This is a genomic window from Flavobacterium resistens (assembly GCF_900182645.1).
Lineage (GTDB): Bacteria > Bacteroidota > Bacteroidia > Flavobacteriales > Flavobacteriaceae > Flavobacterium > Flavobacterium resistens.
This window is the reverse complement of record NZ_FXTA01000002.1, coordinates 1-57,671: the sequence shown is the minus strand read 5'-3', so window position 1 is coordinate 57,671 and position 57,671 is coordinate 1. Positions and strand designations below refer to the sequence as shown.

37 protein-coding genes and 1 tRNA gene (1 of these 38 running past the window's edge) are annotated in these 57,671 nt (G+C 33.6%); 27 read left to right on the top strand and 11 right to left on the bottom strand.

Features of this window, described 5'->3' with window-relative positions:
• Together FN795_RS06330 and FN795_RS06325 are read left to right on the top strand one after the other, a co-directional pair.
• Positions 1 to 119, top strand: partial view of a head GIN domain-containing protein gene (locus FN795_RS06330; RefSeq protein WP_035646681.1) — the 3' portion only. Its footprint begins 550 nt before the window's first position; only the last 119 of its 669 coding nucleotides appear in the window; the start codon falls outside the window, past its left edge; it ends in the stop codon at positions 117 to 119.
• 6 nt (positions 120 to 125) lie between these two features.
• A complete protein-coding gene (locus FN795_RS06325) occupies positions 126 to 806 on the top strand; it encodes a LysE family translocator (protein WP_142449879.1) in 681 nt (226 codons plus the stop codon).
• A 371-nt stretch (positions 807 to 1,177) separates the two neighbouring features.
• Here FN795_RS06325 and FN795_RS21410 read toward each other — a convergent pair.
• Together FN795_RS21410 and folB are read right to left on the bottom strand one after the other, a co-directional pair.
• Positions 1,178 to 1,248: transfer RNA gene (locus FN795_RS21410), tRNA-Cys, on the bottom strand.
• Positions 1,249 to 1,342: 94 nt separating this feature from the next.
• Positions 1,343 to 1,702, bottom strand: coding sequence for a dihydroneopterin aldolase (gene folB / locus FN795_RS06320; RefSeq protein ID WP_035646687.1), 360 nt, complete (start codon positions 1,700 to 1,702; stop codon positions 1,343 to 1,345).
• Between the two features lie 107 nt (positions 1,703 to 1,809).
• On the opposite strand from folB, the gene FN795_RS06315 reads away from it, so the two are divergent.
• The 5 genes from FN795_RS06315 to FN795_RS06295 all read left to right on the top strand — a co-directional run bounded on the left by FN795_RS06315 (position 1,810) and on the right by FN795_RS06295 (position 6,336).
• Positions 1,810 to 3,927 carry a glutamine--tRNA ligase/YqeY domain fusion protein gene (locus tag FN795_RS06315; protein WP_142449878.1) on the top strand — a complete coding sequence of 706 codons (2,118 nt, stop codon included), beginning with the start codon at positions 1,810 to 1,812 and terminating at the stop codon, positions 3,925 to 3,927.
• 830 nt (positions 3,928 to 4,757) lie between these two features.
• Complete coding sequence (locus tag FN795_RS06310) at positions 4,758 to 5,237, top strand: hypothetical protein (protein ID WP_142449877.1); 480 nt, start codon at positions 4,758 to 4,760, stop codon at positions 5,235 to 5,237.
• 90 nt (positions 5,238 to 5,327) lie between these two features.
• A complete protein-coding gene (locus tag FN795_RS06305; RefSeq protein ID WP_035646694.1) occupies positions 5,328 to 5,654 on the top strand; it encodes a YtxH domain-containing protein in 327 nt (108 codons plus the stop codon).
• 71 nt (positions 5,655 to 5,725) lie between these two features.
• Entirely contained in the window at positions 5,726 to 6,076 is a 351-nt protein-coding gene (locus tag FN795_RS06300; protein WP_035646698.1) for a hypothetical protein, read from the top strand.
• 5 nt (positions 6,077 to 6,081) lie between these two features.
• Positions 6,082 to 6,336 carry a DUF6327 family protein gene (locus FN795_RS06295; protein WP_142449876.1) on the top strand — a complete coding sequence of 85 codons (255 nt, stop codon included), beginning with the start codon at positions 6,082 to 6,084 and terminating at the stop codon, positions 6,334 to 6,336.
• A gap of 25 nt (positions 6,337 to 6,361) precedes the next feature.
• On the opposite strand, the gene FN795_RS06290 is transcribed toward FN795_RS06295, so the two are convergent.
• Positions 6,362 to 7,348, bottom strand: coding sequence for an SPFH domain-containing protein (locus tag FN795_RS06290; protein WP_142449875.1), 987 nt, complete (start codon positions 7,346 to 7,348; stop codon positions 6,362 to 6,364).
• A 136-nt stretch (positions 7,349 to 7,484) separates the two neighbouring features.
• On the bottom strand, positions 7,485 to 8,990 hold the full coding sequence (gene gltX, locus FN795_RS06285) for a glutamate--tRNA ligase (RefSeq protein WP_142449874.1): 1,506 nt from the start codon (positions 8,988 to 8,990) through the stop codon (positions 7,485 to 7,487).
• A gap of 164 nt (positions 8,991 to 9,154) precedes the next feature.
• Between gltX and FN795_RS06280 the strand changes: the two genes are divergently transcribed.
• From FN795_RS06280 to FN795_RS06250, 7 genes are all read left to right on the top strand, one after another.
• The gene (locus FN795_RS06280) at positions 9,155 to 12,547 is read left to right on the top strand and encodes a coiled-coil domain-containing protein (RefSeq protein WP_142449873.1); all 3,393 of its coding nucleotides are present in this window, start codon (positions 9,155 to 9,157) and stop codon (positions 12,545 to 12,547) included.
• Positions 12,544 to 12,963 carry an rRNA maturation RNase YbeY gene (ybeY, locus tag FN795_RS06275; protein WP_142449872.1) on the top strand — a complete coding sequence of 140 codons (420 nt, stop codon included), beginning with the start codon at positions 12,544 to 12,546 and terminating at the stop codon, positions 12,961 to 12,963. The genes FN795_RS06280 and ybeY overlap by 4 nt, the downstream gene beginning before the upstream one ends.
• A gap of 404 nt (positions 12,964 to 13,367) precedes the next feature.
• Complete coding sequence (gene mnmG, locus FN795_RS06270) at positions 13,368 to 15,239, top strand: tRNA uridine-5-carboxymethylaminomethyl(34) synthesis enzyme MnmG (protein WP_142449871.1); 1,872 nt, start codon at positions 13,368 to 13,370, stop codon at positions 15,237 to 15,239.
• 398 nt (positions 15,240 to 15,637) lie between these two features.
• Entirely contained in the window at positions 15,638 to 16,486 is an 849-nt protein-coding gene (locus FN795_RS06265) for a class I SAM-dependent methyltransferase (RefSeq protein ID WP_142449870.1), read from the top strand.
• Between the two features lie 670 nt (positions 16,487 to 17,156).
• Positions 17,157 to 17,738: an OmpH family outer membrane protein gene (locus FN795_RS06260; RefSeq protein WP_035646720.1), complete on the top strand. Its 582-nt coding sequence runs from the start codon at positions 17,157 to 17,159 to the stop codon at positions 17,736 to 17,738.
• Between the two features lie 103 nt (positions 17,739 to 17,841).
• Positions 17,842 to 20,121 (top strand): helix-turn-helix domain-containing protein, encoded by a 2,280-nt coding sequence (locus FN795_RS06255; protein WP_142449869.1) that lies wholly within the window; start codon positions 17,842 to 17,844, stop codon positions 20,119 to 20,121.
• Positions 20,122 to 20,323: 202 nt separating this feature from the next.
• Positions 20,324 to 21,085: a hypothetical protein gene (locus FN795_RS06250; protein WP_142449868.1), complete on the top strand. Its 762-nt coding sequence runs from the start codon at positions 20,324 to 20,326 to the stop codon at positions 21,083 to 21,085.
• A gap of 35 nt (positions 21,086 to 21,120) precedes the next feature.
• On the opposite strand, the gene FN795_RS06245 is transcribed toward FN795_RS06250, so the two are convergent.
• Positions 21,121 to 21,324, bottom strand: coding sequence for a hypothetical protein (locus FN795_RS06245; protein ID WP_142449867.1), 204 nt, complete (start codon positions 21,322 to 21,324; stop codon positions 21,121 to 21,123).
• 232 nt (positions 21,325 to 21,556) lie between these two features.
• Positions 21,557 to 22,522 (bottom strand): HU domain-containing protein, encoded by a 966-nt coding sequence (locus FN795_RS06240; RefSeq protein ID WP_142449866.1) that lies wholly within the window; start codon positions 22,520 to 22,522, stop codon positions 21,557 to 21,559.
• 438 nt (positions 22,523 to 22,960) lie between these two features.
• Here FN795_RS06240 and FN795_RS06235 point away from each other — a divergent pair, with 438 nt between their 5' ends.
• The 6 genes from FN795_RS06235 to FN795_RS06210 all read left to right on the top strand — a co-directional run bounded on the left by FN795_RS06235 (position 22,961) and on the right by FN795_RS06210 (position 28,923).
• Entirely contained in the window at positions 22,961 to 23,356 is a 396-nt protein-coding gene (locus FN795_RS06235; RefSeq protein WP_142449865.1) for a hypothetical protein, read from the top strand.
• A 25-nt stretch (positions 23,357 to 23,381) separates the two neighbouring features.
• Positions 23,382 to 25,142: a tetratricopeptide repeat-containing sensor histidine kinase gene (locus FN795_RS06230; protein WP_167498062.1), complete on the top strand. Its 1,761-nt coding sequence runs from the start codon at positions 23,382 to 23,384 to the stop codon at positions 25,140 to 25,142.
• Complete coding sequence (locus FN795_RS06225) at positions 25,139 to 25,750, top strand: response regulator transcription factor (RefSeq protein WP_142449863.1); 612 nt, start codon at positions 25,139 to 25,141, stop codon at positions 25,748 to 25,750. Before FN795_RS06230 ends, FN795_RS06225 begins: the two co-directional genes overlap by 4 nt.
• 223 nt (positions 25,751 to 25,973) lie before the next feature.
• Positions 25,974 to 26,609 carry a hypothetical protein gene (locus FN795_RS06220; RefSeq protein WP_142449862.1) on the top strand — a complete coding sequence of 212 codons (636 nt, stop codon included), beginning with the start codon at positions 25,974 to 25,976 and terminating at the stop codon, positions 26,607 to 26,609.
• A 280-nt stretch (positions 26,610 to 26,889) separates the two neighbouring features.
• Positions 26,890 to 27,990, top strand: coding sequence for a DNA-processing protein DprA (gene dprA, locus FN795_RS06215; RefSeq protein ID WP_142449861.1), 1,101 nt, complete (start codon positions 26,890 to 26,892; stop codon positions 27,988 to 27,990).
• 75 nt (positions 27,991 to 28,065) lie between these two features.
• A complete protein-coding gene (locus FN795_RS06210) occupies positions 28,066 to 28,923 on the top strand; it encodes a hypothetical protein (RefSeq protein WP_142449860.1) in 858 nt (285 codons plus the stop codon).
• Between the two features lie 69 nt (positions 28,924 to 28,992).
• On the opposite strand, the gene trpS is transcribed toward FN795_RS06210, so the two are convergent.
• The gene (trpS, locus tag FN795_RS06205) at positions 28,993 to 29,967 is read right to left on the bottom strand and encodes a tryptophan--tRNA ligase (protein WP_142449859.1); all 975 of its coding nucleotides are present in this window, start codon (positions 29,965 to 29,967) and stop codon (positions 28,993 to 28,995) included.
• A gap of 210 nt (positions 29,968 to 30,177) precedes the next feature.
• Here trpS and FN795_RS06200 point away from each other — a divergent pair, with 210 nt between their 5' ends.
• Positions 30,178 to 30,963, top strand: a complete 786-nt coding sequence (locus FN795_RS06200; RefSeq protein ID WP_142449858.1) for a lysophospholipid acyltransferase family protein — start codon at positions 30,178 to 30,180, stop codon at positions 30,961 to 30,963.
• 538 nt (positions 30,964 to 31,501) lie between these two features.
• Here the strand turns inward: FN795_RS06200 and recA are convergent.
• From recA to FN795_RS06180, 4 genes are all read right to left on the bottom strand, one after another.
• Entirely contained in the window at positions 31,502 to 32,509 is a 1,008-nt protein-coding gene (recA, locus tag FN795_RS06195; protein ID WP_142449857.1) for a recombinase RecA, read from the bottom strand.
• A gap of 161 nt (positions 32,510 to 32,670) precedes the next feature.
• On the bottom strand, positions 32,671 to 33,183 hold the full coding sequence (locus FN795_RS06190) for an acyl-CoA thioesterase (RefSeq protein ID WP_142449856.1): 513 nt from the start codon (positions 33,181 to 33,183) through the stop codon (positions 32,671 to 32,673).
• A gap of 34 nt (positions 33,184 to 33,217) precedes the next feature.
• Entirely contained in the window at positions 33,218 to 33,601 is a 384-nt protein-coding gene (locus FN795_RS06185; protein ID WP_142449855.1) for a DoxX family protein, read from the bottom strand.
• A 7-nt stretch (positions 33,602 to 33,608) separates the two neighbouring features.
• Positions 33,609 to 34,757 (bottom strand): DNA polymerase III subunit, encoded by a 1,149-nt coding sequence (locus FN795_RS06180; RefSeq protein WP_142449854.1) that lies wholly within the window; start codon positions 34,755 to 34,757, stop codon positions 33,609 to 33,611.
• Positions 34,758 to 35,192: 435 nt separating this feature from the next.
• Between FN795_RS06180 and FN795_RS06175 the strand changes: the two genes are divergently transcribed.
• From FN795_RS06175 to FN795_RS06150, 6 genes are all read left to right on the top strand, one after another.
• Positions 35,193 to 35,645 carry a hypothetical protein gene (locus FN795_RS06175; protein WP_026727351.1) on the top strand — a complete coding sequence of 151 codons (453 nt, stop codon included), beginning with the start codon at positions 35,193 to 35,195 and terminating at the stop codon, positions 35,643 to 35,645.
• 188 nt (positions 35,646 to 35,833) lie between these two features.
• The gene (locus FN795_RS06170) at positions 35,834 to 37,123 is read left to right on the top strand and encodes a hypothetical protein (protein WP_142449853.1); all 1,290 of its coding nucleotides are present in this window, start codon (positions 35,834 to 35,836) and stop codon (positions 37,121 to 37,123) included.
• Between the two features lie 98 nt (positions 37,124 to 37,221).
• Positions 37,222 to 37,635: a hypothetical protein gene (locus FN795_RS06165; RefSeq protein WP_142449852.1), complete on the top strand. Its 414-nt coding sequence runs from the start codon at positions 37,222 to 37,224 to the stop codon at positions 37,633 to 37,635.
• On the top strand, positions 37,632 to 39,116 hold the full coding sequence (gene sprC, locus FN795_RS06160; protein WP_142449851.1) for a gliding motility protein SprC: 1,485 nt from the start codon (positions 37,632 to 37,634) through the stop codon (positions 39,114 to 39,116). Before FN795_RS06165 ends, sprC begins: the two co-directional genes overlap by 4 nt.
• A 1-nt stretch (position 39,117) precedes the next feature.
• Positions 39,118 to 43,968 carry a PorP/SprF family type IX secretion system membrane protein gene (locus FN795_RS06155; RefSeq protein WP_142449850.1) on the top strand — a complete coding sequence of 1,617 codons (4,851 nt, stop codon included), beginning with the start codon at positions 39,118 to 39,120 and terminating at the stop codon, positions 43,966 to 43,968.
• A 126-nt stretch (positions 43,969 to 44,094) separates the two neighbouring features.
• Positions 44,095 to 57,671, top strand: a 13,577-nt coding sequence (locus tag FN795_RS06150) for a SprB repeat-containing protein (protein ID WP_142449849.1), incomplete at its 3' end; no start/stop codon positions are given.

Genomic DNA, 57,671 nt, shown 5'->3' with positions numbered 1-57,671 from the left:
ATGCATCAACCCTTGTTGACGCAAAAGTAAGCGCAGGAGGCTCTATTTACATTTATGGAAAACCTAGACAAATAAACCAAAAAACAGTTTTTGGTGGTAAAATTGAAGAAGTAAAATAATTTTTGATGATAAATGATATTCTGGCTGGACTGCCATGGGGACTTGTTCTGAGCTTTATGGTAGGTCCGGTATTTTTTGTTTTATTAGAAACCAGCATCACAAAAGGATTTAGAGCTGCAATAGCTTTTGATTTTGGAGTTGTATTAGGTGACGTTTTTTTTATTGCTATTGCATATTTAGGAAGTTATAGATTGATTTCCAGTCTAAAAGATGATCCTGCACTTTTTATTTTTGGAGGTATAATAATGCTTGCCTATGGTGTAATTTCTTTTGTTAAATTGAAAAAAGAAGAAAAAATCAATGATGAAGAAATTGATCGTGATATCTTGAAAAGAAACTACGGAAGTTTGTTTGTAAAAGGCTTTTTACTTAATGTTATCAACATTGGTGTTCTTGGTTTTTGGCTTGCCGTAATTATTTCTGTCGGACCAAAATTAGATATGCAAACCTCAAGAATGATGACATTTTTTACTTCTGTAATCATTACTTATTTATTAATTGATTGTGGTAAAATTTTATTAGCCAAACAATTAAAATCAAAAATGACTCCGACTAATATTCTTAAAATCAAAAAAGGAATTAGTATTGTTTTAATGGTTTTCGGATTTGCTTTAGTAATTCAAGGTTGGTTTCCAAAAGAAAAAGAAATGGTTAAAAATGCTTTTGAAAGAATAGAAAAGAAGTAGTTGTTGATAACTCAATAATATAAAATTAAACCTCTGAATTTCAGAGGTTTTTTTATGTTTATAATTGTTGATTTTGAAATTTTTGCAAAGTTATTTACGTATAGTTTGTCATTTCTCCTTCGTCGAAATTACATGATTGTGGAAAGTTTAGGAATAAAAAAAAGAGATACAGAAATGTATCTCTTTTTGAGGCATCGTCCGGATTCGAACGTAAATCTTTATCTAATTTTTTCTAAAAATTAAACATAAAAAAACCTTCAAATTGCTTTGAAGGTTTTAGAGGCATCGTCCGGATTCGAACGTAAATCTTTATCTAATTTTTCTAAAAATTAAACATAAAAAAAACCTTCAAATTGCTTTGAAGGTTTTAGAGGCATCGTCCGGATTCGAACCGGAGTAGGAGCTTTTGCAGAGCCCAGCCTAGCCGCTCGGCCACGACGCCATTGCTTGAACGGATGGCAAAAGTAACTAAAATCTTTAAATTTCAAAAGTTTCAAATGAACTATTTTGAAAAAATGCCATTTTAGTTTTAAAAATTACTTTCTAATTTCCGTCATTTTTATTGTAACTGATTCAACATCACCGCCAATAGGTGGATTTACTTTTGAAACCCAAACTGTTGTTTTTTCTACCGTTTCTATCTCTGCAAGTACGCGAATATTGATTCTTTTGGCCACATGTTCCAATAAATGTGAACGAATTGCCATTTCTTCGGCAACAATTTTGTTCAAATGAACATAATCAACAGTGTCTAAAAGATGATCTGTTTCTGCTGATTTCTGAAGATTTGTTTTAATTTTTAGATCAACAGTGTAATCAGATCCAATTTTTCCTTCTTCAATTAAACATCCATGGTACGAAAAAGTGCGAATGTTTTTTAGTTTTATAACTCCCATTTTTATATTGTTTCACGTTTAAAGTTTCAGGTTTTGCGCCACTTAAATAACTTTAAACCTGAAACCTGAAACCTTTTTTTTATCTTTGCTAAAATTACTATAAAATAATGGCATCAGAAGAGAAATCACTCAATTTTATTGAACAAATCATAGAGGAAGATTTAAAATCAGGTCTTTCGCAAACTAAACTTCATTTTCGTTTTCCACCAGAACCAAATGGTTATTTACATATTGGTCATGCAAGTTCTATTGCTTTAAATTTTGGTTTAGGAATTGATTATCAGTCACCTGTAAATTTACGTTTTGACGATACTAATCCTGAAAAAGAAGAACAGGAATTTGTTGATGCTATTAAAAAAGATGTTGAATGGCTAGGTTATACTTGGGCAGAAGAACGTTATGCGTCAGATTATTTTCAACAATTATACGATTGGGCTGTTTTATTAATTAAAAAAGATAAAGCATATGTTGACAGTCAATCTTCTGAAGAAATGGCAACTCAAAAAGGAACGCCAACAACTACAGGAACTGACAGTCCATATAGAAATCGTTCTGTTGAAGAAAATCTTGATTTATTCGAAAGAATGAAAAATGGTGAATTTGAGGCTGGTACACACATTCTTCGTGCAAAAATTGATATGAAATCAACAAATATGTTGATGCGTGATCCAATTATGTACCGAATTTTACATAAGCATCATCATAGAACTGGAGATAGCTGGAAAATTTATCCAATGTACGATTGGGCGCACGGACAAAGTGATTATTTAGAAGCGATTTCACATTCATTTTGCACACTTGAATTTTTACCTCACCGTGAATTATACGATTGGTTTTTAGATCAGATTTTAGATGAAAATAGATTACGTCCAAAGCAAAGAGAATTTGCAAGACGTAACTTATCACACACAGTTGTTAGTAAAAGAAAATTACAGCAACTAGTTAAAGAAAAGCATGTTAACGGTTGGGATGATCCAAGAATGTCAACAATTTCTGGATTAAGAAGACGTGGTTATACCGCTGCTTCTTTACGTAATTTTGCTAATACAATTGGTATTGCAAAACGTGATAATTTGATCAATGTATCGGTTTTAGAATTCTGTATTCGTGAAGATTTGAACAAAATTGCACCTCGTGTAATGGCTGTTTTGGATCCTGTAAAACTGGTAATTACAAATTATCCAGAAGGAAAAGAGGAGTGGTTGGAAGCTGAAAATAATCAGGAAGATGAAAATGCAGGTTTCAGAAAAGTACCTTTTTCTCGTGAATTATACATCGAAAGAGAAGACTTTTTAGAAGAAGCTCCAGCTAAATTTTTCCGTTTGACTTTAGGAAAAGAAGTTCGTCTTAAAAATGCTTATATCATTAAAGGTGAATCAGTTATAAAAGATGAAAACGGAAATATTACAGAAATTCATGTAACATATGATACCGATTCTTTAAGCGGAAGCGGAACAGAAGCAAGCCAAAGAAAAGTATCTGGAACCTTACATTGGGTTTCAATTCAACATGCACTTGAAGCAGAAGTTCGTTTGTACGATCGTTTGTTTACAGATGAAGCTCCGGACAGTTATAAAGAGAAAAATTTCTTAGATTTTGTGAATCCAAATTCATTAGAAATTGTAACTGGATATGTTGAACCAAGTTTATCAACAGCTCAAAATGAGGATAAATTCCAATTTCAACGTTTAGGTTATTTTACTGTTGATAAAGACTCAACTGCTTCAAAATTAGTATTTAATAAAACAGTTGGACTAAAAGATGCCTGGGAAGAAAAAGGTAAAAAAGAAGAAAACAGTATCAATAATTCTTTGAAAGATATCAACAAATATTTTAAAGTTGAGACTAAACCAGAGAGAATTGCAATTGAAAGTGTAATAGGGGAGAACATCAAAAACATTTCTACTTTTTCACTTTTACAGAATTCATTAAAGAAGAATATCAACAATAATAAGGCTTCGCTGTTGTTTTCTCAGTTTATTTTGAAGTATTCAAACTGGAAATCTACAGATTTTGAAGAAGAAGATATTAAGAAATTATATTCAATGTCATTAAAAAGTGAATCAACTTATGTTCGATCAAAAGCACTTTTGAATTTAAGAGATATTGAAGGTGAAAGTTTGAGAAATCAGTTTTCTGAAGAAATTTCGAAATTAAATTCAAATCCACCAAAAAATGCTTCTGAAAGAGAAATAGAAATTCTTTCTGAGATGGTGAAGAAATAATATCAACGAAATTTATTAAAAGCGCTTTTATAAGCGCTTTTTTTTATTATATAGATTAACTATTGAAATTTAAATTTTAATAATTTTTATAGATTAAAAGTGACTTTCATAAATTAATTTTAAGGCATTTTTTAATTTTGTCCATCTCTTGAATCCTTTTTTTAGAAATGTTTTTTTAAAACTCTTTATTTTAAGTTTTGCTTTTTTTGACTCATTTTTTTAGATTTTTGAGATTGAAAAATGAAAATGCATCGTTTTTATTATTATTAATTATTTCTATATAATTATATATTTAATTATTTTTTTTTATTATTTATAAAAACTATTAAAAAGTATATTTTAATAATTTGTTTATATTAAAATCAGCCTTCATAAATTGATTTTAAGCGAATATTTTTGAAGGTTGGATAGATAACTCGTTTTTTAAATTATTGTTTATTTTTGGCTTTAATTTAAGTTTTCACTATCATTTTTGTCAGTTTAACGGGTTGTTAACATACAATTGTTTATAAAGTTGCTATTTTTAACTCAATAGTAAAAATCAGAGATGATTTTTATAAAAATTAAAATTTGCCGTTACAGAAACGAAACTGAAATTTATTGGTTTTAAAAACTTGATAATTTTTAATACAGTAGATTTTCAATATTGATTTCTTGAAAAGACAATTTTATGTTCTCATTTTTATTGTGATGTAATTTTGATAATATTTCGCGTAAAAGGTATTTTTCAGATTATTTCATAATGTACAAAATTCCATAACATTGAATTTGTGTGAAGCTTTAGTTTTTAAATTTCAAATCTGATCATTTTTAATTTAAATCTAATAATCATGAAAATTTTATATTTTACGCTAGCAATCTTATTTGCAAATGTTGCAATTTCTCAAACACATCAAATTACTAAACACAATGGTGAACAGCTTGATGTTAATTTCATTAAAAATGAAAATGGTTTAATTTATTATTCATTAAACGGAAGTGCAGAAGAGGTGAAAATCAGTAAATATGCAGTTGCGAAAATCACGAATAAACAAACGAATCAAACTCAAAAAATTTCTGATAAAATAGTTGTTGATTCAAAAGATGATTACAAAATGGTAACTGTTTTACCTCAGGAAAAGGCAATAGGATTAAAACAAGCTGCTAATTTTTCTGGGGTTTCGACAAGGACAAAAGGTGAACCGCCAATTGCAAATCAAAATCATACAGCAATGAGAATCAAAACTCAATCTGCTACAAATGGTTATCCTTTTGTGAGTTATGTTCAAAAGTCAGATGGTAAATACGAAGCTGTAGCTTATATGTATTAATTATATTGTTAAATTTTTGTAAATACCATTTATTCAGTAATTTATATTTTAAAAAAGTTTACCTTTATTACTCATTTAAATTTTAATATTATGTCAAAGAACTTAAATACTGCAGCCGCAATTTTAGCTGCTGCTGCTGCTGGTGCAGCAATCGGAATTTTATTTGCTCCAGACAAAGGATCAAAAACTCGTGCAAAATTAAAAGAAGGTATTGATGATGCTACGCATAATTTAAAGGATTCACTTTCTGCAAGTTCTGAAGTGCTTCGTGAAAAATTTACGCATGCAAAAAAGAATCTTGATGGAACTTACGACGAATTACTTTCAAATATGAGTTACAAAACTGAAGAAGTAATTTCTTTTTTAGAATCTAAATTGGCTGATTTAAAAGCACAGAACGCTAAACTTCAAAAATAATATCATTCTAAAAACACATTACTTGTTTATATTTGATCAAAAGTAATGTGTTTTTTTTTAAAATCAGAATTATGGCTTTTGAAGAATTAAAAGAAAATACTGAAAATATTCAGGATCAGGCTAAAGAATATATTGAAAGTCATTTGGCTTATTATAAACTTTGGGGTTTTAAAGTGGCAATGAAATCAACCACTTTAATTTTTAAGTTTACTTTGATTTTGGTTTGTTTTACAATGGTTTTAATTTTTGGATCTTTTGCTGCAGCGTATGCTTTTGGCAGTTTGTTTGAAAGTAATGCCCTGGGATTTTTGACAGTAGGAGGGATCTATTTGTTTTTTACAATTTTACTTTTCTTTGTAAAAGACAAGTTTGTGGAAGGACCAATTTTGGAGAAATTTTCAGAAATCTTTTTTAATGATTAAGAATTATGGAAAAGAAAAAATACTCATCGTATGCAGAACTTGACAGAGATCTGGAAATTTTAAAATTAGAAAAAGAGATAAATTATCAGAAATTAGTTTTAAGTATTCAAAAAACAAAAGAGAGCATAACACCGCAAAAAATTGTAAATGGTTTTGTTTCTTCTTACACGGATTACTTTAAAAATTCGTATCCGAAAATTTTACAGTCAATAATACCTTTTGTTATCAATTGGTTTATAAATAAAAAAAGAGGCAATTAAGCCTCTTTTTTTATTTTAGTATTATTTATTGAGCTGTTTCTGTTGGCTCTGAAGTATCTGACGGATTATAGTTTATATCAGAATTGTTTGTTTTTTTAACTTTTTTAGGTTGTCTTTTCATCTCTTCTCCAATTATATTTGAAGCTGAAAAACTAGTAACCATACTATTTAACATATCACTTGCAGCTTGTGGAGAGTTTGGTAATAATATCAAATTAGAGTTGGTATCAGCTCCAATAGCTTGTAGTGTATCATAATGTTGAGTAATTACAATCAATGCAGATGCTTCTTGTGAGTTGATTCCAACATTGTTCAAAACTTCAACACTTTCTACTAATCCGCGTGCAATTTCTCTACGTTGATCGGCTATACCTTGACCTTGAAGTTTTTTACTTTCGGCTTCAGCTTTTGCTTTAGCTACAATTCTAATTCGTTGTGCTTCAGATTCAAACATTGCTGCTGTTTTTTCTCTTTCGGCCGCATTGATTCTATTCATTGCATTTTTTACCTGAATATCTGGATCAATATCTGTTACAAGTGTATTGATGATGTCATAACCATAAGTTGTCATCGCTTCGTTCAACTCTCGTTTTACAGCAATTGCAATATCATCTTTACGAACAAACACATCATCCAGGATTAATTTAGGAACTTCGGCACGAACAACGTCAAATACATAAGCAGTAATTTGATCATGAGGATATTCTAGTTTGTAAAAAGCTTCATATACATGTTCCTGTATTACTTTAAATTGAACAGAAACTTTCATTTTGATAAAGACATTGTCTTTAGTTTGTGTTTCAATAAGAACATCTAATTGTTGAATTTTCAGATTTACGCGACCTGCAATTCTATCAATTATTGGAATTTTTAATTGTAAACCCGAATTTCTAACACTTGTAAATTTTCCAAAGCGTTCTACGATAACACTTGTTTGTTGTTTTACAGTAAAGAAAGATGATAAGAAAATAAATACTCCGAAGACTATTAAAATAATAAATGCTGTACCCATGGTGATAATTAATTTAGATTTTTGATCTTGGTAAATTACGAAAATTCTTCTAAAAGAAAATTTTAAAACATTAAAAAAACGCTAAGAACATTTATTAGATGTTTCTTAGCGTTTCTATTTTTGAATTGAATTTTAATTATAAAATTGCAATTGCTTTTTGAATTCTAGAAATGGTTTCTTCTTTTCCGATGATTTCAACAATGTCAAATAGGTGAGGACCTTTCAAAGCTCCAACCAAACTTAAGCGGAAAGGTTGCATAACTTTCCCCATTCCGATTTCATTTTTCGTTAACCAATCTTTTACGATTGCTTCGATATTTACAGAAGTAAAATCTTCGATATTTTCTAAAACTGAAATCAATTCCTGCATTAAAGCCGGAGTTTCTTCCTTCCAATTTTTGCTTGCTTTTTCATCGTAAGATGTTGGAGCCTGGAAAAAGAAATCGGTTAAATCCCAAAAATCTGAAACAAAATTTGCTCTTTCTTTAATCAATGAAACGATTCTCGTGACGTCATATTTAGATACATCAATAGCTTTTTCAACTAAAATAGGAGAGAAGTCTTTTGCTAAATCAGCATCATTTTGTTTAATTAAATATTGATGATTGAACCATTTGTTTTTCTCCGGATCAAATTTTGCTCCTGCTTTATGAACTCGGTTTAAGTCAAAAGCTTCAACTAGTTCTTCTAAAGAAAATAATTCTTTATCAGTTCCGTCATTCCAACCTAAAAGTGCTAGGAAGTTTACAACCGCTTCGGGGAAAAATCCTTTCTCTCTGTAACCAGATGAAATGCCTTCTTCCGTTTTCCATTCTAACGGAAACACAGGAAATCCTAATTTATCACCATCTCTTTTAGATAATTTTCCATTTCCAATTGGTTTTAAAATCAAAGGCAAATGTGCAAATTCTGGAGCATCCCAACCAAAAGCTCTGTATAATAAAACGTGAAGTGGCATCGATGGCAACCATTCTTCACCACGAATTACATGTGAAGTTTCCATCAAATGATCATCAACAATATTGGCTAAATGATATGTTGGCATTCCGTCGCTTTTGAAAAGAACTTTATCATCAAGTAAATTCGTTTCGAACTTAACATCACCACGAATGATATCTTTTAAATGTAAAGTTTCATCAACCGGAGTTTTAAAACGAATCACATAATGTTCTCCATTAGCAATTCTTTTAGCAACTTCTTCTGAAGAAATTACTAAAGATGTATCTAATTTTTCACGGTTATGATGATTGTATATAAAAGTTTTTCCTTCGGCTTCGTGTTGTTTTCTATGTGCATCAAGAGCTTCCGGAGTATCAAAAGCATAGTATGCCCAACCAGAATTGATTAGTTGATCAGCATAAGTTTGGTATAATTCTTTACGATCACTTTGTCTGTACGGACCAAATTTTTCATTTTTTTCAACAGTTTCTTCAGGAGAAATTCCTAACCATTCCAACGCTTCCATAATATATTCTTCGGCACCTGGAACAAAACGAGTCTGATCTGTATCTTCAATTCTCAGATAAAAAACACCGTTATGTTTTTTTGCAAATAAATAATTAAATAGGGCAGTACGTACTCCGCCAATATGTAATGGTCCAGTCGGACTTGGTGCAAAACGCACGCGAACTTGCTTTGACATTTGTATAAATTTTGTTGCAAAGATACAACATTAGTCAAAAGCCAAAAGTCGAAAGTCTGAAAGGTTTTTCATTGTGTACTAAACTTTTGACTTTCGACTTTTGACTTTCAGACTTATCGTTATAATTACTACTTTTATGGGTTATAATTAAAAGAGATTTTATTTTGAAAACATCATCTGCAATATATCAGAAGTTAGAAGGATTTATTAAGAAATATTACATGAACGAATTGATAAAAGGAGGACTTCTTTTTATAGGTTTCGGACTTTTGTATTTTCTTTTTACACTTTTCATTGAGTATTTTCTTTGGCTGAAACCATTAGGAAGAACACTTTTATTTTGGATATTTATTGGAGTAGAAGTTTTTCTGCTGTTTCGTTTTATTTTATTTCCAATTTTCAAGTTGTTTAAACTTCAAAAAGGAATCGATTATAATCAGGCTTCGGCTATTATTGGAAATCATTTTACAGAAGTAAGTGATAAACTAACGAACTTTTTGCAGCTTTCTTCAAACGAAAATTCAGCTGAAAGTTCAGAATTAATGTTGGCTTCAATCGAACAAAAAGCAAATTCATTACAACCAATTCCGTTTGGAAATGCCATCAATTTTAATTCAAATAAAAAGTATTTACCATTAGCTTTAATTCCGGTTTTGCTTTTTGCAGTCTTTTTTGTGTCAGGAAACAGCAATATCATTTCTCAAAGTTTTAATAGAGTAGTGCATTTTAATGCTTCGTTTTTACCTCCGGCACCTTTCAAATTTGTGGTTTTAAATGACAATCTTCAGACAGAACAAAACAAAGATTTTATTGTAAAAGTAGAAACCGAAGGTAAGGTTGTTCCAGAAAATGTTATGATTCATATTGGAAATGAAAGCTATTTTATGGAATCTTCTCAAACTGGAAAGTTCGAATTCAAGATTGAAAAACCAACTTCAGATGTTCAGTTTTCTTTGGAAGGAAATTCAGTTTCATCAAATGAATATGAATTAAAAGTTATTACAGTTCCATCGATTGCCAACTTCGAAATGGTTTTGAATTTTCCATCTTATCTAAAAAAGAAATCAGAAACTATTCAGGGAACTGGAAATGCAATCGTGCCAGAAGGTACATCTGTAACATGGAAAATGTCTACAAAGTCAACTCAGGAAATTGTTTGGAAAGATGAGAACTCAGCATCTAAATTTAATAAAATAGAAGATGAATTTAAGTTATCAAAAAGCATTAATCAAAATACAGAATACCAAATTTTAACTTCAAATAATAAAGTTAAGAACTACGAAAAATTAGATTATCAACTGTCGATTATCAAAGATCAGCATCCAACAATATCAGTTTCGCCTGCTCCAGATAGTTTGAAATTAGATATGAATTATGTTCTTGGAAGGTTAGGAGATGACTACGGTTTATCAAAATTACAAGTTGTTTATTATGAAAAAAACAAAATACAAACAGCTAGGCGCGGAACCATTCCTGTTAAGCAAGCAGTATTCGATCAGTTTGTTTTTAACTTTCCGAGTAATCTTCCGGTAGAAGAAGGAGTATCGTATGAATACTATTTTGAGGTTTTTGATAATGATGCACCACACGGATTTAAGAGTACAAAGTCTTCTACATTTTCAGATCGAGTTGCTACAACAGATGAAATTCATGATGCCGAATTGCAACAGCAAAATGCAAACATTAATAGTTTATCTAAATCATTAAAGAATCAGGAAAAGCAATTTTCTGAAATGGATAAACTAAAAAATACAGGAAAAGAGAAAGATAATTTAGAATTTAAAGACCAGCAAAAAGTAAATGATTTTATCAAACGTCAGAAACAGCAAGATGAATTGATGAAACAGTTTACTGAAAAAATGAATAAGAATTTAGATAAATACAGCGCTGAGAAAAAAGATAAAACTGCTGAAGATTTGCAAAAGCGTTTGGATAATGCCGAGAAAGATTTAGAAAAAAATCAGAAGTTATTAGATGAATTAAAGAATTTAAATGATAAATTAAACAGCGATGAGTTGTTTGATAAGATGGAAAAATTCAAACAAATCAGTAAAAACCAATCTCGTAATTTAGAACAATTAGTTGAATTAACGAAACGTTTTTATGTAGAAAAGAAGGCGGGACAAGTTGCTGAAAAATTAAACAAACTGTCAGAACAACAAGAACAGTTATCAGATAAAGACAAAGAAAACACAAAAGAGAAGCAAGACGAAATCAATAAAACATTTGATAAAATTCAAGAAGATCTTAAAGATTTGAAAGAGGAAAACAATACACTTAAATCTCCTTTGGATATTCCGAAAGATGCTTCAAAAGAAAAAGATGTAGAGAATGATTTGAATAAAGCTTCTGAAGAATTGAGTAAAAAGAATACTTCTTCAGCTAAGCCAAAACAGAAAAGTGCTTCTAAGAAAATGAAGAGTATGGCACAACAAATGGAATCTAATATGGAAGCCGGCGACCAAGAACAATTACAAGAAGATGTTGCAATGCTTCGTCAAATTTTGGATAACCTTTTAGCTTTTTCATTGTCTCAGGAAGATGTAATGAAACAATTTAAATCGATGAAATTAGGTTCTTCTGCTTATACGAAGAACATAAAAATTCAGCAGAATTTAAAACAACAATTCAAACATGTCGATGATAGTTTGTTTGCAATGTCTCTTAGAAATCCAAAAATTGCAGAAGATGTAACTAAGGAAATTGGAAACGTACAATATAATATGGATAAAGCAATTGAAGTTTTAACCGATGTTCAAATACCAAAAGGAGTATCACATCAGCAATATGCAGTTTCATCTGCTAACAAATTAGCCGACTTTCTAAGTGATCTTTTAAATAATATGCAAATGTCAATGGCTAATCCTGGAGCGGGAAAACCAAAACCAGGTGATGGACAAGGAATGCAATTACCAGATATTATTCAAAAACAAAAAGGTTTGGCTGATAAAATGAAGGAGGGAATGAAGCCCGGTGATAAGCAAGGAAGTGGGCAACAAGGAAAAAGCGGAGAAAGCAAACCAAGTCAAGATGGTCAACAAGGGAAAGATGGAAACGGAAAAGATGGAAAGAATGGACAGGGTAAAAATGGTCAAGGTGGAAAAGAAGGAGGAAAAGGAAAAGATGGGAATGAAGGCGAAGATGGAGAAGGAGATGCTGAAAAGATAATGGAGATATATAAAGAGCAAGTTAAACTGCGTGAAGCATTGCAAAATGAATTAGCTAAAAAAGGTTTAGATGCACAAGGAAGATCTGCAATCGAACAAATGAAAGCTTCAGAAAAACAGATTTTGAATAAAGGATTCAAGAATGAGAACCTGCAAAGAATTTTAAATATACAACAAGAATTGCTAAAATTAAACAATGCAGTTCAGCAACAAGGTCAAGATACGAAGCGTCAATCTGAAACAAATAAGACAGAATTTCCTAATCGTTCAAATGCTTTACCAAGCTCATTAACTGATTATTTAAATAGTGTAGAAATTTTAAATAGACAATCGCTACCTTTGCGCTCGAATTTTAATCAAAAGGTTCAAGAATATTTTAATACAAAATGATAAACTTTAATTACGAAACTGAATTTTCTTTAGACAACGAACAAGCTTTTACAGATTGGTTGAGCGCAGTTATTGTTTCTGAAAAGAAGAACGAGGGAGAAATAAATTATATTTTTTGTGATGACAAATATCTGCATAAGATAAATGTAGAGTATTTAAACCACGATACATTAACTGATATTATCAGTTTTGATTATACAGTTGGCAACGAATTGAACGGAGATATTTTTGTTTCTGTAGAAAGAGTAGAAGACAACGCAAAGGATTTTAATGTTTCTTTTGAAGAAGAATTGAAACGTGTACTTGCTCACGGTATATTACACTACTGTGGATACAAGGATAAAAGTGATGCAGATGCTGAACTTATGCGTTCAAAAGAAGATGAAAAGATTGCGATGTTTCACGTGGAACAGTAATTAAATATCTAAAATAGCAACTAAACATGTTTCACGTGGAACATGTTTTTAAAGAAAAGTATTTTATGTTCCACGTGAAACGTTTGTAATTTTTGAGTTTTTATTCTGAGATTTCGTTCCACGTGGAACACGAAAAAAAGATTTAAGCTTGATAAGTTGTTTCACGTGGAATACGTGAAGTTTATTTTAGAGAGAAAGATTAATTAAAATGTTTCACGTGAAACATTGAATATTTGGTTTTTGATTTTTAGAAAAAACCATATGTGTTCCACGTGGAACTTTTAAGTTTGGTTTTAAAACGTGAAACCTGAAACCAAAACAAAACCGTTCCACGTGGAACAAAAGAGAAATAAAGTTAATTCTGAGAATCGCCTTAAACGGTTTCCAGAGAATAATAAAACAAAATGTTTTTAGAAGAGTACGATGTTATTGTAGTTGGTGCTGGTCATGCAGGATCTGAAGCCGCGGCAGCGGCCGCAAATTTAGGATCCAAAACTTTGTTGGTTACAATGAGTTTGCAGAACATTGCCCAGATGTCTTGCAATCCTGCAATGGGAGGAATTGCAAAAGGACAAATTGTCCGTGAGATTGATGCGCTCGGAGGCTACTCCGGAATTGTTTCAGATCGAACTGCAATTCAGTTTAAGATGTTGAACAAATCGAAAGGGCCTGCAATGTGGTCGCCAAGAGTTCAAAGTGACCGAATGCGTTTTGCAGAAGAGTGGAGATTAATGTTGGAGGGAACTCCAAATTTAGATTTTTACCAGGAAATGGTAAAAGGGCTGATTATCGAGAACGGAAAGATAAAAGGAATTAGAACTTCGCTTGGAGTTGAGATTCGTTCCAAATCAGTTGTGTTGACAAACGGAACTTTTTTGAATGGATTGATTCATATTGGAGAAAAACAATTCGGTGGAGGAAGAGCGGGTGAAAGTGCTGCAACTGGAATTACTGAAGATTTAGTGAATGCCGGTTTTGAAGCAGGAAGAATGAAAACGGGAACGCCACCTCGAGTTGATGGACGTTCTTTGGATTATTCGAAAATGAACGAAGAGAAAGGAGATGCAAAACCGGATAAGTTTTCTTATTCGGATTTAACGGTTCCGTTGACGCATCAAAGATCTTGTCATATGACATACACGTCGTTGGATGTTCATGATATTTTGAGATCTGGTTTTGATCGTTCGCCAATGTTCAACGGAAGAATAAAAAGTTTAGGTCCGAGATATTGCCCTTCGATTGAAGATAAGATTAATCGTTTTGCAGATAAAGAACGTCACCAACTTTTTGTTGAGCCTGAAGGATGGAAAACTTGTGAAGTATATGTAAACGGATTTTCAACTTCGCTTCCAGAAGATATTCAATTCAAAGCTTTGCGTACAGTTGTAGGTTTTGAAAATGTAAAATTTCTTCGTCCGGGTTACGCGATTGAATATGATTATTTCCCGCCGACACAATTGAAACATACTTTGGAAACAAAGTTGGTTGAAGGTTTATATTTTGCCGGACAAATTAATGGAACGACAGGATATGAAGAAGCCGCTTCGCAAGGTTTGATGGCCGGAATAAATGCGCATTTAAAAGTGCACGAAAAAGCGCCGTTGATTTTAAAACGTGACGAAGCATATATTGGAGTTTTAATTGATGACTTGATTACGAAAGGAACGGAAGAACCATATCGTATGTTTACATCAAGAGCAGAATATAGAACATTGTTGCGTCAAGATAATGCCGATTTCAGATTGACGCCAATGTCATTCGAAATTGGTTTAGCTTCTGAAGCAAGAATGCGAAGAATGGAACACAAACTAAATGAGTCTGAAAAGATGGTTTCTTTTTTTAGAGAAACTAGTGTAACGGTTGCTGAGACAAATCCAATTTTGGAGGCGAAGGAATCGGCACCGATTTCTCAAGGAGATAAAATGTTTAAAGTTTTTTCTCGTCCGCAAATTGAATTAGAGGATATGTTGAAATTTGAAAAAGTGGATGCGTATATCAAAGAAAATAATTTGGACGAAGAAATTGTTGAGCAAGCAGTAATTCAAGTTAAGTATTCTGGCTATATCGAAAAAGAAAGAAATAATGCTGATAAACTAAATCGTTTAGAAGAGGTAAAAATTCCGGAAAATTTCGATTACAATAAAATTAAATCTATGTCGATTGAGGCGAAACAAAAATTAAGTAAAATTCGCCCAGTGACAATTTCTCAAGCTTCAAGAATTAGCGGAGTTTCACCAAGTGATATTTCCGTGCTTTTGATTTATATGGGAAGATAAAATAAATGTTTCAAGTTTCAGGTTTCAAGTTTTGTTGGAATCTGAAACTTGTTTTTATTTGTTTTTCGTTCCACGTGAAACTTGAAACTTGAAACCTGAAACTTGAAACCTGAAACTTGAAACCTGAAACTTGAAACCTGAAACTTGAAACCTGAAACTTGAAACTTGAAACAAAGAAAACCTGAAACAATTTTAAATTGTTCCACGTGAAACTTTTTTAAAAAGTATAATATTGAATTGTTTTCAAATGAAATAAAAATATTCATAATCGTAAAAAATGATAATTATTCATCTTTACGATTTTGAGTAAAAAACAAGATATATGTTTAGATGAACTTTGATTCAACTCAACATAAATTCAAACCCGAATTCTATTAAAAAAAAACTATTAACTTAAAATGGACGTTTTAAATAAAAAACATTTTCTCACAGTAAAAGACCATTCTGTTTCAAAAGAAATTTTCGAATTGTATCATGATGAAGATCTTGATATGCTGATCACATCTCCACAACCAGATTTAGAAAATTTAGGAAGATATTACGAAAGCGAAGATTATATTTCGCACACAGATAACAAACGTTCTGTTTTTGAAAAAGCATATCATTTTGTAAAAAGTATCGCTTTAAAAAACAAACTGAATTTAATTAATTCGGAACAATCTCAAAAAGGAAAAATTTTAGACATTGGAGCCGGAACAGGAGATTTTTTATTGACGGCAAAAAATGATGATTGGAATGTAATTGGAATTGAACCAAGCGACCGAGCAAAAAATATTGCAAAGGAAAAAGGAATTTCATTTGTTGAAGAAATCAGCGAACTCGAAAATAATTCTTTTGACGTAATTACGATGTGGCACGTTTTGGAACACGTTCCAAATTTAGAACTTCAAATTCAGGAATTGAAACGTTTATTAAAACCAACTGGAACATTAATTGTTGCGGTTCCAAATTTCAAATCCTTCGACGCAAAACATTATGGAGAATTTTGGGCAGCTTTTGATGTGCCAATTCACTTTTGGCATTTTTCGAAAAAAGCTATCAAAATGCTTTTTGAAAAAGTCGACATGAAATTAGAAAAAGTACTTCCAATGAAATTTGATTCATTTTATGTGAGTCTTCTTTCTGAAAAATACAAAACCGGAAAAATGAATTTTATTAAAGCATTTTTCATCGGTTTAAGATCAAATTTAAAAGCGTCGAGTACAAAAGAGTATTCATCGCACATTTATGTACTAAAAAACAACTAAAACGCAAAATAAGCGCATTTAAAGCGTTTTCTTGAACAAACCGAGGGTTTGTGTTGTCTTTTTTGAAAAAACGGCTCTAATAAAAGCTATGAAAGTCACTTTTGATAGTGATATTTTATAGCTTTTTTTTCGTCCATAAAGAAAACTAATACCTTAAAATCACTGCATATTTTGGAATTTTTTCTTGTTTTTTTCGATTTTAAATTTTGGATTTAATCAGGCAAAAAATTTCGTTTTTTTTTGCTTTCGGATTTTTTCTAAAAAAATGAAAATCCAAAAAAGTTTCAAAAAAAAATTTCCTTTCAATTTTCAAAAAAACGAAATTTTAAAATAAACATTTATTGCTCCATTTTTTCATCGATTTTTAGAAACAGAAAATTGGAAAAAGTTTTAGAGATAGATTATACGCTTAAAAAGGAGCAAAACTTAAAACAAGCGCATTTAAGGCGTTTTTATAGGTAAAATGAGGCTTTGTGTTGTCTTTTTTGAAAGTATATCTTAGACTAAAGCTATGGAAGCGACTTTTAATAATGATATTTTATGAAACCCTTTTATGTCATAAAGAAAACTAATATCATAAATTTTTAGCATTTTTTAAACTTTATGTTGGTGCTATTTATTTTTTTATATTTTTGTCTTTCATACCAATAAAAAAAATAGAAATTTAGAAATGAAAAAAGCATTAGTAATTATCGGACTTTCAATTTTGGCTGTTTCTTGTAATAAAACAGCGGAAGTTAAGGAAGTAAAAACAGCTTACGTAGATACTTCAGTTTTAATGAAAGAATACACTGAAGCAAAAGACCTTGAAGCTAAATACAAAGCTCAGGCGGAGGAAAAAGGGAGACAACTACAAGCTGAAATTACTCGTTTTAAACAAGACGCTGCTAATTTTCAAAGCCAGGCGCAGGCAAATGGTCAGCAATGGGCACAACAAAGAGGAGCTGAATTGCAAAAAAGAGAGCAACAATTGGGTTATGCTCAACAAGCTTTATCACAGCAATTACAGCAAGAAAGCGGTGTAGAAATGGATTCTTTAATCAGCGGTGTTAAAAAATTCATCAAAGATTACGGTAAAAAGAACGGTTACGCATACATTTATGGTACAGGTGATGCTGCATCAATTTTATATGCAGAAGATAAATTTGATATCACAAAAGATATCATTAAAGAATTGAATGAGAAGTACAAAGCGACTCCAAAAACTGATGGAAAAGCTGCTGCAAAAGATGGTGAAGAGGCAAAAAAATAAACTACCAAACTAACTAAATTTTATGAAAAACCTAAATCAGTAATTGATTTAGGTTTTTTTCTTTTATAAAAATGCGATATTTTTGACGTTTAATACCCGCTTAATGCAAAACGTTTCAGAAGCTGCTGCTTACACCTTACAATTCATAAATCAGACGCAAAAATCTATCTTTCTTACCGGTAAAGCGGGTACAGGAAAGACAACGCTTTTGCGCGAAATTATTGCCACAACTCATAAAAATACTGTAGTTGTTGCGCCAACTGGTATTGCAGCTTTAAATGCAGGTGGTGTTACGATTCATTCGATGTTTCAGCTGCCTTTTTCTGCTTTTATTCCGACTTATGAGGAGAGTTCTCAGTTCACAGAAACTGTAAAATTTGAAAATAAAGAATCGTTGCGAAGACATTTCAAAATGAACAATGTCAAGCGTAATGTGATCCGAAACATGGAACTGCTGATTATTGATGAAGTCAGTATGCTTCGTGCTGATTTACTGGATGCAATTGATTTTATGATGCAGACAGTTCGAAGAAATACGCGTGCTTTTGGCGGTGTTCAAGTGCTTTTTATTGGAGATTTATTGCAACTTCCGCCCGTAATTCGGGATGAAGAATGGCGTACGCTTCGAAATTATTATAAGGGAAAATTCTTTTTTCATTCACATGTAATTCAGCAGAATCCACCGATATATATTGAACTATCTAAGATTTATCGTCAGAGTGACGATGTTTTTATTTCGGTTTTGAATAATCTTAGAAACAATCAAATTACAAAAGAAGATATTGAGGTTTTAAATCAATATGTCAAACCCGATTTTGATTTAAAAATGAATCCGGGTTATATAACTTTAACCACACATAATGCAAAAGCTGATGCAATCAATGAACAGGCAATCAATGATTTGCCAGGAAATGAATTTTCGTATCAGCCATTTGTAGTTCACGATTTTCCAGAGAAAATTTTTCCGGTTGAAGAAAATTTGAAGTTGAAAGTTGGTGCTCAGGTGATGTTCGTAAAGAATGATTTATCTTTTGAAAAGCGATATTTCAACGGAAAAATGGGTGTGATAAAATCGCTTTCTTCAGAAGAAATCTTCGTTCATTTTCCAGAAGAAAATAAAACCATTGAAGTCGAAAAATATGAATGGAAAAACATTCGGTACAAAGTAAACGAGCTTACGAAAGAGATTGAAGAAGAGGTTTTAGGAACCTTTGCACATTATCCATTGAAGTTGGCTTGGGCAATTACGGTTCATAAAAGCCAAGGTTTGACTTTTGAGAAAGCAGCGCTTGATGTATCGCAAGTTTTTCTACCTGGACAAGCATATGTTGCACTTTCACGTTTAACGTCCTTAAATGGGCTTATTTTGCTTTCTTCGATGCAAATGAATGGTCTTTCGAACGATCAGGATGTTATGGATTATGCTTTAAACAAAGCAACTGAAGATGATTTGAAAAATTCATTGCATTTTGAAACCAAAAACTTTATTCATAACTATTTGATTAACAGTTTTAATTGGACAGATTTAGCGCAGGAATGGCGCAATCATCGTTTCAGTTATAATGAAAATGCAACAGGATCAGAAAAATCAAAGCATTCAGCGTGGGCGCACAAACGTATGGATACGATTGAAACATTGGCAGATCCTTCCCATAAATTTATTCAGCAACTCAATAAAATTTTCAGCAAAGAAACTGTCGATTTAGTTTTTGTGAAAGAAAGGGTAGAAGCGGCATATGATTACTTTTTTAAGCCGATGGATAAATTGGTTACAGATCTTTTGGGTAAAATTGCTGAAATTCAGAAATTTAAAAAAGTAAAGGAATTTTACGAAGAATTGTCTGTTTTGGACGATTTACAAATTAAAGCGGTTTTGCGTTTAATGAAAGCAAAATTACTTGTTGAAATTGTAGTTTCCCGTGAAACAATCAGCAAAGAAAGTCTGACTTCTCCGGCGATTAAGAATTATAAAACAGATAAAATTTCTAAAATCAGAGAAGAGTTTAAAATAGCGAATACAGAGATGTTTCAGGTTGATGAGCCTGTTACGCGTTATTCTTATAAAAAAGCGGATAAAACGGCTGAAAAAGCTGTAAAAAAGACAACCGTTGAAGAAACGTACGATCTGTGGATTGAGAAAAACTCTGTTGAAGATATCGCGCGCATCAGAAAACTGACAGTACAAACGGTCGAAACCCATTTGATAAAACTGATTCAGGCGAAAAAAGTTGATATTGTTGATGTACTTCCAAATGATAAAATTTTGGCGCTTCGTGATGCTTTTGAGTTTTATCAGGAAGAATCTTTGGCGCCATTAAAAGAAAAATATGGAGATGAATTTACCTGGGATGAACTTAAAATGTTCAAAGCCAGCATAAATTAATTTTGAATTTAAAGAATTGAAGCAAAAAACATTATGTAAAATAGAATTTAAAATAAAAGCAATTCTTAAAATTTACACCTAGAGAAGTGTTCCACGATAAACAAATTAGCGATGGCTTTAAGCCTCAATACGAACTAAATTTAATTTGATTATATTTGATTGTTTTTGTGATAGTTAGTTTTTAATTAAAAATATTTTTAAGATGAAAAGAAGCTATTTATTTTTAATTCTATCGATTCTAATCTGTAATTATGCATCTGCCCAAGAAGCAAGTTCAGAGTACCAGATATTTGCAAAGCGCTTTATTGAAAACATAAGAGACAACAAAAAAGAAGCATTGGCGGATCAGGTTGTTTACCCACTTAATAGGGAATATCCAATACCTGATATAATTGATAAAACAGATTTTATAAAGCGATATGATGAAGTTTTTGATGCTAATTTTAAAGATGTAATCATAAAATCGAATCCTGAAAAAAATTGGTTTGATATGGGTTTGCGAGGCATAATGCTTGATAAAGGAAGTATTTGGCTCGATGTAGACGGGCGTCTGACGGCAGTTAATTATTTGTCGAAGTTTGAAATTGACCTCAGAAAGAAACTTATTGCCGAGCAAAAAAAAGATTTAGATGCAAGTATTAATTATTTCCAGACTCCGATATGCATCTTAGAAACTGCTAAATTTATCATCAGAATTGATGATCTCGGTAAAAATAACTATCGTTTTGCATCGTGGTCAATTGGAAAAAAGATGAGTGAAAAGCCTGATATGATTCTTTATAAGGGCAAACTTATTGTCGAAGGTATTGGTGGCAATCATCAATATGAATTTGCAAATGATAAGTATACTTACGAATGTGCAATTATAATTTTGGGCGAAAAAAATTCGCCTCCGGCCAGATTTACGATATATCAGGGCAGCAAAAAAATACTTCTTCAAGATGCTAAAATTGTTTCACGATAAACAAAAAGCCTATTCAATTCGAATAGGCTTTTTGTTTATAGCATTGATATGACTTTTTCAAGGTCTTTTTGTTGTGTTATTTGCGTTAATTTTAGTTTTTGAACATTCACCTCGTTTTCTTTTGTTTTGATGCGCATTTTCTGCGTTTCTTCTTTAGAGATGGTTGTCGTGGTAATTTTATTTTCTAGTTTTTGATTTGTTGCCTGAAGCTTTTCGATTTTATTTGTTGTTGATTTCAAATTATTTTCAGATTTAACCAGATTTTTCTTTTTTTATTCAACTTCTTTATAATTTGCTTTTTAATTCAGTAATATTGAAATAGTATGAGGTTCAGTTTTTTCATCGTTTTTTCTAAATTTAGTGAAGAAGCTAAATTATAAAATGAACGAAATGCAGCGTATCGCTTGAGAGTTTTAAAACACTAGAATAAGCAAAAAAAAATCCGATTCAATTGAATCGGATTTTTAAGTTTTATAAGTTTTCGACTAATATCCAAGCATCTGGATTTTCGACTTTTTGTATTTCTTTTTGGGCTTTTGTAGCTTCGGCCATCGTGGCGTAACTTCCATATAAAACAGGGAATAGGCCGTGTTTATTTTCGCCAAGCATGCGAGCCTGATAACCATCTTTGATTAACTGATCGTAAGCTTTTTTAGCATTTGCTTCACTTCTAAATGCTCCGGCCATAATATGATATGGCATCAGTTTAGCTTCCGGAGATTCAACTTTTGCTGAGTCAACAGAAAGTGTAACCGCTGGCAATGGATTTTGAATAAAGAAAGTAGCCTCCTGAATCTTGTTTTCAACTTTTTTCTGAACAGCACTTTCAACCACTAAAGTTTTTGAATCAATTTGATTTTGATACAAAGGATATCCAATGCTTCCTGTAATACCAAGTCCTAAAATAAAAATGGCAGCATATTTTAAGAAAGGATTTGAAGATCTTGTTTCTTCATCTTCATAAAGAGCTATGGTTTCTTTTTGTGTAACTTCTTCTAATTTTCTTTCTAAAACTTCTTTCTTGATAAGAGGAGAAATAAACGGACTTAATCCAAAAGAACTTGCTAAATAATTGGTTTGGTCATTTGGTGTGAAAATGATGTTTTTTTCAGAATTCAAACGAATTTCACCGATGTTTTTTAAGTTAATCGTGCCATCTTCTTCGAGCGTTTTTTGCCAGCTTAAAACCTCAAATGCGATTGCACTTACGGCAAAACCATAAGATGTTTTTTCAGCATTTGCTATATGATTTGCAAGTAAACCATCATTGTTTTTTAAATGACTGTTGAAAGAAATCAATTTCTTAGGAGGATTAAACGAATTCGTGTTTTCATTCAGCTGTGCTGATTGAATTTCCGTTAAAAATGCACCAAATCCCGGAACCGTTACACACTGATAACGATACAATAACTGTCCTATGTAAGTTTCGATTTTCATAGTAACAAAGTTAGGGAACGAATATAGTTATCAAAATTTTATTCACAATTTTTATTAACAATTCTGATTTTTTTATAGACAATTGATTTTTAGATTTTTAATTAAAATCTTATTAAAATTTGTACTTTGGCTAATGCTTAATTTTTATATTTTATTAAGAAATTACGTTGTTTTAAGTCTAAAATTTATTTAATTTTTATTTCTATTTTACATAATATTTTTTAAACAATACCAAATTGCAAACATGTTTTATTTATTAGCCTCAATGAAGGTAGATGAAGTTAGTAATGGAAAAGATAAAAAAGTAAACTATTGATTTTCTTAAAACTAAAGTGGTTCCAGTTTTTGGACCATTTTACTAAATACCTATTTGTAGGTATTTTTTTTCTTTTATAATTACTATAGATTTGATTATTATTAACTTAAAAATCTAAAAACATGAAAGATTACGACGTTGTAGGTCTTATTTTAAAAGGAAAAAAAGCAGTTATAGCAGCAGTGTTGCCCGTAGCTACAAGAAATAATGTTTATTATATATATGATGTCTATAATATTTCGGATGGGCAAGAAAATAAAATTGTTATTCATTTTAAAGACCTAATAGGAAAAAAGTTATCTGCAAATGGCAATTATGAGTCATTTATAATTGATTTGAGTAAAGACAAATACTTGTCTATTAATTTTGCTAAAAAAATTAGAGCGGCTTTTCACCATGAAAACGGAGAGTTGACAAAAACACCTGAAGAAATATTTGATGCAGCATTCGACCCTATAGTTACTCCTGACACGACAGGAAAAGGAACAATTCGCGAAGGTGAGGAAGATGGTGAATAACCAATTACATATAACTTTTTGTTTTATGCTCACTTTACTTTGTACGGTGGGCATTTGCATGGGGCAAAAGAAAGTTTTGAGTTCCATCGAAAAATCCATTGAAAAAGGGAAGTCAAAGGAAGCATTGAAGGAACTTTCGCTGATAAATACCACTGCTTTTTTACCCGAAGATCTAGGATATTATTATTTTTTGAGAGCGAAAAGTTATAGTAAACAAAACAACGATGTAAAAGCCATTGAAAATTATCTAATGGCAAAAAGACAATATTTGAAAGCAGATATTGTCGAGAAAGCTATGGAAATAAATCTCAACATTGCTTCATTGTTAGTTAGTTACAAAGATAATACTCAAAAACATCAATTCTATCTCAAAGAATATATGGATTATGCCTTTTCCACAAAAGATAATTCTAAAATTCTCAAAGGTTATGTTCAATTAGCTTCTTTAAAAATAAACAACAAAGAAGCTCAGGAGAGTTTGTCTTACTTTAGAAAAGCAATAAGTTTAAACAAAAAAGTAAAGGACAAAAAGCTTGAGAGTAAGATATATAATAATCTGGCTGTACTTTTTAGCGATGTTTTATACAAACCAGATTCCAGTTTGTATTACCTGCGCAAAGATAATTTGCTTTTGCATCAGGAGAGAACACCAAATCCAAACTACATCTGTTATAACTTGATGAATCAGGCATCAAATTATTCTCAGCTTCGTCAGTACCAAAAGGCAATCGATTTATTACATCAGGCAGATAAAATTAAGCTGATTGAATATGTTAAAGTTAACAAGGAAAATATCAATAAATTTCTTTATTTGAATTACAAAGATGCCAATGATCTTAATAAAGCATTATATCACTTAGAAATTTCAAATAAATATCACGATTCTTTAAATACAGAGCAGCAAAATATTGCCATTAATAATTTTGATACCAAATACAAAACCAAGGAAAAAGAACTTGAAAATTTTCAGTTAAAAACAGACATTAAAATAAACAATGTAATTTTATATCTGATAGCAAGTGTTTTAATTATTGTTTTGTTAATTAGTGTTTTAGGATATAAAAACATCACTAAAAAGAAAAAAATAGCCGAACAAGAGAAACTAATTGAAATACAAAAAACCGAAAAATTACTCAGAGATCAAGAGTTAAATGATATTGATTTAATGCTTGAAAGTCAGGAAAAAGAACGTCAAAATATTGCCAACGAATTGCATGATGATTTGGGCAGCATTTTGGCTACTTTAAAATTAAATTTCCAAAATCTGAAGCGTCAAAGTGAAGTTGAAAACCAACTTGAAAATAAGCTTTACGACAAAACCGATGTATTACTTGAAGAGGCTTATCAAAAGGTTCGAAATATTGCACATCTCAAAAACCTGGGAGTTATAGGGAGTGAAGGATTATTGGTTGCAGTTAATAAAATGGCTGAGAAAATGAGTGTTTTAGAACATTTAACTATCAATGTTATTCCGTTTGAACTAACAGAAAGATTAGAAAACACTATAGAAGTTGCCTTATTTCGAATGATTCAGGAACTGTGTACTAACATTATAAAACATTCTGAGGCAACAGAAGTAAATATCTATCTAACACAAGGATCACCAAAGGAAATTAATGTCATTATTGAAGATAATGGCAAAGGATTCAATCCGAAAACGATTGTCGGGAAATCCGGTATAGGCCTTAAAAACATGGAGAAAAAAGTAGAACAGCTAGGCGGAACATTTACAATCGATTCAATTTTAACCAAAGGAACTTCCATCATTATAGATTTGCCATTATGATCACAATAATTATTTCCGAGGACCATCAGTCGCTTATAGATGGTATTAAACTTTCTTTAGAATTTGAAGAGGATATTACCGTTGTTGGTGAAGCCAATGATGGAGATGAATTAATACAATTGGTTCGAAATAAAAGACCACAGATTGTAATTACAGATATCCGAATGCCAAAATGTGACGGAATTAGTGCTACGAGAATTATTAAGCGTGAATTTCCTGAGATCAAGATTATTGCTTTTAGCATGTTTGATCAGTCCGAAGCTATTCAACAAATGAAAGAAGCCGGAGCCTCAGGATATATTATGAAAAACTCCCCACTTAAAAAATTAATCCAAGCGATTAGAGCCGTTGTAAGCAACGAAACTTTTTTTGACGATGCAATTGTCGTAAAAGACGAATTAACTAAAGAAAACATTCTTTTAAGCACTAGAGAGAAGGCGATTTTAAGACTTATTGGAGAAGGAAAAACATCCAACGAAATCGCTGAAGAACTTTTTATAAGTAAAAGCACCGTAGATACCCACCGTAAAAATATCCTCAAAAAGATGAACCTCTATGGGAAAACCGATTTAATACGTTTTGCTGTAGAACGGAAATACGATTTTTAAATTTCCCATAGAAGACTTAATGCAGATATAAATTAATTGAAATAAATTTTAACCAAAAAATCCCTATTTGTAGGGATTTTTTTTTGTCTCATAATTTAGAATTTTGGTTTAATAATCAACCAGTTAAAGTTATAGAAAATAAAAGTGGAGACTAGAAACCACTCAAATAAACGGGGCGAAACTGAAAAGCCAAACGAGTAGGTAACCTTAAATAAATAAACAAATGGAAAAATTTATTACTGAACAAATCAAAGAAAATTTCACAGTAAAAGTATTTGGAGAGCCATATTCGGTTCTTAATCTAAATTTAGAAAAAGAAAATTTACCATCACTAAAACAATTTGGTGATGGATTATCACTTGTAAAAGTTGCAGGTTTAAAAACATTTGGTTCTTGTATAAAATTAGAGAAGCCAAAGTTTCTTCTTCTGCCTGGGAAAGGGGAAAAGTCAGATGATTGTGGATTTGAAGATAGCTCTTCTATTTTAATGTGGAAAGTAGAAAAAGATTTTTCAACATTAGACCTGCAAATTAGTCCTATTTCAATTTCTGAAATTAGTAATGATAATGACAAAAGCTTTTCATTTTCTTTAAAACTAAAAGATTGTAGTTATTCGAAAGGTGTTTTTAAAGGAATAGTGCAAATAAAAGCTGAAATTTTTGGAATCAAAATAACTGAAAATATCCCTGTAAAAGTGACTATTGTGGAAGGTGGTAGTATTGAAGTTTTTAATAGTTATATTGGGGCACTTCAAGTTGTTATTGTTATAAATTTGGTAGCAGTTAATAAAGTCTGCGCGAGAGGAACAGCTTATTACGGAGTTTTCAGTGCAAATGACGAAGTGTGTGCAACATTTTAGAATAGATTAATTAATTGTGAAACTTTTGCTAGAAAAGCGGATTCAGTTATTTGAAATCCGTTTTTTTTTGTCTAATAAACAAAGTAATTATATAGATTATAATTTTTTAAAAAGATTAGTTTTCAATTTATTATGAATGTTTTGAAAGCTAAACACAATCATCATGAATATATTTTTGAAAGAATTTACTTATATTTTATATCTTTGCAACTTTTGAAATAAATGCAAGATTTGTTTTAAAACCGTATTTTTTCACCGCCATTTAATGTATTCAGTATCCATGTCAGATCAAGATTTATTTTATTTATTAGCCCTAATGAAAGTGGATGGAGTTGGAGATATTATGGCTAAAAAATTGTTGTCGAATTTTGGAAATGCTGAAGCTATTTTTAAAGCAAAATCAAAAGAAATAGCTGCAATTGATGGAATTGGTGCAGTTTTATTAAAAAACCTTAAAGATAAAACAGTATTCGAAAAAGCCGCAAAAGAATTAGAATTTATAAAATCTGATAATATAAATGTTTCCTGTTTTCAGGATGAAAATTATCCGGATAAACTTAAACATTGTATCGACGGTCCGGTGCTCATCTTTACTTCTGGTAATATAGATTTAAGGAACAAAAAGATTATAAGTATTGTTGGTACTCGTCAGATAACTTCTTATGGAACAGAATTTTGTCGAAAACTTATTGAAGATCTTGCGCCTTTGGACCCTGTTATTATAAGTGGTTTTGCCTATGGTGTCGATATCGTAGCACATCAATTGGCAATGGAAAATAATTTGCAAACAATAGGTGTTTTGGCACACGGATTAAATCAGATTTATCCACGAGCGCATAAAAAATACATGGCAAAAATGGAGGAAAATGGCGGGTTTATTACTGAATTTTGGAGTTCTTCAAGTCCTGACAAAGAAAAGTTTGTACGCCGAAATCGCATTGTTGCGGGAATGACCGAAGCTACAATTGTAATTGAATCGGCTGATAAAGGAGGATCTTTGATTACGGCTAATTTAGCAAATGATTATAATCGGGAAGTTTTTGCAGTTCCTGGACGTGTTACGGACCGATATAGCCAAGGCTGTAATAATCTTATTAAAACGCAAAAAGCAAATGTTTTAACCAGCGCCGCCGATTTGATTTATGTACTAAATTGGGATCTTGAAAATAAACCCAAAACAATTCAAAGACAGCTTTTTGTGGAGTTAAATCCTGATGAAGAATGCATCTATAATTTCTTGGTTAAAAATGGAAAAGAATTATTAGATATTATTGCTTTACAGTGTAATTTTCCAATTTTTAAAATATCTGGAATTCTCTTAAACATGGAGCTTAAAGGCCTAATCAGACCTTTGCCTGGCAAAATGTTCGAAGCAATTTAAGTGTTTTTTTAACACAGAAACTTGGATTAAATGATATAAAGAATATATTTGTTTAACCAAAAAACTAAAGTTAAAATGAACATAATTGAATTATTTGAAAATGCTGGAATTTATAAAGCAAACATACAATCTTTCAGCGCTGAAGATATTGATAAAGCTAGAAGACAGTTTGAAATTGAGCGATCTGGAAATACAAATGTGCAGCCTGATTTAGGTAGCAATTTGGTTTTAGCAATTGAGAATTATGCCAATCAACTGCTGTTTATTAGCAATAACCGAATATTATACAACTTCTTTTCAAAAAAGAATTATTCACGAAACCGATTTATTACAGATCACCCGATTTCCTCTAGTAAAGAAGATGTTAGAGTTTTTATAGATAAATTTTTGTCTAAAGATTTAGATGCAATTTTAGAATATTATATATCAAATAACAGATTTGATAATATTGATGATTTATTTGAAGTTAAGGAATATTTGCCTGAAAGTTCGCTTGATAAATTAAGCAATAAAGTATCGGAAAAATTAGATTATGCTATTCAAACTGTTAATGGAAATTTACAGCCATCTGCTATAAGTGAGACAGTTGAGTTTTTAAAATACCGAAGTTTTTATGTTTTGGTTTCTCATTTTAGATCTGCTGAAAAAGACGAAAAAATCAGAGCGGTTTATAACAAAGTGTACAATCTGCACAGTAATTCAGTTGTTAGACATGAATTGTTGAACCCAATGATTTCTTCTTTAGTAAACTATAATGCGGTTGATTCTGATCTGAATAATTTATTCAGAAAAAATAAAAATCAGCTTGACGCAGCACAGGAAAGAGTAAACAATGCAAGCAGTTCATCTGGTTTTTCAGGTTGGTCAATTGTCGTGATTATAATTGTAATTATTAGAGTGATTCTGCTAATAGCTAGACTTGGAAGAGCTTAATAAACAGAATATTAAATAAGAAAAAAAGCCTAATAGATTCAGTTTCTATTAGGCTTTTTAAATTTGTTTCTATTTTTCAAATCCCAAAACGTTGCGAACTTTTTCTAAAACGCCATCTGCAACTACCGAAGCTTTTGCCGCGCCTTTTTTAAGAAGTGCATCAACTTCTTCAAGATTGTTGATGTAATAATTATACTTTTCTCTTTCTGTTTTAAATTTTTCGGTAATCAATTCAAAAAGAGCTTGTTTTGCGTGACCATAACCGTAATTTCCACCTAAATAATTGGCTCTCATCTCGGCAATTTGAGTTTCATTTGCTAATAAAGAATAAATCGCAAAAGCGTTGCAGGTATCAGGATTTTTTGGTTCTTCAAGTGGCGTACTGTCTGTTTCAATGCTCATAACCTGTTTGCGCAAAACTTTATCATCAAGAAAAATATTGATAATGTTATTAGCAGATTTACTCATTTTTCCACCATTTGTTCCTGGAATCAACATGCTGTCTTCTTGAATTTTAGCTTCCGGAATTACAAAAGTTTCACCCATTTGATGATTAAAGCGCGACGCAACATCACGCGTAATTTCTAAATGTTGAAGCTGATCTTTTCCAACCGGAACAAATTCAGCATCATATAACAAAATATCGGCCGCCATCAACATCGGATAAGTAAATAATCCGGCGTTTACATCATCCAAACGATCTGATTTATCTTTGAAAGAATGTGCCAAAGTTAATCTTTGAAACGGAAAAAAACAGCTTAAATACCAAGTCAATTCAGCAGTTTGAGTTACGTCTGATTGTCTGTAAAAAGTAACTTTATCTGGATTTAGTCCGCATGCAAGCCAAGCTGCCGCTGTGCTATATGTATTTTCTCTTAATGTTTTGCCGTCTTTAATTTGTGTAATCGAATGTAAATCAGCGATAAACAAATAAGACTCATTTGCAGGATTATTCGATAATTCAATTGCCGGAATAATTGCTCCCAGTAAGTTTCCTAAATGCGGCGTTCCTGTACTCTGAACACCAGTAAGTATTTTTGCCATTATTTTTGTTTCTTAACCGCAAAGATTGCAAGTTTATTTTTTTAAACCGCAAAGTTCGCAAAGTTTTTTACAATCCCGATAATTATCGGGAGCAAAGTTTATCAAAGGTTTAGCTGTTTTTTAAATTTATGAAGCGGAAAAAACGAAATATTCAAAATTTCTAAAGATCTGGAAAACCAAATTCATTTCTGTTTTCTTACTTTTGAAGTTATGAAAATATTAAAAATTACTTTTTGGATTCTTTGGCGCATTTGGTTTTATGTTTTAATGGCCATTCCGATATTGATTATGTTGCCGTTTTTGCTGATTTCTATCATATCAGAACGTGGTTACCCCTATTTTTTTAAAATGGCCCGCATTTGGGCTAAATTTATCCTTTTCGGGATGGGTTTTTATTACAAAGTAAAGCGTGAGCAAAAGCTTATCAAACATACGAGCTATATGATTGTCGCAAATCATACTTCAATGACGGATATTATGCTGATGTTGGCGATTATTAAAAATCCTTTTGTTTTTGTGGGAAAGAAAGAGTTGGTTAAAATCCCGTTGTTTGGGTTTTTCTATAAAAGAACTTGCATTCTTGTGGACAGAAATTCTTCAAAAAGTAAAAATGAGGTTTTCAAAAGAGCTCAAAACAGGCTAAATCAAGGACTTAGTATTTGCATTTTCCCAGAAGGGGGCGTTCCAGATGATGAAAGTATTTTGTTGGATGAATTTAAAGATGGCGCTTTTCGACTAGCAATAGAGCATCAAATTCCAATTGTGCCGATTGTTTTTGCAGATAATAAAGAGCGTTTCTCGTATACTTTTTTAAGCGGAAGTCCTGGAAAAATGCGTGCAAAAATTCTTCCATTTGTTGAAACAAAAGGCGTAACAAGCGATCATCGAAAAGAACTCAGAGAGCAAGTCCGACAATTGATATTTGACGCATTAGTTGAATTTCAGAAAAAAATTTCGAAAAAAACGATTTTAAAAACAGAACCCGATAATCTTTAAGCATCAGGATTATCGGGTTTTCTTTTGAACTAAAATAACCCCTTATTTATATTCAAAATCTTATCTGTGAATTATTTTTTCAGAAATAAATCGCAATACCTTTTTAAACTTCAATTTGGTTTTTCTTCGGTTTTTATTGTACAACACTTCTATTTTCTCTTTCATAATTTAAAAACATTAAGGATTGATAATAAAGAGTTTGGTTAAAACTCAAGTTAACGTCACAATTTAATAGAGAGCAAAAAATGAAAAAGGTTGCGTGAGATATGAAATTTTTTCTCGTAAAAGGAATAAAAACCCGTCAGTACCAAACAAACCGACGGATTTTTATTAAAAACAAATCAACCAAATTCGTTCTAAAATTTTTTAAAAGGCATTTATGGCGATGCCAATTAAAATTTTATATCTATTTACTAGATGATATAATTTTGAAAAGGTTGCGTTGATTTTTGATTTTTTTTTAAAATAAAAAACCCAACAAGATTTTGTCTTGTTGGGTTATAATATAAAAACCTGCAATTTACAGATTTTGAAAGGTTTAAGCGTTTGCTAATTCTTTCATATGTTCTTTGATTTTAGCTTCTAATTCATCAGCTAATTCCGGATTATCTTTAATTAAAGATTTAACAGCATCACGTCCCTGACCTAATTTTGTATCGCCATAGCTAAACCAAGATCCCGCTTTTTTAACGATATCAAATTCAACAGCTAGATCAAGAATTTCTCCGGTTTTTGAAACTCCTTCTCCGTACATAATGTCGAATTCGGCAGTTTTAAATGGCGGAGCAACTTTGTTTTTAACAATTTTAACTTTAGTTCTGTTTCCGATAACATTCTCACCATCTTTAATTTGAGAAGAACGACGAATATCTAAACGTACAGAAGCATAGAATTTTAATGCGTTACCACCAGTTGTAGTTTCAGGATTTCCAAACATTACACCGATTTTCTCTCTCAGCTGGTTGATAAAGAAAACAGTACAATTTGTTTTGCTAATTGTTCCCGTTAATTTTCTTAAAGCCTGTGACATCAAACGTGCGTGAAGACCCATTTTTGAATCTCCCATTTCACCTTCAATTTCACTTTTTGGAGTCAAAGCAGCAACAGAGTCAATTACAACAATGTCTATAGCTCCAGAACGAATTAGGTTTTCAGCAATTTCTAAAGCTTGCTCCCCATTGTCTGGTTGAGAAATGATTAAATTTTCGATATCAACGCCTAATTTCTCAGCATAATTTCTATCAAAAGCATGTTCAGCATCTATAAAAGCAGCAATTCCTCCAGCTTTTTGAGCTTCGGCAATTGCATGTAAAGTTAATGTGGTCTTACCAGATGATTCCGGTCCGTAAATTTCAATGATTCTTCCTTTTGGGTATCCATTTACCCCAAGAGCTAAATCAACTCCAAGTGAGCCAGAAGAAATCGTTTCTACTTCCACAATGGCTCTGTCGCCCATTTTCATTACGGTTCCTTTTCCGTAAGTTTTGTCAAGTTTATCAAGTGTTAATTGTAACGCTTTTAATTTGGCTTCTTTGTCTGAACTCATATCTTTTTAAATTATCTTAATTGTTATTTTTTTTGCATTTAAAACACAAATTAAAAGTAAGAAATAACTTTCGTATTGTTATTTACCTAACTTGTAAATTGCAAAATTACTTCTTTTTTTTGGAGTTTGGTTGTCACAAATTGTTACAAATTGCTACAATTTTACTCTATAAATAATGCCTTTAATTCTGTCGCATCAGAAGGTTTCATTTTACCTGCAAGCACTAAACTCAACTGTTTACGGCGTAAAGCAGCATCAAAACGTTGAATTTCAAGTTCGGTTTCCGGAACAATTGCAGGAACTTCAACAGGTCTTCCGGTGTCATCAACAGCAACAAAAGTGTAAATTGCTTCATTGGCTTTTGTTCTGCTTCCAGATTCGCGGTCTTCTACCCAAACGTCAATGTAAACTTCCATTGAACTTTTGAAAGATCTTGAAACTTTTGCTTCAACAGTAACAACACTTCCTAGTGAAATTGCTCTGTTGAATGCTACGTGATTTACAGAAGCCGTAACTACAATTCGGCGAGAATGTCTGCGCGCGGCAATACTTGCTGCACGGTCCATTCGGGCTAATAATTCGCCGCCAAAAAGATTGTTTAAAGGATTTGTTTCGCTCGGTAAAACTAAATCTGTTAAAATAGTTATGGATTCTGAAGGGTGTTTTGGATTCATTTTTTTATTGTAAAAATTATAAATAAAAAGCTGATTAATTCAGCCAGTAAACCGCCATTACAGCTGGGATAAAATAGATTACTATGGTTCTCGCGCCATCGTAATCTTTTGCTAATCTTTGTCCGAAAAGCATCATTAGTAAACTGATGCAAGAAAAAATTGCACCATAAAAACCAAATTCTCTGCCACTGTTTAATAAGAGCTGAATTGCTCCAACAACAGATAAAATTCCAGAAATTAATTCTAAAATTAAAAGATGCAATAATGCAAGCGGCACTTGATTTTTTAACGGCGTGTTGGCAAAATGACCTTTTAGCCATTCAACATTATCTTTCCAATAAAATATTTTTTCATATCCTGATTGTAAGAATGTTAAAGCTAAAAAAGCCAGAAGTAAGATAGAGGCAGGATTATTCATTTTGAAACTATTTTTTATGAATTAAACGAGTAAGTTTGATTGATAAATCGGTTAAAATTATTTTTGCATTTCCGTTTCTTTCAATGTGATACATCGCATCTGAAAGTTCTTTGAAAATTTCATGAATATTATTTCCGTTGACAAAAGGTGCAAAATTTTCGAGTTTGAATTTGTCCACTTTCGGTTCAATGTAAACCAAACTTGGCGCTTGATAATTAAGCATTAGTGCCTGACGAAACATTTCGATACAAAACTGAATGAATTTTTTTTGGCTTTCGCGTCCAAGTCCAGCAATTTCTTCACTCCAGGAAATCAAATCCTGAATTGCTGCAGCATTTCCTTTGGCTCGAAATGCGGCACGAACCCAATTTACAAACCATTGTTCGAATGGATATTCAGAATCATCTTCTTTCAATAAATGCATCGCTTTATTAAAATTTCCCTGAGCCTGATGCGCAATTTTTTTAGCTAAATTTTGATCGATATTTTCTCGGGAAACTAAAGCATCGGCGATTACTTTTTCCGGAAGACCATTAAAGTGAATTACCTGACAACGAGAGCGAATGGTTTGAATAATATCTTCTTCATTTTCAGAAATCAGAATAAAAATGGTTTTATCTGAAGGTTCTTCAAGAAGTTTCAAAAGTTTGTTGGATGCTGCGATATTCATTTTATCGGCCATCCAGATAATCATGATTTTATAGCCGCCTTCGTAGGATTTCAGCGAAAGCGATTTTAAAACTTCCTGAGCATCTTCAACCCTGATTTCTCCTTGTTTGTTTTGAACGCCGAGGATTTTATACCAGTCAAATAATCCTCCGTAAGGCATTTCCTGAATAAAAGTTCTCCAATCCTGAATAAAGTCTAAACTTTTCGGTTTGGTTTTGACATCTTCGGTGGTAACAGTTGGGTAAATAAAATGCAAATCTGGATGCGAGATGTTTTGAAATTTTAAATTACAGGACTCGTTTCCGTTTTCATTTTCATTGCCTGTATTGTTGCACAAAATGTATTGCGCATAGGCTATAGCAGTTGATAATGTGCCACTTCCTTCGGGCCCAATAAATAATTGTGCATGCGGAATTCGTCCTGAAGATGCACTTTTTATCAAGTGACTTTTGATATAATCCTGACCTAAAATTTGAGAAAATTGCATGAAGCAAAGATAGAAGAAAATGGTGGAGTCAAAAACTTTAGATTAAAAGATTATGGGTTGTCTTAAAATTGAAAAATTTGAGAAATTTTTTTTGAAAAAAAAGGGTAATGTATAAGCTTAATTTTGTTAATAAATTACTTCACGCGAGTAGATATGAAGACTTTTTTGTTAATATTTTTTTGCCAAAAACGATAAACGTAAGGAAATTTTAGCTATTTAATGTTAAAATCAACCACTTTTTTATAGGTAATGTCTTACGGTTTTGGTTTTAACAAATTTAACAAAACCCTCGTTAAAACGCAGATTTTCTCGACATACGACTGTTTTTTAAGTTTTTTTTAAGGATTTTTTTTGAAAAAAGAAATCAATAAAGTTGCAATTTAAGTTAAATTATATATTTTTGTTTGCATCAACAACCATTTATAAATAGAATCTATGAAAGGGAAAATTATTTTATTAAGTACACTTTTTTTCTTGACAACTGCAGCTGTTTCAGCGCAGGCAAAAAATGCTCCAAGAAGTATCATTAGTACAACAGCTCTTATCAGAAAATACCATGATCAAAAAGAATTGAGTGGTATGCAAAAAGGAGAACTTTTGGAATTATACATTGAGCGTATTAAAGTTTTAGTGAAAACTCTCCCTTACATTGCTTTGGTTACTAAACCAGGTGTTACTATGGCCGACTTAGGTATTCCGGACGATAGTGAACACAAAAAAGTATTAGACAACCAAGCGGTTGGTACTACAACTTTCCTGGATACTACGGTAGACTTCCAAAGAAAAATGATGCCTTATTCAGATAAAGGAAACTTGATCGCGGCAATTTTATTTTACGAAAGCACATTGAAATCATTACACGAGTTCAACGATTTGAACGAAATGTAATTAATAAAATATTTTTAAAACCTTTTTTGACTTGTTTACGTAGATGATTTAGATTTTCGAAAAACATTTTAAAAGAGCGATAAAAAATAACTCGTTCTCGATGTGTTCTGATTATTTCGGAAAAATCGAGATGAGTTTTTTCATTTACGCATACCCAAATTTATTATTAACCCTAATACCCCCTTATCATGAAAAAAATTACTCAAATGATCTGCGTTCTTTTGACAGTTACTAGTATGAGTGCTCAGCAAGAGAAAGGAATTATGGGCTACAACAATTGGTTAAATAACTGGACCGAATTTAAGCCTAACAAAGTAGAGTATGGAGAAGCAAACCAAATTTTAGCAGGAAATATTTCTGTTAACACTAAATTGCTGAAAAGGAATGTTTATGTTTTGCAAGGCAACGTTTATGTTACAAACAATGCAGTATTAACAATCGAGCCAGGAACTTTAATTATTGGTGATTTCGAAACTAAAGGAACATTGGTAGTTACAAAAGGTGCACAACTTGTTGCAGATGGTTTAGAGACTGATCCAATCGTATTTACTTCAAACCGCAGCCAGAAAAAAGCTGGAGACTGGGGTGGAGTTGTACTTCTTGGCGATGCTCCAATCAACAAATTTGGAGGTGTTGGTTCTTACAACTTAGATCTTGATCCTACGCTTACTTCTTATGGTGGTGACAACGTAAACGGAAATTCAGGTATCTTGAGATTTGTTAGAATCGAATTTGCTGGAAAAAAAGTTAAAGGTGCAGATACTTTCAATGGTTTAACTGTTGCTGGTGTTGGTGCTAAAACGATACTAGAAAATGTAATGGTAAGCTACTCTGGAGGTGATTCATTTGCTTTCTTTGGAGGAGATTTAAATGCTACTAAACTAGTTTCTTATAAATCAATCAACGACGATTATAAATTTACTCAAGGTGTTCAATGCCGTTTATTTAACTCATTGGCAGTTAGATCATCTTACTTATCAAGTAACAAAGACGGATCTCGTTGTATGGAGGTAAAAACTTTCGAAAAGAAAAGCGAAACAGATTTTACTAAAAAACAAACACTTGTTGTTGCAACAAATATTACAATGTTAAATGATAGTGATAACATTAAAGCTGATATTCAGGCAGGTTTAGTAAAAGAGGCAGTTTATGTTGCTGAAACTGCTTCTCTTGAAATGAAGCGTAGTGTAATCTCTGGATTTAACCCGGCCGTTCTATTGGACAGCAAAACTGAGATTAATGATGCCAACCTTAAAAAAATCAAAATTGAAGAAATGTACCTTAACCTATGTAGTGGAAACATCTTTACAGAGTACAATTCTAACAATGAAGATTTAGAGGGCTGGTATGGAAACCCTGTGTTCTTTAACGTGATGTCACAAAGTGATAACAAAGAAACTTTCATTGATATTTACAATGCTAAGAAACCAGATTTCAGATTGCAATTAGGAAAAATTACAGCATCTAGCGGAAAATAGATAAGTTTCGATTTTTATTTCAAGAGCGTAAATTTTATTAATTAAGTCCCCAGACACAATTTATGTCAGTCTCGTGACCAAATAAAGATCAGAACATAATGGCCCCATCTATAAAAAAATATTTTATTTATATTATATTTTTGGTTTCGCCTGCAGTAGCAATAAATGCACAATGCAAGTCAGGAAACATTGTTTCTAATGACTCAAAATGCATCGTAGCGGCGTGTAACAACAACCAAAAAACAGTAATAGCTGGTACATCAGTGATCAGCAAATTAGATAATTCTAATCAGTTAGCAGTAGAGCTGTCCATCCCCAAGGATAGCTTTGCTATAGCTACTGATTGTAATAATCAGAAAACTTCAGAATGCCAGGAAAACGCATCAATTACAGCTTCTTATTCTGTTCTTGCGAAGGACATTATTGAGAACTATAAATATGATTTTTCTGAAACATTCATAGATATTTTGTTTTTTGAAAATATAGACTTAGCAAGAACTAGAACTATATGATTCAGAAAACTACGCTATCTGTAATCCGATTTATTGCATTTTTTAGTATTTTGTTTTGTACTAAAACGAATACGTATGCCCAAACGATAGTGCCCCAGCAATTAAATTTTGATAGAATTTGTGCTGGGCTTATCATTGATGGCGCGCCTTTCAATCAATATGCGGCTACTTTTAGTTATGTAGATTTTCCAGCCGGAACTACTTTTGAAGTAGAACTTTCAGATGATGCTGGGAATTTTACAACCCCTACAGCTACGACAAAAATCTCATTTACAGACGATCCTACGTTAAAGCAGCAAACTATTCGATTTGCTGTTCCAACTAATTTAAAAGGATCTGATATTTACAGCTTGCGTGTAAAAAGTAATACAACAACCCCAACCTATAGTTTGAGATTTAAAAATCTTGCAAATAATACCTCTTTTCCAGCATATTATAGTACGTATGTGAGCTCATTTTATATCAATGAAAAATCACCTACTGCGACAATTTGCTCTGGAGGAAGTATTTCGCTTTCTGTTTATAATCCGACACCAAATGACGTTCCTTCGTCTCCAGCAAATTATCCAAATCTAAAGTACAAATGGTATAAAGATGATGTATTAATTACTGGACAAAGTGGTACAACGTTACTAGTAAATTCAATTGGAACTTATTATGCAAAATTAGATTATGGATTATGTTCAGAAGATAATTTAAGTTCAAATCGTGTTACAGTTACCACTTCAGGATCTGGTTCTTCAGTAACAATCTCCTCAAGTTTAGGTAATCCATTTTGCTCTAGCGGATCAGGAACAGTTTTAACGGCGACTTCAGGAAATAGTTATGTTTGGAAAAAAAATGGTTCAGTAATTACTGGAGCTACAAATCGTAGTTATACTACAAATGAAGCTGCAGTTTATACTGTCGACGTTGATTTTGGAGGATGTAAAGCAACAGGAACAATCGATTTAAAAGGAAACAACTTTAATGCCTCATTAAATGTCCCAGCAACAAACGTTATTGCTCCAAACGAAACTTTAAGCGTTACTGTGACTACAAATGCGGTTAATCCAACTTTCCAATGGTTTCTTGGAAATAATGTGATTTCAGGCGCTAATACCAACACTTATGTGGTGTCTGCACGTGGAAATTACAAAGTAAAAGTAAGTCAGGCAGCAGGATGTGTTGTTGAACAAGAATTGCCTTTTACAGTTAGCTACGATGGTAACCCGGTTACTTCTGTAGAAAAGATTGCAAATATTATAAGCTTGAGCAGTTATCCGTATGATGTATGGGATATTCCGAGTGAATATAAAAACCCAGAAACTAGTGTTAAAATAATTAGTTCAAACGGAGACATGGTTCTTGATGTTGTCAACTATCAAGGCGATTGGCCCCCGTCTGGATCAATTGATATTAAAAATGTAAATCCAGTATATTACTATGTCATTCAATCCGGGACAGGTGAAAGAAAAGGATCAATAACCCTGATAAAATAAGATGAAGAAAATCCTACTATTCATAACTTTATTTTACGGTTTATCAAATGTACTCTATGCTCAAGATACCAAATCTGAGGATGGAGTTGTTTCGTTTTCTTTACCTATCAGAAATTCTTTAAAGTTTAATAGATACATAATTAATCCAACGTTCAGTTTTGTACGCGAATCAAATCCGTATGTGAGTTTTTATAATAAAAGACAATGGGTTTCATTTGACGATGCTCCAAATACTTATTTATTTGGTTATTCTGGCCGTTTTAGAGAGAATGAAGCTTTTGCTTTTGGATTATTTCAACAAAATTATGGTGTTTTTACAGTCTTTGGAGGAGTAGCCAACTTTGCCCATAATATCGTTTTGCAAGAAGATAGCAATTTGACATTTGGACTTAATGTAGGTGCTTACCAAAGTGGTTTAAACAAAGGTAAAATTGTTACAAATGATCCAAATCTTCCAATTGATAACATTCAGTCAAATACATTGCTTACCGTAAATCCGGGTATTAACTACGGAACGGCATTTCTTGATTTTGGATTATCGATCAACAATTTGGTTCTTTACAATTTTGGTTCAGGAATGGTAAAGGATGATCCGGAAAGAGCAATCGAATTGCATGGAATGTACACAGGTTATATTGACAGCTACGGATTTTTCGATAGAAGTAAATTTTCTGGAATTGTAAAAACAGAAATTAAAAAAGATAAAACAGTTCTATCTGGGTTAGCCATGATTACGATTCCGCAAGGAGTTTGGGCACAAGCCGGATATAATACTTTATATGGAGTTTCGGCAGGTTTAGGTGTGAATATTTCACCTAGTATTGCGATTGAATACAATTATGAAAGAGGTTTTGGCAATTTTACAAATTTGGGAGGTTCTCACGAGTTTGCAATTGCTTATAAGTTCAAAAACAGAAATTACTATTATGGTGATGACGATGAAGGTTCACTTATTGATCCATCAAAGCCAAAACCTGTAATGGCTAAAAAAACGACATCGGCTCCAGTTACAAGAGTAGATGGTGCTGAAAAAGCAAGATTAGCTGCTGAAGCAAAAGCAATTGCTGATGCAGAAGCTAAACAAGCAAGACTTGCTGCTGCTGAAAAAGTGAAGGCTGATGCTGAAGCTGCAGCTAAAGCAAAATTAGAAGCTGATAATAAAGCAAAAGCCGATGCAGAAGCATTGAAAATAAAACTTGCTGCAGATGCAAAAGCTAAAGCAGATGCCGCAGCTGCAACAAGAGCACAAACTACAACTGCAAACAGAGCTGTTGCTGCAACACAAAAAACACAAGCGCAACTGGCAGCAGATAAAGCCAGAGCAGATGCAGAGGAACGCAGATTGAAATTGGTTGCTGATAATAAAGCTAGAGTAGATGCCGCCGCTGCAGCAAGAGCTCAAGCTGCAGCAAACAAACCAGGAGCAGCTGCATCAAAAACACCGGCACAGTTAGCTGCTGATAAAGCGAAGGCAGATGCCGAAGCAATGAAATTAAAATTAGCTGCTGATGCGAAAGCAAAAGCAGATGCTGAAGCTGCAAAAGCAAAAACAGCTGGAACACCTCAAAAAACACAAGTAGAATTAGCTGCAGACAAAGCAAAAGCTGATGCCGAAACTGCTGCAAAAGCAAAACTAGCTGCAGATGCAAAAGCGAAAGCAGATGCGGAAGCGTTGAAAGTTAAATTAGCTGCAGATGCAAAAGCAAAAGCCGATGCTGCTGAAGCGAAGAGAAAAGCAGATGCAAAAGCAAAAGCTGAAGCTGCCGATTTACAATCGATTTTAGCTGCTGATGCAAAAGCAAAAGCGGATTCAGATGCTTATCAGGCTAGATTAGCGGCTGAAGCAAAAGCTAAAGCAGCTTCTGAAGCTAAAACGAAAGCTGCAATTGACGCTGCAAACAAAGCGAAAGCTGCCGCGGCATTGAAAGAAAAAGCTGCCGCAGATGCTGCTTTAAAAGAAAAATTAGCTGCTGACGCAAAAACAAAAGCAGATGCAGAGGCAAGACAAGCATTAATTGCTGCAGAAGCAAAAGCGAAAGCGGATGCAGAAGCATTGAAAATAAAACAAGCTGCTGATGCTAAAGCGAAAGTTGAAGAAGATGCAAGACAAGCGAAATTAGCTGCTGATGCAAAAGCAAAAGCGGATGCAGATGCAATTCAGGCAAAACTAGCTGCAGATGCGAAAGCAAAAGCTGACGCAGAGGCATTACAAGCAAAATTAGCTGCTGATGCAAAAGCAAAAGCGGATGCGGAAGCACTTCAGGCAAAACTTGCTGCTGACGCTAAAGCGAAAGCTGATATGGAAGCTTTACAAGCAAAATTAATTGCTGATGCAAGAGTGAAAGCGGATGCGGAAGCAACAGCAAAAGCCAAAGCAGAAGCAGAAGCAAAACAATTACAACAAGCTGAAGAGGCTCGTCAGGCGAAATTAGCTGCTGATGCAAAGGCAAAAGCCGATGCAGAAGCGCTTAAAGTGAAACAAGCTGCTGACGCTAAAGCGAAAGCGGACGAAGAAGCTCGTCAGGCAAAATTAGCTGCCGATGCAAAAGCAAAAGCTGATGCAGAAGCATTACAAGCTAAATTGGTTGCTGATGCAAAAGCAAAAGCCGATGCTGAAGCACTTAAGATAAAACAAGCTGCTGAAGAGAAAGCAAAAGTGGAAGAAGAAGCTCGTCAGGCAAAATTAGCTGCTGACGCAAAAGCAAAAGCGGATGCCGAAGCTTTACAAGTTAAACTTGCTGCTGATGCTAAAGCAAAAGCGGATATGGAAGCATTACAAGCAAAATTAATTGCTGATGCGAAAGTAAAAGCCGATGCTGAAGCAACCGCAAAAGCAAAAGCGGAAGCAGAAGCAAAAAAATTACAAGAAGCGGAAGAAGCACGTTTGGCAAAATTAGAAGCAGATAATAAAGCGAAAGCTGATGCTGAAGCATTGAAAGTAAAACTAGCTGCTGATGCAAAAGCGAAAGCCGATGCTGAAGCTTTACAAGCAAAACTTGCTGCCGATGCAAAAGCCAAAGCTGACGCAGAGGCATTACAAGCGAAATTAGCTGCTGATGCAAAAGCGAAAGCGGATGCAGAAGCATTAAAAGTAAAACTTGCTGCTGACGCAAAAGCTAAAGCTGATGCTGAAGCTTTAGTAGCAAAACAAAAAGCTGAAGAGAAAGCTAAAGCCGATGAAGAAGCTCGTCAGGCAAAATTAGCTGCTGACGCAAAAGCGAAAGCTGATGCAGAAGCATTAAAAGTAAAACTAGCTGCTGATGCAAAAGCCAAAGCCGATGCTGAAGCTTTACAAGCAAAACTTGCTGCCGATGCAAAAGCCAAAGCTGACGCAGAGGCATTACAAGCGAAATTAGCTGCTGATGCAAAAGCGAAAGCTGATGCAGAAGCATTAAAAGTAAAACTTGCTGCAGATGCGAAAGCAAAAGCTGATGCTGAAGCTTTAGTAGCAAAACAAGCAGCTGATGCGAAAGCTAAAGCAGATGAAGAAGCTCGTCAGGCAAAATTAGCTGCTGACGCAAAAGCAAAAGCGGATGCAGAAGCATTAAAAGTAAAACTAGCTGCTGATGCAAAAGCAAAAGCTGATGCCGAAGCTTTACAAGCTAAACAAGCAGCTGATGCGAAAGCTAAAGCAGATGAAGAAGCTCGTCAGGCAAAATTAGCTGCTGACGCAAAAGCAAAAGCGGATGCAGAAGCATTAAAAGTAAAACTTGCTGCTGATGCGAAAGCAAAAGCCGATGCAGAAGCTTTACAAGCGAAACTAGCTGCAGATGCAAAAGCAAAAGCGGATGCAGAGGCATTACAAGCGAAACTAGCTGCTGATGCGAAAGCAAAAGCGGATGCAGAGGCATTACAAGCAAAATTAGCTGCAGACGCAAAAGCAAAAGCAGACGCAGAAGCGTTACAGGCAAAACAAGCTGAAGAAGCAGAATTAAGAGCTAAACAAGCGGCGGATGCAGCAGCAAAAGCAGCAGAAGCTCAAAAAGATGAAACGGCAAAAGCTATTGATAATTTAACGCAATCTCTAGATGCATCAAATAAAAATCAAAGTGATTTATTGGCTCAGTTTAATGCAACAGTAGCAAACAAACAAAAAGACCTGAATGATTTAAGAGAGGAAAATGACTTAAGTGAAAAAGGAATTTACAAAGAACCGAAACCATTCAAAAGTGTTGCGGCAGAGAACAGCCAGTTAGAAGCTTTGAAAACAAATATTGCTGAGGCAAACAGAATTCAAAAAGATGAGATTGCCAAGTTGACGAATTTATATAACGAAAGACTTAAAAAAGTTCCTAATAAAAATGACGCTTTAAATAGAGCTTATCTAGAAAAGATAAATCAGTTGAAAGCAGCACAATTAAAAATGGAACAAGATAGCGCAGCTTTACTTGCGAATTTAGAGCGTATTAAAGCAGAAACTGAAATCGAGAAAAAACGTAGAATCAAGCGTGCAGCTTATGAAAACGATCAAGGAAGATATAATCAGGATCTAGCAGCTCTTAAACGTATTAAGGAAACTACTAAAATTAGCAGTACACCTTTAACAGCAAGTGATTTTGATTTTGGTGAAGACCAGTCAAATATGCAAATCATCAAGAATATTAAAAATTCTGACAGTGGTTATTATATGATTGTTGCTGTTCACAGCAGTGTTGAAAAAAGAGATGAATTCTTGACCAAAGCAGTTGCTGCAGGACGTTCAGACATTAATTTCTTCTATAATATAGCAACAAGTAAATATTATATCTATTACGAGAAATATGAGGGATTACAAGAAGCAACTAAAGCATTAGAAGCTAAAGGAAATAAGCCTTATAACGGAAAAATGGCCATCGTAAAAGTGGAGAATTAATAAAAAATTGAAAGTCAATCCTTCCCATGATTTGGGAAGGACATAATAATAAATGTTCAGTACGCCGCTGTTTATTTTTTAATGCCCCTTGAAAAATAGAGAAAGGCCAAAAACAAATTGAAGACCATGAAAAAACCTACTATCTTAAAGAATGTAAAACTTGCTATCGCATGTTGTGCACGTTTAGTTACCCAAGCTAAAAGCCAGTTGGAGGATTTAAAGCATTATTGTTTGGACGAAAGTTCAAATACAATAAAGCAGCGATTAAATACAAAGAATTTATCGCGCTATGCGATGTTCGTTTTGTTCTTACTATTAAGTTTTACTTCAGTAAATGCTCAAATTGGAAAAGCTTTTACACCTAGACTTACTGGAGGAAACATAAAAGTTAAAGGAGATGTTATTTTAATTGGAAACACGGTAATCAATAAGGTAAATACTGCTCCAACGTATAACCGAAATGGAGCACCGCAAACAGGAGTTCTTTTTACAGGAACGGTTACTAATTTAGCAACTTTAACTGCTGAGGCAAACACCCCATTTAATTCACCTGGAGATAACAACGATTACAATGTTGAATATATCAATGTTGATCCTGCAACAGGAGTTTTTAGTTCGTCTCAATCAGAATTGAAAATTAATAATAGCTGTAAAAAAATTGTTTTTGCTGGGTTATACTGGTCAGCTATATATCCTTACGAAAGAAGTACTGACACTGGAAAGAAATACGATGGTTCATTAAGACCTCTTGATACCTGGAAAACAATTAAATTTAAAGTGCCAGGAGGAACATATCAAAACGTAACAGCAGATGAAGTTATTTTTGATGGATACAATTATACAAACGTTCAAAATTCTTTTAAAGATTCACCATACGTTTGTTTTAAAAATGTAACAACAACATTACAAGGTTTAGCAAATGCTGATGGTGTTTATACTGTTGGAAATGTTCGTGCTGCTTTAGGAAAACGTGATGGTGGTGGTGCTGGAGGTTGGTCTTTAGTTGTAATTTACGAAAGCCCAACAATGCCGAGTAAATTTATTTCTGTTTTCGATGGTTATGTAGGTGTTAACCCTGATGCGGGAGGTATTAAAACGGTAGATTATACTGTAAGTGGTTTTCAAACTTTGCCATCTCCATTTCCTGTAAATGCAAAAATTGGTGTTGGTGCTCTTGAAGGTGATAATCTTAAAACAGGAGACGATTTGCAATTTAAGGCAAATAAATCAAGTGCATTTACGGTTATTTATGATGCTGTTAATCCAATAGGAAATTTTTTCAACGCGACAATTTCTGATAATGGATCTCATTATTTATCAAGAACTCCTAATAGTACCAATACTATGGGATTTGATATTGACCATGTTATTATTCCAAATCCACCATCAAGTTCTGGTGCGATAAATAGTGTTGTTCCAAATGATGAAACGGGCGCTACTTTAAGACTTACGACTTCTAGCGATGGTTATGGTGCATTCTTATCAACTTTTGCAGTTGAAATTATCGAACCAAAAATTTTATTGACCAAACAGGTTTTTGATGCTAATGGCGCTGATGCAAGTTCAAAAGATGTAACCTTAGGAGAACAATTAAATTATGTACTTGGATTTGAAAACCAAGGTAACGATGATGCTAAAGAGTTTGTAATTAAAGATGTATTGCCTAAAAACATTAACTTCAGTTTTCCTGGTGACATAACTTCTTTACCTACAGGAATGACGGTTGCAAATAATGTTACTTATAACGCTGCAACAAGAACACTTCTTTTCAAAATTCCTGACGCATTAGTTAAAAAGAATTTAATACCTGGGCCACCTTTTGTGCGCAGTGAAATTAGATTCAGTGTAAAAGTAGTTCCTACTTGTAATGAGTTAAGTGATGCCTGTGATCCTATTATTCAAAATTCTGGATATGCTACTTATAAAGGATCCATAAATCCAACTCAAATTACAGATGATCCTAGTTTATCATCATACACAGCTTGTAATCTTGGAACACCACAGTCTACAAACTTCTTAGTGGGAGTAAAAGATTGTAAGTTTACGCAAAATGTTGTTTTATGTAGTGCAAACCAAGTTATTAAAGCTTCTGATGGATATGCTAGCTACACTTGGACAGGACCTGGAAATTTTAGCGCAACGGGTCAGTCTGTTACAGTAACACAACCTGGAGTTTACAAAGTAACAGGAATTGCTAACAAACCTTGTACTGATTATACAGAGGAAATTACAGTTGTTCCTTTTGGAGGAATTGCAACAAACCCAGTTATTCCATACGCTAGTCAAGTAGTACAATGTACAAGTAATGGTAAAATGTTGCCAAATATTTTCTTGTGTGGAGCTAACTCATATAAAGACATCCCAACTGGAATTAATGATTCATCAGTTATTATTTGGGAGAAACTTAATGAAAGTAGCTGTACAGCAACAACTAGCCAAAATTGTGCGAACGAAGGAACTTCTTGTACTTGGACAAAAGTTGGTGAAGGACCAGATTACAGAGCAGACCAGTCAGGTCAATTCCGATTGACATTGAATTATACTGGAGGCTGTTTTAATCGTTTTTATTTCAATGTTTATAAAAACGTATTCAACCCAACTGAAACGCACAAAGATATTATGTGTGGAAAAGCTGGAAGCATAACTGTTGGCGGTGGATCTGCACAATATGAATATGCAATAGCTGAGCAAATACCTAATACTGCGCCTGTACCAGGAGCTTATCAATCAAGCCCAACATTCCCAATTACTGGAACTACTTGGGGCGCTGGTGTAACACAAAAAACATATATTATTTTTATAAGACAGGTTGGTGTAACTACAAACCCTTGTATTTTTAATATTGGAGATATTGTAATCAGAAAGAGAGCTTTTAGCATGACTGCTACAGCTTCTCAGCCATTATGTAACGGTGACTTAGGTCAAGTGCTTATTGTCGCTAATGACGCTGATCCTCAATATACATTTAATATTTACAGAAAATCGCCTAAGACACTTGTAAATACTTCTGGAAAAATTTCAAACAATCAATATTTATATGACCAATTAACAACAGGAAGAACTTATACTGTTGAAGTTATTACTGATGATGGTTGTACAGCAACTCAGGATATTACGATCAATACTGTTGCTAAACTTACTGTTACTCCTGCTATGTCGCCAGCATTAACAGCTTGTCAGGATGGTGGAATTAAATTAACGATTGGTGGAGGAACCTCACCATATTATTATTCTCTAAATGGTGGAGATTATGTTCTTTATACTGGAGCAACAATACCAGTGACATTTGCAACATTACCTGCAGGTGGAGTTTATAATATTGCAGTTTCTGATGCAAATGGATGTAAGGCAACCAACTCAATTACATTTACAGCAAGTCCAAAACCAGAATATACGATCAGTAAAACAGATATTATATGCTACACTGATAAAGGAGAGATTAAGGTAAATGTTACGGCACAAAATGGTTATACAATGCAGTATAGCATTAATAATGGTGCAACATGGAGTAACAACGGAACTTTCTCAAACCTAAGCGGAGGTACTTATAATGTTGTTGTAAAATATACATTATCTGGAACTACTTGTACAGATCCTGCGCAAGTTATCACAATTAATTCGCCAGCATCTGAATTAACGGCTTCTGGTGGTGTAGCTGAATTAGCAGGATGTAGACTTGGCGGAACTGGAGGAAGATTAAGATTTACAAACGTTTCAGGAGGTACGGCTCCATATAAGTATTCTTTTGATGGAGGAATATCGTTTGGTGATTTGCCTTATGCAGATGTTACAGATGGTACATATGTTTTAGTCGTTAAAGATGCAAATGGTTGTACTTACAAATTGCCATATAATGTAATCTTAGATCCAAAACCTGCTGATCCAGATGTTCAATTATCTCCTGTTGTTTACGATTGTACTGGTAAAGGACAAACTACGGCAACTGTTATTAATTCTTCAAGTAATGTATATTCATATGAATATTCTTTAGATGGTATACCAAACACGCCAGTTACTAATAATGTGTTTACTAATATTCCATCAGGAAGCCATTATGTTACAATAAAATATAAATTAGAAGATGCTAGTACTTATAGTAATTTATTAAAAGAAGATTTCGGAAGAGGAGCACCAACGACAAGCCCTGGTATTGCAGCTGCTTATTGTTTTAACAATCAAGACGTAAATATCCATACTTGTCCTAATCCTACAAGATCTGTTGAGGATAATCAATATTCTGTGGCAAGTTTCTTTTGGAGAAACGATACAGCTTGGTATCCATTTAAAGATCATACATCTAATGGTACAGTTGCTGACGGAAGATATTTATTAGTAAATATTGGTTCAGCGGCAGGTGACTATGGAATTTTATATAGCAAACCAATTGCTGATGTTATACCAAATCAACCAGTAAAAGTAGATTTGGCTGTTGCCAATTTATTAAATGCAGGTGTTGATGGAGCGGCTCCAATAGTTCGATTCGAATTAGTAGACCCATCTGGAAACGTTGTTGCACGAGTTGATACTGGAAAAATTGCAGAAGCGAAAAATGATCCAAATAGAACAAAATGGATCGAAATACCTACAATATCTTTAAACCCTGGGAATAACACAAATTTGACATTTGTTATCCGTTCAGGAAGTTTAGAATATAATGGAAATGATTTATTGATTGATGACATTTCAGTTTATCAATTACCACAAACATGTTTACAAGAGAAAGTGGTTCGTTTTGATGTTGGAACCGATAAAGCATTTACTGTTTTAGAACCAACAATCCAAGATGCTGCTTGTAATGGTGGAAATACAGGTTCTATTACAATTACTGCGCAAAATTTCAATACAAGGTTCTACTACTCTATAAATGGTGGAGCTTTACAAAATTCTACAACATCTCCAGTTACAATTAACGGATTGACTGCAGGAAATTATTCTGTAGTTGTACAAAGTGATTTAGCAGGTACTTGTTCAAAATCATTCAGCAAAACAGTTGGTGCTCCAAGTGCAGTTACAGTTACAGCTAGTGTTACTACGCCTTTAACATGTGTTCCAAATTCTGCTGCTATTACAGCTGTGGCTGGAGGAGGAACTTCGCCATATAAATATGAACTTAGAGCAGCAGATGGTGTGACAGTTATCACTGCATTTCAAGATTCGGCAATATTTACTGGTTTAGGAAGAGGAACTTATACAGTTGCTGCTAAAGATTTAAGAGGTTGTTCTTCAGCAGTTTCAACTGCGGTTATTATAAATGACGCTCCGGCGGTTACGGCAAGTTTAGCAAGTACATCAGATTTATGTTTTGATGCTGATAAAGCGACGATTGTAGTTACGGCATCAGGAACAGGAACATTGTCTTATAGTTTAGATGGCGCTGCTGCTGTGACTACAAATACTTTCACAAATGTGGGAGTAGGAACTCATAGTGTTTTAGTAAGAGATGCTAATAATTGTACTGCAACAGTTAGTAATATTATTGTTGCACCAGAATTAAAAGCTACTGCAGCAGTATCTGCAGGATTATCTTGTACAACTACAGGAGCAACTATTAAAGTTGATATTACTGGCGGTAAGTCAACTTTTACATATAAAGTTAAAGTTGGAACAGGTTCTTATGGAGCAAGTACTAACGTAACAGGAACTACATTTAATTATCCTGCACCAGGAGCTGGCAATTATACTTTTGAAATTTCAGATTCTAATAGCCCAACATCTTGTAAGGTAGAAGTTAGCGTAACAGTAAACGGAATTACCAATCCAACAGTTAGTGCAACACCAGTACAGATAGCTTGTAACGGTGGATCAACTGGAGAGGTAACATTAGCAGGTTCAGGCGGATCATTAAGTTATACTTATAGTTTTAATAATAGTCCATTTTCAACGACTACAAAATATACAGGATTAAAAGCAGGTATTGCTTATCCATACCAAGTAACAGATAGTAATGGCTGTACATCAGCTATTGGATCAATTACATTAACAGAACCTACAGCAGTTGGAGGAACAATTTCTGCAACTGAGATTAAATGTGCAACTTCAGGAACTACTCCAGCAGTTGTTACAATTAGCGGATTTGGTGGTACAGGAACTTATACATATAGTTTCAACGGAACTTCAAACTTTACAACAACAAATACATATTCAACAAGTACTGCTGGAGCTGTAACTGCTTATGTTAAAGATGCGAATGGATGTCAGGCAGGACCATATAGTGTAACTATTGCTACATTAGATCAAATTACAGGAATCAATTTAGTTGATAGCGGTTATGATTGTTCAACAACTCCTCCTGGAGGTCATGTGACTTTGACAGCTGTAAAATCTGGTACTTTAGCAAACATTTCATATAAAATTACTGCAGGACCAGCAGGTTATAATACTGCAAGTAATACAACAGGAGACTTTAAATCATTGACTCCAGGATTATATACTTTCCAAGCTACAGATAGCAAAACACTTTGTACTTTCAGCATTTCTTATGATGTAAAAGGAACTTCGGATATTGTTGCTGGTGGATCTGTACTTACAACTATTAAATGTAATGGTGGAACAGGAACAATTCAGTTTACTGTAACTGGAGCTAAAACTAGCGGATATGACTATGTTATTAAAAATGCTGGCGGAACAACAATTCAGCAGGCAAATAACGTAGCGGCTTCGACTACAACAATTGCAGTTACTTCTGCAGTAGTTGCTGGTGATTATACTATTACAGCAACTGATAGATTAACAAAATGTAAGGCAGTTTATACTGTTACTTTAACACAACCAGCTAATGCATTAGATGTTACGGCAACGGTTCCTAACATCAATTGTAATAATGATAAAGCAATTATTACAGCTGTTGGTTTTGGTGGAACAACTAGCTACACTTATGCTGTTGTAATAAAAGGTGCGGTACCTGGTGCTGCAGCATATGGAACGGATCCTAAATTAACAGTTAATACTGTTAATGGTACAAAAGTAGATTGGGATGTTTATATTAAAGATGCTAACGGTTGTACTGATTTTGTTTCTGTTAAAGTTTTACAAGATCAAACTCCAAGCGTTACTGCTACTTTAGATAACCAATGTACAGGTTCTGGAAATAAATTCAGAATTACAGCAAATGGAACTGGGGGAATTGCTCCATTAACTTATGGAATCAATGGTGCTACAGGTGCTTTTGGTTCAGATAATTTCTTTGATGTTGTTGCTAGCGCAACTCCATATATCGTTTGGGTAAAAGATGCTAACGGCTGTACTGCTCAAGCGGCAGCTATTACAGTTTATCCACAATTAACAGCAACGACTGCAATTAAAGAATTGGATTGTTCTACTACAAATCCAGATGCTACAATTACAGTTACTCCTAATGGAGGAAAAAGTTCATATACTTATCAAGTTTCAACTAATAATGGAACTTCTTATAGCAATATGGCTACCAATGTTTATACTACTTCAACAGCTGGAACATTCTTAATTAAAGTTACAGATGCGAATGGTTGTACGTTCGTAACTACTACTACAATACTTTCTATTTCTAATCCAACAGTAACAGCGAACCAAATTAATGTAAGCTGTAATGGAGGCGCAGATGGTTCAGTACAATTAATTGGAGCAGGAGGTTCATTAACAGGAGGTCAGAATTATCAATATAGTAAATACGGAATTATTTATGGATCTGCTTCTTCTTTCACAGGATTAGCAGCTGGAGATTATGATTTCTTTGTAAAAGACAGCAAAGGTTGTGTTGGTAAAATAACAGTTACTATAACAGAGCCTTCTAAATTAATTGTTAGTGCGAGCGCTACAAAATTCACATGTAGTACTACAAATACTAAACAAGCAGCTGTAGTAACGATTGCAATTCCAACAACTGGAACATCGCCATACGAATACAGCTTCAATGGTGGAGGATATGCAGCAGGAAGAACTTTAACAGTAAATGATAACGGAACAGATCAGGTTATTAATTACTCAGTTAAAGATGCTAAAGGATGTATTGCTTCAGGGGCATTAACTTTAAATAAATTAAACTCACCTGTTATTTTAAGTGTTGCGCCTACGGCGGTAACATGTCTAGCAACAACAAGTTCGGTTACTGTTTCAGTTACAGGAGGAACGGGAGTTGCGCCATTGGCATATACTATTATTTCTCCGGCTACAGCTACAGGAAATACAACAGGAGCTTCATCTGGAGTATTTACAGGCTTGGCACCGGATACTTATACCTTTAAAGTTACCGATGCAAACGGATGCTACGATACCAAATCAATCACGGTTAATCCGGTTACACCAATTGCAATTGCAGGAAATAAGAACAATGATGCAAAATGTAAAGGAACATCAACAGGAAACGGAACATTTACCATTTCGGGGATTGCTACTCCAGGAAACTACAGTTTCACATTAACAGCAGGAACCTTGGGAACAGGCACATTGACAAAATCAGGAAACACCTTGTCATTGAGCAATGTTGCAGCAGGAACTTACACAGTATCTGTAACAGATACAGCTACAGGCTGTACTAATTCGACTTCAATTATTATTGGAGAGCCAACAAACGTATTGGATGTAACAGCTACAGCAACTAATATCAATTGTAATAATGATAATGCTGTAATAACAGCTACAGCAACAGGCGGAACTACAAATTATAGCTATGCAGTTGTAAAACAAGGCGCTTCAGCTCCGGCAACGACAGCTTATGGAACAAACAAAGTTCTTACAGTAGACACTAATAGTGGAGCTGATATGAACTGGGTTGTTTATGTAATGGATGCCAACGGTTGTACAGATACCTTTGCTGTTGCCTTATCAACAGATCCAACCCCATCAGTTACAGCGGTTTTAAGCAACCAATGTACAGGAACAGGAAGCGGATTTACGATTACAGCGACAGGAACTGGAGGAACAGGAACTTTACAGTATGGTATCAATGGCGTAAACGGAGCTTTTTCAACAAGCAATGTATTTAATGTTGCTGCTGGAACTTATACTGTTTGGGTAAAAGATGCGAATAACTGTCCGGCTTCAGCAACACCAATTACAGTCAATCCACAATTAACAGCAGTTGCCAAAGTAACTAAGCAATTGGATTGTACTGCTACTCCAAATGCAGCTATTACGGTTGACATTACAGGAGGTAAATCGACTTATACTTACAAAGTAGACCCTGGAACAGGAACTTACGGAGCAAGTATTCCGGTAACAGGAACACAATTTGTGTATACTGGAGCTTCAACAGCAGGTACTTATAATTTTGAAATTACAGATTCTAATAACCCAACAGCATGTAAGGTTGTTGTTTCTGCTACAGTTAATGCGATCACTAATCCTACAGTAACTGCTACTCAGGTTAATATAACTTGTTTTGGAGCAAATAACGGATCAGTAGTATTGACAGGATCAGGAGGATCAGGAAATTATACTTACAGTGATGCTTTAGCTGGTACTTATACGACTACAGCTAGTTTTACAGGATTAACTCCTGGGTCACATACTTTCTATGTAAAAGACAGCAAATTATGTTCAGGAAGTGTTACTGTTATCATTTCAGAGCCAACAGCTTTAGTTGTTTCAGCTACTTCAACAGGATTTACATGTAGTACAACAAACACAAAAGTTGCAGGTTCAGTAACAATCAATACACCAACAACTGGAACATCTCCATACCAATACAGCTTTAATGGAGGCGGATATGGATCTGTACAAACTTTGGTTGTAAATGATAACGGATCAAATCAGACCATCAACTATTCTGTTAGGGATGCAAAAGGATGTATCACAAACGGATCAGTTGTTTTAAATAAATTAAATTCTCCAAAAATCAATACTGTTGCTGCATCTGCAGTTACTTGTTTGGCGACATCAAGTACAGTTACAGTTACAACAACAGCGGGTACAGGAGTTGGTACATTAGTTTACAGTATTATTTCTCCGGCTACAGCTACAGGAAATACAACAGGAGCTTCATCTGGAGTATTTACAGGTTTGGCACCGGATACTTATACCTTTAAAGTTACCGATGCAAACGGATGCTACGATACCAAATCAATCACGGTTAATCCGGTTACACCAATTGCAGTTGCAGTTAGTAAATTAAGCGATGTTAAATGTAAAGGTGACACAACAGGATCAGCAAGATATACTGTATCTGGATTTAGTTCTACAGGTAATTATTCAGTTGTAGTTACAACTTCACCTACAGGTTTACCATATACAACAAGTACTAGTGGAGATGTAATTACATTAACAGGTTTGAGTATTGGTGACTATACTCTTTCTGTAGTTGACAATACAACAGGTTGTCCAGCAAATGCTACAATAACTATTGTAGAACCGGCTAATGTTTTATCAGCTAGTTATGCAACGGTTAATGCGAATTGTAATATCGGCACATCTAAAGTGACTATAACAGCTGCGGGCGGAACTACTGCATATAAATATGCTTTTGTTCAGGATGGCGTAACGGTTACGGATGCTGATTTTGGACCAAGTAATATTGCATATTTGAACCCTACAACAAACCTAAACTGGGATGTTTATGTTAGGGATGCTAATAAATGTGAGGTTAAATTAGATGTTGTAATTGCTAAAGATAATGCTCCAACTGTTACAGCATCAGCTACTGGACAATGTTTAGGTGTTGGAACTTATACAATTACTGCAGTAGGAACAGGAACAGGAACTTTACAATATAGTATCAATGGTACTTCATATCAGTCTGGTAACACATTTACAGTTACAACGGCTGGCACATATAATGTTTGGGTAAAAGATGCAAATAATTGTATTGCTCAAACATTAACTCCGGTAACGGTTTATCCTCAATTGACTATTTCAACTAAATTGGATAAAAATATTACTTGTGTTGTAGGTTCAGAAGCCGCTCAAATTACTTTAACAGTAGGTGGAGGAAATGGACCATTTACATATACAAGTTCACCTAATACAGGAACTTTTGCAGCTAATGTTTTCACAACAAACACTGCAGGAAATTATACATTTACAGTTACTGATGCAAGTGGTTGTTCAGTTACAACTACTGTACCAGTTCAAATTACTGCTCCTGTACCACCAGAATTTACGGTGACAGCAGGACCAGCGATTCTATGTAATGGAGATGAATCAGGATCATTAAACATTGTAATTGATCCTACAAAAGGTTTAGCACCATATACAATAAATGTATTAAATACTACAATTAGCCGTAATTATGGCACGCAAACCTCTGGTTTAGCGGCAGGTAATTATACAGTTACAGTTACAGATGCAAAAGGATGTACTCATGTAGAAAACATTACTATTGCTCAACCATCTCCAATTTTGATTGATTTCGATAAAAAATCATTAGAATGTGTTGGCGCTGGTGTAACCAAAGGTGAAATTATAATAAGAGGAGTATCGGGTGGTACTGCAAATTATGATTATTATGTTACAGGTATTAATGGTTATAGTAAACAATCTTTAAACAATCCTGGTAATACGGTAGTATTTGAGGTAGTTGATTTTGGATTATATCAAATTCGAGTTGTTGACGAAAATGGTTGTTCTGCATTTATAAATGACATATTAATTGCCGCTCCAGTTAATGAACTTGGTATTGTTATTAATACAGCATCAACATGTTCTTCTACAGGTGGTTCAGCGACAATTACTGTTAAAACTGCCTTTGCAGGAACGGGACCATATCATTTTAACATTTACAGAGGACCAACTCCTCCTCAAATTTGGACAGCAGATGGTGTTGACGGATGGCAAGGAGAGACATCTACGAAAGAAAGTATTTACACAGGATTAACTCCTGGAGTAACTTATACTTTCATTATTTATGATGAAAACACAAAATGTTATTATTATCAAGTTGCTCCAGATGCTATACCTACAAATTCAACATTATCGCTTGATAATATTATTCCTCAAAATAGAACTTGTACAGGAGTAAATGATGGTAATATTAGTTTTGATATTAAAAGTATATATGGTGCTCCTGTTGATGTAACATATACAATAGTTGAAGCACTTAGTAATGTTCCAACATCAATTACAGGAACAAGAACAATTCCTGCAAATGGAAGTGTTACGGTCTCTAATGCTGGTATTTTGCCAGTTGGATCGTACTATATTTTAGTTCAGGAAACTTCAGGAGGTAATTCTGGATGTGGTAAAGCTTCAGCAAACTTTAACATTAAAGAATCTCCAGTATTATTATCACTTACAGCTTCAGCAACTTCTATTGCCGACTGTACGAACTTAGGAACTATTTCTGCGCAAGCAAAAGATGGAACAGGACCATATACTTATCAGGTAGTTGCTTCGGGAGCTTCTCCAGTAGCTGCGGATTGGGTATCTGCAAATACATTTACAAGAGCAGGAAGTGTTGCAGGAATCGTTTATGATGTATACACAAAAGATGCTTTTGGATGTATTAAATCTGTACCAGTTACAGTTTACAAATACCAAGATCCAACAATCAACATGCCAGCGCCTATATGTTATAATGGTACTCCATTTGACATTACAGTTACAGGTACTGTAGATGGAACTATTGTTGGTGGTGCTACATATAGTGTTAACGGAAGTGTATTCCAATCTTCACCTACTTTTAGATTTAATGCTGCAGGTAGTTATGTTTTAGTAATTAAAGATGGTAAAGGTTGTACAGCAACTAAAACTTATGAAGTTAAACCACAATTAAAACTTAATATTCAGTTAACGAAAGATCTTGATTGTACACCAACTCCAGATGCTACAATTACTTTAACTGCTTCAGGTGGTTTTGGACCAACATATTCTTATGAATATTCAACTAATGGTGGTACTTCTTGGACTACATTAGCTTCAAATGTTCATACAACAACAGCTACTGGTAATTATTTATTTAGAGCGACTGATCTTGGAAATACAACTACTTGTCGAGTTATAGAGCCATTTACTTTAGATCCTATTACTCCAATTGCATTTACAGTTTCTTCAACTAATGCTAGTTGTAATACAGCAAGTGATGGTACAATAACAGCAGTAGTAACAGGAGGAGTTAGTCCTTTTACTTATCAATTAGAAGATGGCGCTACAATCGTTAGACCTTATCAGACTTCAAATGTGTTTATTGGTTTACCAGCCGGTAATACTTATGTTGTAAGAGTTAAAGATGCTAAAGATTGTACAGATACAAAACCAGCTATTATTATTCAACCGACAGCATTGACGGCTAGTTCAACGATTACGACAGCTTTAGTATGTACAGCAGGTAATGCACCATCAAAAGCGGTAGTTACTGTAACTCCATCAGGAGGAACAACTCCTTATCAGTACAGCTATGACAATGGCACAAGCTTCTCAGGAACGAATACATATGAGACGTTTGCAGGAATTACATTTGATGTAATCGTTAAGGATGCAAACGGTTGTACATTCACTATCACAAATGGTGTTAACGTACCGGCATTGAATCCACCGACAGACTTGACATTCGCAACAACAGTTGCTGTTATTTGTGGCGGAAAAGGAACAGTTGACATTACAGGTCATACAGGTGGAGTTGGAGCATTACAGTATGAGATTTTATCTCCAATTGTGAGAGCTAAACAAGGATCAACAACATTTGCCAATTTAGATCCGGACACTTATGTATTCCAGATTACAGATGCAAATGGTTGTACATATAGTGAGTCATACACTGTTGCGCCGGTAACAAACATTACAGTTGCAGGACAATT

What these genes read in the sequence shown, in the direction of transcription:
- FN795_RS06325 (WP_142449879.1), top strand. Translation starts at nt 126, where the DNA reads ATGATAAATGATATTCTGGCTGGACTGCCATGGGGACTTGTTCTGAGC.
- folB (WP_035646687.1), bottom strand. Translation starts at nt 1,702, where the DNA reads ATGGGAGTTATAAAACTAAAAAACATTCGCACTTTTTCGTACCATGGA.
- FN795_RS06315 (WP_142449878.1), top strand. Translation starts at nt 1,810, where the DNA reads ATGGCATCAGAAGAGAAATCACTCAATTTTATTGAACAAATCATAGAG.
- FN795_RS06310 (WP_142449877.1), top strand. Translation starts at nt 4,758, where the DNA reads ATGAAAATTTTATATTTTACGCTAGCAATCTTATTTGCAAATGTTGCA.
- FN795_RS06305 (WP_035646694.1), top strand. Translation starts at nt 5,328, where the DNA reads ATGTCAAAGAACTTAAATACTGCAGCCGCAATTTTAGCTGCTGCTGCT.
- FN795_RS06300 (WP_035646698.1), top strand. Translation starts at nt 5,726, where the DNA reads ATGGCTTTTGAAGAATTAAAAGAAAATACTGAAAATATTCAGGATCAG.
- FN795_RS06295 (WP_142449876.1), top strand. Translation starts at nt 6,082, where the DNA reads ATGGAAAAGAAAAAATACTCATCGTATGCAGAACTTGACAGAGATCTG.
- FN795_RS06290 (WP_142449875.1), bottom strand. Translation starts at nt 7,348, where the DNA reads ATGGGTACAGCATTTATTATTTTAATAGTCTTCGGAGTATTTATTTTC.
- gltX (WP_142449874.1), bottom strand. Translation starts at nt 8,990, where the DNA reads ATGTCAAAGCAAGTTCGCGTGCGTTTTGCACCAAGTCCGACTGGACCA.
- ybeY (WP_142449872.1), top strand. Translation starts at nt 12,544, where the DNA reads ATGATAAACTTTAATTACGAAACTGAATTTTCTTTAGACAACGAACAA.
- mnmG (WP_142449871.1), top strand. Translation starts at nt 13,368, where the DNA reads ATGTTTTTAGAAGAGTACGATGTTATTGTAGTTGGTGCTGGTCATGCA.
- FN795_RS06265 (WP_142449870.1), top strand. Translation starts at nt 15,638, where the DNA reads ATGGACGTTTTAAATAAAAAACATTTTCTCACAGTAAAAGACCATTCT.
- FN795_RS06260 (WP_035646720.1), top strand. Translation starts at nt 17,157, where the DNA reads ATGAAAAAAGCATTAGTAATTATCGGACTTTCAATTTTGGCTGTTTCT.
- FN795_RS06255 (WP_142449869.1), top strand. Translation starts at nt 17,842, where the DNA reads ATGCAAAACGTTTCAGAAGCTGCTGCTTACACCTTACAATTCATAAAT.
- FN795_RS06250 (WP_142449868.1), top strand. Translation starts at nt 20,324, where the DNA reads ATGAAAAGAAGCTATTTATTTTTAATTCTATCGATTCTAATCTGTAAT.
- FN795_RS06240 (WP_142449866.1), bottom strand. Translation starts at nt 22,522, where the DNA reads ATGAAAATCGAAACTTACATAGGACAGTTATTGTATCGTTATCAGTGT.
- FN795_RS06235 (WP_142449865.1), top strand. Translation starts at nt 22,961, where the DNA reads ATGAAAGATTACGACGTTGTAGGTCTTATTTTAAAAGGAAAAAAAGCA.
- FN795_RS06230 (WP_167498062.1), top strand. Translation starts at nt 23,382, where the DNA reads ATGCTCACTTTACTTTGTACGGTGGGCATTTGCATGGGGCAAAAGAAA.
- FN795_RS06225 (WP_142449863.1), top strand. Translation starts at nt 25,139, where the DNA reads ATGATCACAATAATTATTTCCGAGGACCATCAGTCGCTTATAGATGGT.
- FN795_RS06220 (WP_142449862.1), top strand. Translation starts at nt 25,974, where the DNA reads ATGGAAAAATTTATTACTGAACAAATCAAAGAAAATTTCACAGTAAAA.
- dprA (WP_142449861.1), top strand. Translation starts at nt 26,890, where the DNA reads ATGTCAGATCAAGATTTATTTTATTTATTAGCCCTAATGAAAGTGGAT.
- FN795_RS06210 (WP_142449860.1), top strand. Translation starts at nt 28,066, where the DNA reads ATGAACATAATTGAATTATTTGAAAATGCTGGAATTTATAAAGCAAAC.
- trpS (WP_142449859.1), bottom strand. Translation starts at nt 29,967, where the DNA reads ATGGCAAAAATACTTACTGGTGTTCAGAGTACAGGAACGCCGCATTTA.
- FN795_RS06200 (WP_142449858.1), top strand. Translation starts at nt 30,178, where the DNA reads ATGAAAATATTAAAAATTACTTTTTGGATTCTTTGGCGCATTTGGTTT.
- recA (WP_142449857.1), bottom strand. Translation starts at nt 32,509, where the DNA reads ATGAGTTCAGACAAAGAAGCCAAATTAAAAGCGTTACAATTAACACTT.
- FN795_RS06190 (WP_142449856.1), bottom strand. Translation starts at nt 33,183, where the DNA reads ATGAATCCAAAACACCCTTCAGAATCCATAACTATTTTAACAGATTTA.
- FN795_RS06185 (WP_142449855.1), bottom strand. Translation starts at nt 33,601, where the DNA reads ATGAATAATCCTGCCTCTATCTTACTTCTGGCTTTTTTAGCTTTAACA.
- FN795_RS06180 (WP_142449854.1), bottom strand. Translation starts at nt 34,757, where the DNA reads ATGCAATTTTCTCAAATTTTAGGTCAGGATTATATCAAAAGTCACTTG.
- FN795_RS06175 (WP_026727351.1), top strand. Translation starts at nt 35,193, where the DNA reads ATGAAAGGGAAAATTATTTTATTAAGTACACTTTTTTTCTTGACAACT.
- FN795_RS06170 (WP_142449853.1), top strand. Translation starts at nt 35,834, where the DNA reads ATGAAAAAAATTACTCAAATGATCTGCGTTCTTTTGACAGTTACTAGT.
- FN795_RS06165 (WP_142449852.1), top strand. Translation starts at nt 37,222, where the DNA reads ATGGCCCCATCTATAAAAAAATATTTTATTTATATTATATTTTTGGTT.
- sprC (WP_142449851.1), top strand. Translation starts at nt 37,632, where the DNA reads ATGATTCAGAAAACTACGCTATCTGTAATCCGATTTATTGCATTTTTT.
- FN795_RS06155 (WP_142449850.1), top strand. Translation starts at nt 39,118, where the DNA reads ATGAAGAAAATCCTACTATTCATAACTTTATTTTACGGTTTATCAAAT.